This is a genomic window from Siccirubricoccus soli (genome assembly GCF_024178315.1).
Taxonomy (GTDB): domain Bacteria; phylum Pseudomonadota; class Alphaproteobacteria; order Acetobacterales; family Acetobacteraceae; genus Siccirubricoccus; species Siccirubricoccus soli.
On the sequence record NZ_JAMZIK010000125.1, the window covers coordinates 1 to 50,780 of the forward strand.

Sequence of the window (50,780 nt, forward strand, 5' to 3'; positions counted from 1 at the left end):
GGGGCAGGCCCCGGCGCGGGCGCGGCGGGGCGCGGCGGCGGCAGGCTGCCGCCCGCCTGGCCCAGGCTGCTTTGCGCCAGCGCGACGGGAGCCAGCGCGGCCGGGACCAGCAGCAGGGCGAGCAGGGCCGGAAGGATGCGAGGGATCACGGACCCGGCATGGCCCAGCCCCGCGCACCGGGTCAAGCGCCGAGACGCTTCCCGATGCTGCGAGGCCCCGCGGCGTCAGCGCGGAAGCTGGCCGACCAGGCGGAAGCGCTGGGCGCGCTTGCCGGTGTCCACCTCCGTGGTGAAGACATTGCCGCGGCTGTCCACCGCCATGTTGTGCACCCAGTGGAAATCGCCCGCATTGCGGCCATTGCGCCCGAAGCGGCCGAGCATCGCCCCGCCCTGGCGATCCAGCAGCCACACCACGTTGTTGGAGCCATCGGCGGCCAGCAGCACGCTCTGCCGAGGGTCGGGCAGGAAATCCATGTCCCAGACGGAGCCGCTGCCAAGGGTGTCCGGCGCCACGATGAATTCGCGGACGAAGCTGCCATCCTTCCGGAAGATCTGGACGCGATCATTGGCGCGGTCGCAGACATAGACGAGGCCATCCCGCGCCAGCCGGACACAATGCACCGGGTTGCGGAAGAAGCGCGCAGGCTGGCGGGCGGCCTCGCCCGGCTGGTAGGCGGGCAGCGGGTCATCGGCCGGCGGGCGCTCGCCATAGGCGCCCCAGTGGCGGCGATAGGCGCCGGTATTGCTGTCGAAGACGATGACGCGGCGGTTGCCGTAGCCATCCGCCACGTAGATCTCGTCATTCTCCGGGTCCACATCCACATCGGCGGGGCGGCCGAGGCGTTGGGTGTCGTTGCTGCCGCCGGTCTCCCGGTGGACGCCGATCTGGCGGATGAACTGGCCGGTGCGGGTGAAGGCCAGCAGGACGTGGTCGTTGTTGCCGTTGCCGGCGATCCAGACCCGGTCACGGTGGTCGACGAAGATGCCGTGCTCATTCTCCGGCCAGCTCGGGTGGTGGCCGGGGCCGCCCCAGGCCTGCACCAGGTTGCCGTCCGGATCGAACTCCAGCACGGAGGGGGCGGGGATGCAGCATTCCGAGAGGGGCGGGGTGGCCGTCGCGCCGCGCTCATCCGCCGTCATGGTGCGGGGGCGGTGGATAACCCAGACATGGTCGCGGGCATCCACGGCGACGCCGGCGGCCTGGCCGATGCCCCAGCGGTTCGGCAGGGGCTTCGGCCAGAAGGGATCGACCTGATAGACCGGCGCAGTGGCCGGAGCGGCAGGTAACGGCGCGCCGGAGGGCTGCGCAAGGGCAGGCGCGGCCAGGGCCAGCAGCGCGGCCAGCAGGATGCAGCGCATGGTCGGTTCCTCCTGGGGATCTTTCCGGCAGGCTCCGCGCCTCGGCTTGGTCCTGTCAAGCACGCATCGGCCAGGCACGCCTTGGCGGCGGGCGGACGTGCAGCCTTGCCCGACGGCAGCGAGGGCGCATGCGGGCGGCGCCCTCCTCCGCGGCGGCGGGCCCTGCTGGTTTCCCGATGCTCCGGCACGCCTGCCGCGCCGCCGGGCCATCCGGTTGCGCGCCGCGGTGCCGCGGGCAGGCTATTGCGGCTGGATGCCCGCCTTCCGCGCCGCCTCGCCCCATTTGGCCAGCTCCGCCTGACAAAAGGCGCGCGCCTGCTCCGGCGAGGAGGTGACGATCTCCGCCCCCAGCACCTTGTGCCGGTCCACCACCTCCGGCCGGCGCAGCGCGGCGACGCAATCGGCGTTCAGCTTCGCCATGGTCTCCGCCGGCACCCCGGCGGGCGCGATCACCATGCCCCAGGTCGAGGCCTCGAAGCCCGGCAGGAAGGCCTCGCCCAGCGTCGGCACGTCCGGGAGCTGCGGCGCCCGCTGCGCGCCGGTGGTCGCCAGCGCCTTCAGCGCGCCGGATTGCAGATGCGGCAGCGCGGCGGGGACGGTGTCGAACATGATGTCCACCCGCCCCGCCATCAGGTCCGGATGCGCCGCGGTGCTGCCGCGATAGGGCACATAGGTCAGCTCGATCCCGGTGAGCTGGGCGAAGAGCAGGGGCGCCAGGCGCACCACGCCGCTGGTGCCGGCGAAGGTCATGCCCGGGCTGCGCTTCGCCTGCGCCACCACCTCCGCCGGGGTGTTCGCGGCGAAGCCCTTCGCGGCGCAGAGCACCAGCGGCGTCGAGGTGGTCTGGGTCACGAAGCTGAAGTCGCGCATCGTGTCGAAGGGCAGCTTGTAGAAGGCGGCGTTGATCGGGTGGCCGATCGAGACCACCGACAGCGTGTGGCCATCCGGCGCGCTGCGCGCCAGCGCCTCCGTCCCGATCACCCCATCGGCGCCGGCGCGGTTCTCCACCGGTACGGGCTGGCCCCACATCGCGGCCAGCGGCTCCGCCATCAGCCGCGCGGTGATGTCCGAGACGCCGCCCGGCGTGTAGGGGACGATGACGCGCACCGCGCGCTGGGGAAAGGCCTGGGCATGGGCGCGCGGCGCCAGCAGCAGGGCGGGCGCGGCGAGCGCCGCACGGCGGGTAAGGGGCATGTTTTCCTCCCGGATCTTGCCGCCACTCTGGCGCGGCGGCAGGGCGCGGGGCAATGGCGCAGATCGGGGAGGGGCCGCCCTCCGAGGGCCGCGGCCCGCTTCCGGCCGGTGTCCTGCCCGCTCCCTTCGCTGGAGATCCAGCGGAGGGAGCGGACAAGCAGACCACCGAAACTGAAGACTACCGGCCCTTCTCCTTCCGCCAGGCGGCCAGCAGCTCGCGGTTCTTCGGGTCCGTCATCGGGTAGAGGCCGCGGATGGTATGGCCGGCGGCGACGCGCTCCTGCACGAAATCCTCCACCACCGTCTGCTCGAAGGCTTCCTCCGCCACGCTGTCGGCGAGATGGGCGGGGATGCACACCACCCCCTCCCCATCCCCCACCATGATGTCGCCGGGGAAGACCGGGACATCGCCGCAGCCGATCGGCAGGTTGGTGTCCACGGCGTGGTGGCGGATCAGGTTGGTCGGGGCGCTGGGGGCGACGTGGTAGGTGGGCCAGGGCATTTCCATCAGCTCCGGCGTGTCGCGGAAGCCGCCATCCGTCACCGCGCCGGCCACGCCGCGGGCCATCAGCCGCGTCAGCAGGATGCCGCCGGCGCTCGCCGCCCGGGGGTCGCCGCGGCTGTCGATGACGAAGACATGGCCGGCCGGGCATTCCTCGATGCCCTTCCGCTGCGGGTGGTCGGGGTCGAGGAAGGCGTCCAGCGTGTCCAGATCCTCCCGCGCCGGGATGTAGCGCAGGGTGAAGGCGGGGCCGACCATGCGGGGCGCGCGCGGGTTGATCAGCCGCGGCCCCTGCAGGAAGCAATTGCGGAAGCCGCGCTTCAGCATGACGGTGGTCAGCGTCGCGGTGCTTACCTCGGCCAGCATGCGCCGGGTTTCTTCCTTCATCCGGATCCTCCCTGGGATGGCTCTGTGCCGCACTCTGCCGGCGCTTCCGGCGCGCTGTCGAGGAAGCGGCGGAGGCAGGGGCCGAAGCGGCGGTCGAATTCCGGGTCCGCGCCGCGCCGGCGCCAAGCAGTCCCCGCCGCGACCAGCGCCCGCACGCCTGCCGCACCATGGCCGGAAGCGGCCTCGCCGCCTCAGACCAAATGGGGTCCCGGAGGGACGGCGGCTCCTCGGTCGGTCCCCGGAGCCGCGCCCGTTGCTGCATGGCGGGGAGGTTCGCGCCGCGCTGGCCGCTCGATTAAGGCTCGGCGCCGGTGTCCTGGTGCGGCGCCGCCGCTCCGATCAGTGCGGCTCGTGCCCCACCTGCGTCGCCTTGTTGGAGAGCCAGACGGTGAAGGCGATGGCGATGGAGGACACCAGGAAGATGACATGGATGACGGACTGCCAGATCAGCGTCTCCTGGCTCACATTCGCCGCATCGATGAAGGATTTCAGCAGGCTGATCGAGGAGATGCCGATCAAGGCGAGGGAGAGCTTGATCTTCATCGTGTTCTCGTTGGTATGGCTCAGCCAGTCCGGGCGGTCGGGGTGGCTTTCCAGGCCGAGCTTTGCAACGAAGGTTTCATAGCCGCCGACGATCACCATGATGAGCAGGTTGGAGATCATCACCACGTCGATCAGCGCCAGCACGGTCAGCATGATGCTGTTCTCGTTCGGCGAGTGCAGCAGGGATTCCACCAGGTGCCAGAGCTCCCGGCAGAACAGCACCACATAGACCGCCTGGGCGACGATGAGGCCGATATAGAGTGGCGCCTGCAGCCAGCGGCTGGCGAAGATGAACCGCGCCAGGGCCCGTTCGCTTTGCGGGCTGGACGGGACGCCTTGCGGCGCGGGGCGGTGATGGGCGGCCATGATGTTATTCCCCCATGAGGCGCAGTGCTGTCCCGCACGACCTACTGAAAGTTGAGGCGGAAGCTACCGGGCCAGCGGAGAGAGGCCAAGATGAAGATTGTGCAACGCGACCTGCCCAGCTACCGGCTGGCGGTGGAGGACACGGACTTCCTGCTGCGCGACGAGATGCGCGCCTTCCGCTTCGGCATGGAATACGCGAAGGCGGAGCTGCTGCTGCGGGACTGGGGGGTGCGCTCCACCGTGGTGGTCTTCGGCAGCGCCCGGATCCCGGCGCCGGAGGCGGCCGTGCCGGGGACGCCGCTGGCGCATCTCTCCCCCTGGTACGGGGTGGCACGGGAATTCGGCCGCCTGGTCTCCGAGCGCGGCGGCGCGCTGGCGCCGGAGACCAAGGGAGGGCACGCGCTGCGGGACAACGTCATCGCCACCGGCGGCGGGCCGGGGATCATGGAGGCGGCCAATCGCGGCGCGGCGGATGTCGGGGCGCCCAGCATCGGCTTCAACATCGTCCTGCCGCATGAGCAGATGCCGAACCCCTACAGCACGCCGGAGCTGACCTTCCGCTTCCACTACTTCGCCATGCGGAAGATGCACCTGGCGATGCGGGCGAATGCGCTGGCGGTCTTCCCCGGCGGCTTCGGCACCTTCGACGAGCTGTTCGAGATCCTGACCCTGCTGCAGACGAAGAAGGCCCCGCCGGTGGCGGTGGTGCTGTTCGGCCGGGAGTTCTGGACGGAGGTGGTGAATTTCCGGGCGCTGCAGCGCCACGGGCTGGTGGATGAGGTGGACCTCTCCCTGTTCGGCCTGGTGGATACCGCGGAGGAGGGTTGGGACTGGCTGACGGCGCATGGGCTGAAGGCCCATACGCCGCCGGCGGAGCGGCCGGGCTGAGTCAGCCCGGCAGGCAGGCCGCCGCCAGCAGGGCGAAAGCCCGGGCGCGGTGGCTGATGGCGTGCTTCGCCTCCGGTGCCATTTCCCCGAAGGTCTCAATGCCGCCTGCGGGGAGAAACATCGGGTCGTAGCCGAAGCCGCGCTCGCCGCGGGGCGGGTGGACCCAGCTTCCCTCCACCTTGCCCTCGAAGCCTTCCGTATGGCCGTCCGGCCAGGCGAGGACCAGGGCGCAGGTGAACCAGGCGCGGCGGTCCGCATGCGGGGCGGCGAGCGCGGCCACCTTCGCCATGGCCATGGCATAGTCCCGGCTGCCATCCGGCTGCATGGCCCAGTCCGCGGTGCGCACGCCGGGGGCGCCGTCCAGCGCCGCGACGGAGAAGCCGCTATCGTCCGCCAGCGCCGGCAGGCCAGTGGCGCGGGCGGCGGCCAGGGCCTTGATCCCGGCATTGCCAAGGAAGCTCTCCTCGGTCTCCGCCGGCTCCGGCAGGCCGAGCGACCCGGCCGAGACCACCTCCAGCCCGTAGGGCGCCAGCAGCGCCGACACTTCCCGCAGCTTGCCGGCATTGTGGGTCGCCAGCACCAGCCGGCCCGGGGCCAGCCGGCGATGGGCGGCGGGCGCGGCCGGCGAGGTCATCAGCCCAGGCCGCAGGCGGTGCGCTGCTGGCGGAACAGCTCCGCCGTGCCCTGGCGGGCGAGGCCGAGCAGGCCGATCAGCTCCGCCTCGGAGAAGGGCTCGCCCTCCGCCGTGCCCTGCACCTCCACGATGCCGCCGCGGCCGGTCATGACGAAATTGGCGTCCGTCTCCGCCTTGCTGTCCTCGGCGTAGTCGAGGTCGAGCACCGGGGTGCCCTGCCAGATGCCGCAGGAGACGGCGGCGACCTGGTCCTTGAGCGGCATGGTGCCGATGACGTTCATCTTCATGCAGTGGCGGAAGGCCAGGTGCAGCGCGACCCAGGCGCCGGTGATGCTGGCGCAGCGCGTGCCGCCATCGGCGGAGAGCACGTCGCAGTCGAGGATCACGCTCATCTCGCCCATCGCCTTGAGGTCCGTCACGGCGCGGAGCGACCGGCCGATCAGGCGCTGGATCTCCTGGGTGCGGCCGGACTGCTTGCCGCGCGCCGCCTCGCGGTCCCCGCGGGTGTGGGTGGCGCGGGGCAGCATGCCGTATTCGGCGGTGACCCAGCCCTGGCCCTGGCCGCGCAGGAAGGGCGGCACCTTGCCCTCCACGCTGGCGGTGCAGAGGACTTCCGTATTCCCCATGCGGATCAGGCAGGAGCCTTCCGCATGGCGGGCGGCGCCGGGCTGCAGGGAGACGGTGCGGAGCTGGTCGGCGGCGCGGCCGGAGGGGCGGCCGGCGGGCCTGGCATTGGAACTGGCGTTCATGGCGCGGGGTATCGGAGGCGGGGGGCGGGAAGGCAAGGGGAAATGCCATTCTGGCTTGTTGCCCGACGCCGGGCCTTCCTATCCTTCGCCAGGGAGGGGCGCCGCCGGGCGCCGGAGAGGGCATGCCGATCCCACCGCGCCAGCCTGGCGTCCATGTCGAGGAGGTGCCGGCCGGGCCGCGGCCGATCGCCGGCGTCGCCACCGCCATCACCGCCTTCGTCGGCCGCGCCGCAAGCGGGCCGGTGGAAACCCCGGTCACCTGCACCGGCTGGGGCGATTTCGACCGCGTCTTCGGCGGCCTCTTCGCCCCCTCCGCGCTCGGCCACGCGGTGCGCGACTTCTTCCTCAATGGCGGACGGGAGGCCGTCATCCTCCGCCTGCACCGCAGCCTGCCGGGCCAGCCGGACAGTGCCAGGCTGGTGGTGCGGGACCCGGCGGATGAAGGCGCGCTGAGTCTCACCGCCAGCTCTCCGGGGCGCTGGGGCAATGCGCTGCGGGCCCGCATCGACCACGATGCGAGCGAAGCGGAGGCCACGGCGCTCGGCCTGCCCGCGGAGGCGCTGTTCAGCCTCTCGGTCCGGGATGGCGCGACCGGCGCCGTCGAGCTCTTCCGCAACCTCACCACCGCCGAGCATGCGCGCCGCATCGACCGCGTGCTGGCGGCGGAGTCGCGGCTTGTGCGCCTGGATGGCGCCCTGCCGGCCGGGCGCCCGGCCGCGCATGCGCCGCCTGCCGCCGGGCGGACGGTGTGGGAGGATGCGGCCGCTTCCTCGGGCGTGGCGCCCGGGGCGGCGGCCGGGGATGGCGCCGCGCTCCAGGCGCAGGACTTCATCGGCCCGGGGTTCGAGGCGGCGCAGCGGGGCCTCTACGCGCTGGACCGGGCCGATCCCGTCAACCTGCTGTGCATCCCGCCCCATGTGGGTGACGACCCGCCGGAGGAGGTGGAGCCCGCCCTGCTCGCCGCCGCCGTTGCCTATGCCGAGCGGCGGCGCGCCTTCCTCCTCCTCGACAGCCCCGCAAATTGGACGACGCCGGCCCAGGCGGCCGCCGGCCCTGCGGCGCTGGGCGTGACCTCGGCCAACGCCGCGCTGTTCTTCCCCCGCCTCCTCCAGCCCGACCCGCTGCGGGGCGGGCTGCCGCGTGCCATGCCGGCCTGCGGCGCGATCGCCGGCCTCTTCGCCCGCACCGATGCCGAGCGTGGCGTGTGGAAGGCCGCCGCCGGCACGGCGGCGACGCTGCGCGGCGCCACCGGCCCGGCCCTGCCGCTCGGCGATGCGGCGATCGGGCAGCTCAGCCCGCCAGGGGTCAACTGCCTGCGGGCGCTGCCGGGCGTCGGGGTGGTCGTCTGGGGGTCCCGCACCTGCCAGGGCGACGACCGGCAGGGCAGCGCGTGGAAATACATCCCGGTCCGCCGCCTTGCCCTGTTCCTCGAGGAATCGCTGGTTCGCGGCCTGGCCTGGGCGGCGCTGGAGCCGAATGACGAGGCGCTGTGGGCGCGGCTGCGGCAGGCAACCGGCGAATTCCTGCAGGGGCTGTTCCGCCAGGGGGCCTTCCAGGGCAGCACCGCGCGAGAGGCCTATCTGGTGCAATGCGATGCCGGGACGACCGGCCCGGCCGATATCGACGCCGGGCTGGTCAACATCCTGGTCGGCTTCGCGCCGCTGCGGCCGGCAGAGTTCGTCATGCTGCGCCTTCGGCAATCCGCCGGCCGGCCGCCGGGCTGACCGGCGGCGCGGCAGCGGTCACTCCTGCTGCGCCATGAAATGTGCCAGGGCGGCGATCTCCGTATCGCTCACGCCATACATCACGGCATTCATGTTGGTGTCCGTGCCGCGCCGCGTGCCGTCCCGGTACTCCGTCAGGGCATGGACCAGGTAGTCCTCCCGCTGCCCGGTCAGCCGCGGCATCTGCGCCCGGCCCTGGAATTGCGGCAGGTGGCAGGTGCCGCAGCGCAGCCTTTCCGCCAGCGCGGCGCCGGCCGCATAGCGCGCCGCGTCGCGCGGGCCGCGCTCCGCATGACCGGGCGGCAAGCTGGCATAGAAGGCAGCCAGATCCTCCACCTGCTGGTCCGTCAGGCCCTGGGTCAGGGCCGGCATGGGCGGCGTGTCCCTGATCCCCTCGCGGAACAGGATGAGCTGGAGGGTGATGAACTCCTCCGGATGGCCAGCGAGGGAGGGGATGTCCGGCATGACGGAAATCCCCTGCGGCCCGTGGCACTGGCCGCAATCGCGTTCCGTGGCCAGGGCCTTGCCGTGCGCCGCATCCCCCGCCGCGCCGGCCCCACCCGGCGCGAACAGGGCGGCGGCGAGCACCGTCGCCGCTGCCAGCTTCCCCCGCGACACGCTCAATTCCCGTAGCTGATCCGGTAGATGGCGCCGTTCTGCTCGTCGCTGACCAGCAGCGAGCCGTCACGCCGCACCAGCACATCCACCGGCCGGCCGAGGAAGCGGTTGTTCGCCTCGTCCCGCAGGCCGGTGAGGAAGGGCTCCACTCCGATCACCGCGCCATTCGCATCGAGCTCCGCCACCACCACGTCATAGCCGCTCAGCCTCTCCCGGTTCCAGGAGCCGCGGCGGGCGATGAAGATCTGGTTGCGATACGCCTCCGGGAATTGCGTACCGGTGTAGAAGCGCATGCCGAGCGCCGCGGTATGCGGGCCGAGCAGCGCCACCGGCTGCGCGAATTCGGCGCAGGTGGCGGGGCCGGAGGTGATGGCCGGGTCCCGCCAGCCATGCGCGCAATAGGGGAAGCCGAAATCCTCGCCGCTGCGGCGGATGCGGTGCAGCGTGTCCTCCGGCGTGTCATTGCCTGCCCAGTCGCGGCCATTGTTGGTGGCCCACAATTCGCGGGTCTGCGGGTTCCAGTCGAAGCCCACGGAGTTGCGGATACCCTGCGCCTCGATCCTCCGGCCCGACCCGTCCGGGTTGAAGGAGACGATGAGGGCATGGGTCGCACGGTTGTAGTCGCAGATGTTGCAGGGCACGCCGATATTCATGTAGAGGCGGCCATCCGGCCCGAAGGCGGCGAATTTCCAGCCATGATGCGCCTCGCTGGGCAGGCCGAAGGCGGCGGTCATGTCCACCGGCGTGCCGGGGGCGTCCAGCTTGCCCTCGATGCCGTCGAAGCGCAGCACCCGGTTGATGGCGATGACGTAGAGCGCGCCGTCCCGCACCGCGACGCCGTTGGGGTCCGTGAGCTGGGAGGCGATGGTGCGCACGCGGCGCTGGCCGCCCTCCTCGCTGATGGCATAGACCCGGCCGAGGGTGCGGGTGCCGACGAAGACCGTGCCGTTCGGGCTTTCCGTCATCATCCGCGCGCCCGGGGCGCCGCTGGCCCAGAGCTCCACCTTGAAGCCCTGGGGCACGCGCAGTGCGGCGGTGGGGAGCTGGTCCGCCGGCGTGGCGGTGAGCTTCGGCGCATGCGGCGCGAGGGAGGAGCCGGCCATGCTGTCCGGCCGGCCCTGCGCCCAGCCCGGCGCGGGGGCCTGCTGCGCCAGGGCCAGGCCCGGCAGGACGAAGCTGGTGGCGAGGCCGATGGCCGCAAGGCGGCCGAGCGACGGGCTGCGCATCCTCATCTCCTCCCCGTCCGGCGCATTGGCGCGCCGTGACATTCCGGAATGTATGGGGAGGCGGTGGAGGACCGACAAGGCTGGGCTTGCCGCTGGGCGCTTGGTGGCCTCCAAGGGACATAAAGACATTCTTATGTGTGATAGGAGATTCTGGCCAGCCCGGGCATGGCGTGCTAGTGGCGCCCGCAGAGAAGCAAGGACAGCACCCGATGGCCGTTGCCGCAGACTACAAGGTGAAGGACCTCTCCCTGGCCGAGTGGGGCCGGAAGGAGATCGCCATGGCCGAGGACGAGATGCCCGGCCTGATGGCGGTCCGCCGCGAATACGGCCCGAGCCAGCCGCTGAAGGGCGCCCGCATCGCCGGCTGCCTGCACATGACCATCCAGACTGCGGTGCTGATCGAGACGCTGAAGGCGCTCGGCGCCGATGTCCGCTGGTCCTCCTGCAACATCTTCTCGACCCAGGACCACGCCGCCGCCGCCATCGCCGCCGCCGGCACGCCGGTCTTCGCGGTGAAGGGCGAGACGCTGCCGGAGTACTGGGACTACGTGAGGAAGACCCTGGAATGGGGCGATGGCGGCGAGCCGAACATGATCCTCGACGATGGCGGGGACATGACGCTGCTGGTGCATTACGGGCTGCGCGCCGAGCAGGGCGACACCGCCTTCCTCGACAAGGCGACGAATGAGGAAGAGACGGTCTTCTTCGCCCTGATCAAGGACTGCCTGAAGACCAAGCCGGGCTGGTTCGCGAAGCTGGCCGCCAGCATCAAGGGCGTCTCCGAGGAGACGACGACGGGCGTGCACCGGCTCTACATCATGGCGAAGGAGGGGAAGCTGCTGTTCCCCGCCATCAACGTGAATGACAGCGTGACGAAGTCGAAGTTCGACAACCTCTATGGCTGCCGCGAGAGCCTGGTGGACGGCATCCGCCGCGGCACCGACGTGATGATGGCGGGCAAGATCGCCATGGTCTGCGGCTTCGGCGATGTGGGCAAGGGCAGCGCCGCCTCCCTGCGCAATGCCGGCTGCCGGGTGATGGTCAGCGAGGTCGATCCGATCTGCGCCCTGCAGGCGGCGATGGAAGGCTATGAGGTGGTGACGATGGAGGATGCCGCGCCGCGCGCCGACATCTTCGTCACCGCCACCGGCAATGTGGATGTCATCACCCTGGACCACATGCGGGCGATGAAGCACCGCGCCATCGTCTGCAACATCGGCCACTTCGATTCCGAGATCCAGGTCGCCGGCCTCAAGAACTACAAGTGGCACAACGTGAAGCCGCAGGTGGACGAGGTGGAGTTCCCCGACGGCAAGCGCATCATCCTGCTGTCCGAGGGGCGGCTGGTGAACCTGGGCAACGCCACGGGCCACCCCAGCTTCGTGATGTCCGCCAGCTTCACCAACCAGACGCTGGCGCAGATCGAGCTCTGGGCGAATCCCGGCAAGTACGAGAAGAAGGTCTATGTGCTGCCGAAGCACCTGGACGAGAAGGTGGCGGCGCTCCACCTGGAGAAGGTCGGGGCGAAGCTGACGAAGCTTTCGGCGCAGCAGGCTTCGTATATCGGCGTGGACCAGGCCGGGCCGTTCAAGGCCGAGCAGTACCGGTACTGAGCACTCTCCCCACGACGGTGCTGCGCAACGCCGTGGGGACCCCGGGACTCGCCTGCCTCCCTGCAACTCGCACAGCCTGCCGCGGCAAAGCCGCGGCAGGACGCCAGGCGGCGCTGGGGGATATGCGCGCCTCTCCCTCCCCCCGCTCCGAGGGGGAGGCCGGGGTGGAGGTTGCGCCCCGCTGCTACCCGCTCGCCGGATGGAAGTGCTCGAAGATCTTCTTCGCCACCGCCGGCCCGATGCCCGGCGCGTTTTCCAGATCCGTCAGCGCCGCGTTCCGTACTCCGCGCGCCGAGCCGAAATGGTTCAGCAGCCGGCGCTTGAGCGCCGAGCCCACGCCCGGGATCTCGTCCAGCTCGCTCTTCACCAGGGACTTCGACCGCCCCGCCCGGTGGGTAGTGATGGCGAAGCGATGGGCCTCATCCCGCAGCCGTTGCAGGTAGTACAGCACGGGGTCGCGCGGCGGCAGCTGGAAGGCCTCCTTCCCCGTCTGGTGGAACCACTCCCGCCCGGCATCGCGGTCCGGTCCCTTGGCGATCGCCACCAGCGGCACGTCATGCACGCCCATCTCGGCCAGGATCTCCCGCGCCGCGTTGAGCTGGCCGAGCCCGCCATCGATCAGCACCAGGTCGGGCCAGGTGCCGCTCTCGCGCTCCGGGTCCTCCTTCAGCGCGCGGCCGAAGCGGCGCTCGAACACCTCGCGCATCATGCCGAAATCGTCGCCCGGCTTGACCGGGCCGCGAATGGAGAATTTCCGGTAGGCCTGCTTCAGGAAGCCGGACGACCCGGCCGCGACCATCACGCCATAGGCGTTGGTGCCCTGGATGTGGCTGTTGTCGTAGATCTCGATCCGCTCCGGCGTGGAGGAAAGATCGAACACCCGCGCCACCGCCTGCAGCAGCGCCTCCTGCGCCGTGCCCTCGGCCAGTTTCCGCTCAAGCGCCTCGCGCGCATTGGTTTCGGCATGCTCCACGGCGCTGCGCTTGTCGCCGCGCTGCGGCCGGTGCAGCTCCACGCGGCGGCCGGCCTTGATGGAGAGCGCCTCCGCGATCAGCGGCATCTCCTCCGGCGCATGGCTCAGCAGCACCAAGGGCGGCGGCGGCAGGTCGTCATAGAGCTGGCCGAGGAAGGCGCCCATCACCTCCTCCGGCCCCTGCTCGCCCTTGCTCAGGAAGAAGGGGCGGTTGCCGTTGTTGCGGCCGCCGCGGAAGAAGAAGACCTGCACGCAGGTCTGCCCCGCAAGCTGGTGCAGCGCCACCACATCGGCATCGCCCACGCCTTCCAGGTTGATGCGGTCCCGCCCCTGCACATGGGTCAGGCCGCGGATGCGGTCGCGCAGCGCCGCCGCGCGCTCGAATTCCAGCGCCTCCGCCGCCTGTTCCATCTCCTTCGCCAGTTCCTTCTGGATGCTGGGCGTCTCGCCGGAGAGGAACTGCTTCGCCTGGTGGACCAGCTCGGCGTAGTCCTCCTTGCTGATCCGGTCCACGCAGGGCGCCGAGCAGCGGCGGATCTGGTAGAGCAGGCAGGGACGGTCGCGGCTGTCGAACACCGTGTCCCGGCAGCTCCGCAGCAGGAACACCCGCTGCAGCGCGGTGAGGGTCTGGTTGACCGCCCAGGCGGAGGCGAAGGGCCCCCAGTAGCTCGCGCCCTTCCGCCGTTCCCCCCGATGCTTGCCGATCTGCGGGTAGGGGTGGTCCTCTGTCAGCACCAGCCAGGGATAGGATTTGTCGTCGCGGAGGACGATGTTGTAGCGCGGCCGCAGCTTCTTGATGAGATTGGCTTCGAGCAGCAGCGCCTCGGCCTCGGAGGCGGTGGTGATCACCTCCAGGCTGCGCGTTTCGTGCACCATGCGACGCAGGCGCTCGGGCAACCGGCCGATCTGGGTATAGGCGGCCACCCGCTTCTTCAGCGCGCGGGCCTTGCCTACATAAAGGGCATCCCCGCGCGCATCGAGCATGCGGTACACGCCAGGCGCGAAGGGCAGGGTGGCCAGCGCCGTTTCGATCACCCTCACGCCTTCCATCACCGGCGGCGCTTCGGTGCTGGGCTGGGCCTCATCCATGGGTCGGGATTAGGGCCGCGCCATGCCCCGGGGCAAGCCCGACTTCTCCACGAAAGCTGTGGACAACTCTGTGGACACGGTTCGGGGAAAGCTGCGCCGGCCCTTGCCGGTGGCCGAGCTCACGCTGCTGCCCAAGAATCCGGCAGAAACTCAAGTCCTTGATTTCGGCCAATTATTTGAAGCGATGTCGCGGGAGAGTAGGTCAAGTGTAACATTGCACTTGACGCAGGGCTGCGCCTCACGCAGCGGTGATGGCGGTGGACAAAGCGTATTACAAAACCGTTTCAGCGGCGCCTGCGCTCGATTGTCACGCCCACGGCTGCAACATCCGCGTAGGCGTCCGGCTTCTCCACCGTCACCCGCGCGCACCGCACCCGGCTGTCCTGCAGCGCCGCCACGGCGATTCGTTCCGCCAGGGTCTCGACAAGCAGAGTATGCCCCTCGGCGGCCGTTGCGCGGGCAGCGCGTACCACCTTGCCGTAATCGACGACACGGCGAAGGTCATCCTCGCCAACTCCGTCCGGTGCGGAATCGTCATCTACCGCAAGTTCCACATGCACCACCACCCGCTGCGGCGCGGCCTTCTCATGCGGATGCACGCCGAGCCGCGCCTGCATCTCCAGCCCGCGCAGGAAGACCAGCCGCAGCCCGGCTTCGGCGTTTGGTGCGAAGCTCATTCCTCCGGCCCTCCGGCACGGGACGATGCCGCCCATTGCAGATGCTGCCCGCCATCCAGCGCGATCATCTGCCCGGTCATCGCCGGCAGGGAGAGGATGGCGAGCGCCGCCGCCGCCACCTCCGCCGGGCTGGTGCCGCGGCGCAGCGGCACGCTGGCACATTGCGCATCGAACTGCGCCTGACTCTGGCGCGGGCTGGGCAGGGCGGGGCCGGGGCCGATGCCATTCACCCGGATGCGCGGCGCCAGCGCCAGCGCCATGGATTGCGTCAGCGCCCAAAGCCCGGCCTTGGAGACGGTGTAGGACACGAAATGCGGCGTCAGCGACCACACGCGCTGGTCGAGCATGTTGATCACCACGCCTTCCGCCTCCTGCGGCAGGGCGCGGGCGAAGGCCTGGGTCAGCACGAAGGGGGCGCGGAGATTGGGCTCGATGTGATGGTCCCAGCTTTCCCGCGTGGCGTCCTGCCACTCGTCGCGCTCGAAGGTGCTGGCGTTGTTCACCAGCACGCCAAGCGGGCCGAGTGCCGCGGCGGCGGCGGGCAGCAGGGGCGCCACCTGGGCTTCCTCAGCGAGGTCGGCGGCGAGGGTGACGGCGCGGCGGCCGAGGGCGCGGATCTCCGCCGCCGTCGCCTCGGCCTCCGCCGCGCTGCTGCCGTAGTGCAGGGCGATGTCGAAGCCCGCTTCCGCCAGGCCCAGCGCGATGGCGCGGCCAAGTCGTTTCGCGCCGCCGGTGACCAGGGCGGCGCGCGGAATCGCGGGGGAGATGGGGAGGTTCATGCCCGCGCCTCTTACCCCCGCCGGGGGGCCGGTGGAACAGGTCACCAGGGGGCCGCCGCAGCGCTCCATGCATGGAAGCGCGGGGGTGGGAACAAGGGCGGTGGCGCCTTGGCGGCCGGGCGCTGCGGCCAGCCTGTAACACTGCGGCGACACGGCGGTTGACGGCGCCCTGGCCCCTTCCTAGCTTTTGAAATTGCCTGGTTAGGAGGTTTCACCGCCGATGTATCCGCCGAAGGTGCCGATTGCCCCGTCCCTGGGCGGGGTCGCCGGCGCTTCCGTCGCCGGCCTCGACAACCGCAGCGCCGCCATCTTGCGTGAGCTGGTGGAAATCTACGTCATGACCGGGGAGCCGGTAGGCAGCCGCACCCTGTCCCGCCGCCTGCCCCTTGGCCTCTCCCCCGCTTCCATCCGCAACGTGATGGCCGATCTGGAAGAGGCGGGCTTCCTCTACGCCCCGCACACCTCCGCCGGAAGGCTGCCGACGGAGCGCGGGCTGCGGCTGTTCGTGGATGGGTTGCTGGAATTCGGTGATCTGGGGGAGCAGGAGCGCAGCGACATCGCCGCGCGCTGCGCGGCCTCCGGCCGGTCGTTGCAGGATACGCTGGCGGAAGCCGGGCAGATGCTCTCCGGCCTCGCCGGCGCCGCGGGGCTGGTGGTGGCGCCGAAGAGCGAAGGCGCGATCCGGCACATCGAATTCGTGGCGCTCGGCCCAGGGCGTGCGCTGGTGGTGCTGGTGGGCGCGGATGGCCAGGTGGAGAACCGGGTCATCGAGGTGCCGGCGGGGCTGCCGCCCAGTGCGCTCGCCCAGGCCAGCAACTACCTCAACGCCCAGCTTGCCGGCCGCAGCCTGGATGAAGCGCGGACAAAGGTGAGCGAGGACATCACCGCCAACCGCACGGCGCTGGATGCGCTGACGACGCAGGTGGTGGAAAGCGGCCTCGCCACCTGGTCAGGCGGCGGCGGCGGCAGCCTCATCGTCCGCGGCCAGGCACGGCTGCTGGAGAATCTCGACCAGCTCGCCCGGGTGCAGGAGATCCAGGCGCTGTTCGAGCGGCTGGAAGCGCAGGAGACGGTGCTGCGCCTGCTGGAACTGGCCCAGCGCGGCGAGGGCGTGCAGATCTTCATCGGCGCGGAGAGCGGGCTGTTCGACACGGCCGGGCTCTCCATGGTGGTGGCGCCCTTCCGCAACGGGCAGGAGAAGATCGTCGGCGCCATCGGCGTCATCGGCCCGACGCGGATCAATTACGGGCGCGTGATTCCGGTGGTGGACTACACCGCGCGGGTGATCGGGCGGCTGCTGGGATAGATCTTCCACGGCGCCGCCATGCGCCCTCGCGGCGGGGCGGTTGCTCATCCCCGCGACGTCGCCGCACGCCCTCGCAATCGGCGCCTCGCCTGGCCTTCCGCGGCAAAGCGGCGAAAGGCAACAGGTGGCGACAGCGGCGCGTGCCGGCCAAGGGCCCTGTTCGGATGCTGCGGGAAGCTGCCATGATGCTCCCAACCAATGACGGGAGGGACGCAGCATGGCCAGGCTGGCCGGCAAGATAGCCTATATCACCGGCGCGGGCAGCGGCATCGGCCGCGCCACCGCCGAGCTTTTCGCCCGCGAGGGCGCGCGCGTCACCATCGCCGAATACGATGCCGCGCGCGGCGAGGAGGTGGCGCATCGCATCACCGCGGCCGGCGGCCAGGCCATCGCCATCGCCACCGATGTGCGCGAGCCCGAGAGCGTCGAGGCGAGCATCCGCCAGGCGGTGCGGCACTGGGGCGGGCTGCATGTGCTGCACAACAATGCCGGCGGCTCGACGCCCCTGGATGGCAGCGTCGTCGATGCGCCGCTCGAGGAATTCTGGCGGGCCATCACCCTCGACCTCTACGGCACCTTCCTCGGCTGCCGCTTCGGCATTCCGGAGATCGTGACATCGGGCGGCGGCTCGGTCATCAACATGAGCTCGGTGGTGGCGCTGATGGGGTTCGAGGGGCGGGACTGCTACACCGCGGCCAAGGGCGGCATCGCGGCGCTGACCCGATCCCTCGCCGTCGAATTCGGGCGCAAGGGCGTGCGGGTGAACGCCCTCGCCCCCTCGGTGACGATGACCGAGCGGGTGCAGCGCCTGCTCGCCGGCAATGCCGGCATCCAGAAGGTGGCCGACACCCATCTGCTCGGCCTCGGCGAGCCGATGGACATGGCCCAGGCCGCGCTCTACCTGGCCAGCGACGAGGCGCGCATCGTGACCGGCACCATTCTGCCGGTGGACAGTGGGACCCTGGCGGCATGAGCACGAACCTGACACGCATCGGCTTCATCGGCCTCGGCCAGATGGGCGCGCCCATGGCGGAGCGGCTGTTCGGCCCGGATGTCGCGCTGCACGTCTTCGACCCGCGGCCGGAGGGCATGGCCCCCTTCGCCGAGCGCGGCGCCACCGCCCACCCCAGCGCCCGCGCCGTGGCCGATGCGGCGGAGATCGTCTTCGCCTGCCTGCCCAGCGGCAAGGTGAGCGACGCGGTCTCGGCCGAAGTCGCGAGCGGCGCCGCGGTGAAGCTCTATGCCGAGATGTCCACCATCGGCCGGCCGGCGATCGAGGCGATCGCCCGGCGCATGGCGGCGGCGGGCATCGCCATGGTGGATGCGCCGATCAGCGGCGGGCCGGCCGGGGCGCGGGCGGGCACGCTGGCCATGCTGGCGGCGGGCGCGCCGGAGGCGGTGGCGGCGCTGCGGCCCTGGCAGCTCCGCATCGGCGCCCGAATCTTCGTGCTGGGCGAGACGCCTGGCCAGGCGCAGGTGATGAAGCTGGTGAACAACCTGGTCTTCGCCGCCAATTTCGCCTCGACCTGTGAGGCGATGGTGATGGGCGCCAAGGCGGGGCTGGATGCGGGCACCATGCTGGACATGCTGAATGCCGGCACCGGGCGCTCCATGGTCAGCGAGAAGGTGATGGAGACCATTCTCTCGGGCGAATTCCGCTTCGGCGCGACCATGCCGATCCTCGACAAGGATGTGGGGCTGGGCGTGGCGGAGGCGCAGGCGCTGGGCGTGCCGGTCTGGGTGCTGGAACAGGCGGCCAGGCTGTGGCGGCTGGGGCTGATCGAGGAAGGCGCCGGGGCTGACGTGTCGCGGCTGGTCCGGGTGATGGAGAGGTGGGCGGGGGCCGAGGTACGGCGTTGATCGAGAGGGGCGTCGCGGCAGTGCCGCGACCCCCTCTCGAGCTCGCCCCGCAAAGGGCCGAAGGGCCCTTTGAACCCTTGAGTCGGCAGGTTGAACCTGCTCGCTCTAAAACTCATGGTTCCCAAAGGCCCTTCGGCCTTTGGCGGGTGGGAGCCTGAGGGAGGGCAGAGCCCTCCCTCACCCCCGCAGGAACGCCGCCGCCCTTTCCCCGATCATCAGTGCCGCCGGCTGGATGTTGGAGGACGGCACCAGCGGCATCACGCTGGCATCCGCCACCATCAGCCCCTCCACGCCCTTCAGCCGCAGCCGGCTGTCCACCGGCGCCAGCGAATCCTCGCCCATGCGGGCGGTGCCGCAGGGGTGATAGACCGTGCCGCCGTCGCGGCGGATATGCGCCAGGATCTCCTCGTCGCTCGTCACCTTCGCCCCCGGCGTCAGCTCCTCCTCGATCAGCGCCGCCAGCGGCGCCTGGGCGGCCAGCTTCCGCGCGTATTTCACGCCCTCCACCATCAGGTGCTGGTCGTGCGGCGCCTCCAGGTAGTTCGCGCGGATCACCGGCTTGTCCGCCGGGTCCGGGCTGCGCAGCGTGATGGTGCCGCGGCTGTCCGGGCGGCACTGGCAGGCGCTGAACATGAAGCCGGGCCAGGGATCCGGCCCCTGGTCATAGGTGGTGACGGTGAAGTTCACGAAGAGGTACTGCATGTCCGGCTCCTCCGCCCCCGGCAGCACCCGGGCGAAGAGGTTGGCCTCCGCCGCGCCGATCGAAGGCGTAGCGCGCGGCCATGCGCAGCTTGCCCATCGGGCCGCGGACCAGCTCGTTCACCGTGCCGCAGGGCTTCACCCGGTAGCGCATGCGCTGCAGGAAATGGTCCTGCAGGTTCTGCCCCACGCCCTTCGCGTCCAGCCGCACCGGGATGCCGTGCTCCTGCAGATGCGCGCCCGGGCCGATGCCGGAGAGCATGAGGATATGCGGCGTGCCGATGGCGCCAGCGCTCAGCACCACCTGCCGTCGCGCCTCCCATCGCTCCAGCCCCGCTGGGCCGCGCACCAGGGCGCCGGTGCAGCGCGTGCCGTCGAAGAGCAGGCGGAGGATCGTCCGCTCCGGCATGATGCGCAGGTTGGGGCGGCGGCGCGCCGGACGCAGGAACATGTCCCCGGAATGGCTGCGGAAGCCGCGCCGGACATTCATCTGCATCGGCCCGGCGCCCTCATGCCAGGCGCCGTTGAAATCCTTCACCCGCTTATGGCCCATGGCGAGCGCGGCCGCGATGAAGGCCTCCGCGCCGCGGGAGGTGTGGCGTGCCTCCGACGCATGGATCGGGCCATCGGTGCCCCGTTCCTCCGAGGGCTCGCCGGACCAGGTCTCCAGCCGCTTGAAGAAGGGCAGCACGTCGTCATAGGCCCAGCCGCGGGCGCCGCTCTGCGCCCAGCGGTCATAGTCGCGCGGTGATCCGCGCAGGAAGACCAGGCCGTTCACCGCGCCGGAACCGCCCACCACCTTGCCGCGCGGCCAGTGGATGGAGCGGCCTTCGAGGCCCGGCTCCGGCTCGGTATGGAAGCGCCAATCGTACTTGCCGCTGGCATAGAGCCGGGCGAAGCCGGCGGGGATGCGGATCCAGGGATCCGTCCAGGCGGCCGGCCCGGCCTCGATCAGCGCGACCTGGGTGGCAGGGTCCTCGGAGAGCCGGGTGGCGATGACGCAGCCGGCGGAGCCGGCGCCGAGGACCAGCACATCCGTGGTGTGAACGGCGGCGATGGAAGCCGCATCGGGCGCTTCGGGCATGGCGCTTCCCCCTTATGCTCGTTGGGGGAAGCATGCCGCGCCCGAGGCCCGGGCGCCAGCGGCAGCCGCCGCTCAGCCCTTCGCCATGGCGCAGGCGCCTTCCGAGATCGGCCGGAAGGAGCGCTCGGCCGGGGTGACGGCCAGCACCTTGTACACATCGCCCGGGCCGCGGCTCTCGGCCGGGGTCTTCACCTCGAACAGATAGGTCGGGTGCAGCTTCCGGCCATCCTTGCGCACCACGCCCTGACCGAAGCAGTCATCGTCGGTCGGCATCTCCTTCATCGCCGCCACCGTCGCGCGGCCGGAGGCCTTGGCACGGGCCGGGCCGAGTTCCTTCACCACCTTCAGGTAATGCATCAGCGCCGAGTAGTCGCCGGCCTGGTTGTGGCAGGGAAAGGTGTTCGCCGGCACATGCGGCTTCAGCCGTTCCATGAAGGCGCGGGTGCGGTCGTTCAGGTCCCAGTAGAAGGTTTCCGGCTGCGTCATGCCCTGGGCGGCCTGCAGCCCGAGCGACATGACGCTGTTGATGTAGCCGGTCAGCCCGACGAAGCGGGTGCCGGAGCGCATCAGGCCGAATTCCTGCGCCTGCTTCACCGCGTTCACGAAATCCGTGCCGGCGCCGAGGAAGGCCACCACCTTGGCGCGGCTGGCCTGGGCCTGCAGCAGGAAGGAGGAATAGTCGGTCGTCTCCGGGAAGGGGTAGGTGACGCCGCCGAGCACGCGGCCGCCGCTGGTCTCCACCGAATGCGTCGTGTCGGCCTGCAGCGTGTGGCCGAAGGCGTAGTTCGGGGTGATGAAGAACCAGGTGTTGTAGCCCTGCTTCACCAGCGGCTCGCCCGTGGCGTGGGAGAGGCAGTAGGTGTCATAGGCCCAATGGATCGCGTTCGAGCTGCAATGCTCCGAGGTGAGGGAGGAGGTCGCGGCCGAAGTGTTCAGGTGCACCTTGTCCTTCTGCTCCACCACCGCCTTCATGGCGATGCCGAGGGCGGAGTTGCTGACGCCCAGCACCATGTCCACGCCGTCCCGGTCGAACCACTGGCGGACGATGGAGAGGCCGACATCGGCCTTGTTCTGATGGTCGGCGACCAGCAGCTCCACGGGGATGCTGGGATTCTCCGCCTGGAATTCGCGGATCGCCTGGCGGGCGCAGGCGACGCTGGTGGGGCCGGAGATGTCGCGATAGGGGCCCGACATGTCCTGCAGCAGGCCGACGCGCACGGTCTCCGCCGGCGGCCTTGGCTGCGCGAGCGCCGGGAGCCCGATGGCGGATGCGGAAAGCAATCCCGTGCCGAGAACGGCGCGGCGACGAACGGCCATATGTTTCCACCCTTGCTGTTGGCCGGCTGTCCGGAGCCGGCATTGGCGCCGCCAGCTTTCCCCGGATGCCTGGCGTGGGCAAGGGAGCCTTGCCCCTTCTTCCGCAGGCGGTGCGTCCAGCCATGGCCCCGATCGCGGCGCGCCCCGCCACCGGCGCGCCAGGCGGCGCGGCTCAGGCCGGGCTGGGAGCCGGCCCGCCGGTGCTACTCCGCCCGGATGCCCGCCTGCCGGATCAGCCCGCCCCACAGCGCCGTCTCCGCCGCCAGCAGCCGGGCGAGGGCCGCTGCATCGCCGGTGGTGATGGCGACGCCCTGCTCCGCCATGCGGGCGCGCAGCGTGGCATCGTCGGTCGCCGCCGCCAGCGCCGTGCCGAGCCGTGCCAGCACCGGGGCCGGCGTGCTGGCGGGCGCGAAGAGGCCCTGCCAGAACACCGCATCGAAGCCCGGCAGCACATCCGCCACCGGCGGCAGCTCCGGCAGCAGCGCCTCCCGCCCGGCGGAGGAGATGGCAAGGCCCCGCGTGCCGCCGTCGCGCAGCGAGGGCAGCGCCTCCAGCACCGCGGAGAACATCGCCTGCACGCGCCCCGCCCGCAGGTCCAGCAGCGCGGGCGCACCGCCGCGATAGGGCACATGCGTCACCTCGATGCCGGCGCGCTGGGCAAAGAGGGCGAGCGCCAGGTGGTTCACCGCGCCGGTGCCGCTGCTGGAGAAGTTGAGCTGCCCCGGGCGCGCCTTGGCCCAGGCGATCAGCTCCGCCGTGCTGCCGACGCCGAGGCCGGGATGCACATGCAGGACGAAGGCGGTGCGGAACACCATGCCGACCGGCGCCAGCTCCCGCATCGGGTCCTTCGGAGCCAGGTTGGGTTGCAGCGCCGGGTTGATGGCGAGGGTGGAGGTGCCCATCAGCAGCGTGTAGCCATCCGGCCGCGCCTGGGCGACGGCGTTGTTGGCCACCGCCGTCGCGGCACCAACGCGGTTCTCCACCACGCAGGGCTGGCCCAGCTCCCGCGACAGGCGGTCCGCCACCGCGCGGCTGGTCACATCCGTCACGCCGCCCGGCGCGTAGCCGGAGACAATGGTGATCGGGCGGGCCGGAAAGGCGTCCTGCGCCGCCGCGGGCCGGGCGCGCCAGGGAAGGAGGAGGCTGGGCAGGGCGAGCGCGGCGCGGCGGCCGATAGGCATGGCGGTTTCCTCAGGGCTTTGCCGCCCAGCCTGCCCGGGGCCGGGCATCCGGACAAGGTCGGCTGAAATATGGATGTCACACATACGTCATCCCGCGGTCACGCCCGGTTGCTAGAGGCGCCGTCCGAGGGGAGAGGCCATGCTGGAACTGGAAGGGCTGACGCGCCGCTTTGGCGCGAAGACCGCCGTGGACAACATCACCCTCGCCATCGCGCCGGGGGAGATGGTGGGCGTCATCGGCCGCTCCGGCGCCGGGAAATCCACTTTGCTGCGCATGATCAACCGGCTGGGCGACCCGACCGAGGGCCGCATCATCTGGCGGGGAAGGGACATCACCGCGCTGCGCGGCCAGGCGCTGCGCCAGTGGCGCAGCCAATGCGCCATGGTGTTCCAGCAATTCAACCTCTCGCCGCGGCTCGACGTGCTGACCAATGTCCTGGTCGGCCGGCTCTGCCACGTGCCGGCCTGGCGCGCCGTGCTCGGCCTGTGGCGCGAGACGGACCGCGCCATCGCCCTCTCGGCGCTTGAGCAATTCGATATCGGCGCGCTGGCGCCGCAGCGCGCCGGCTCGCTCTCCGGCGGGCAGCAGCAGCGCGTCGCCATCGCCCGCGCCCTGGTGCAGGAGCCGGCGATCATCCTGGCGGATGAGCCGGTGGCGAGCCTCGACCCGCGCAACACCACGCTGGTGATGGATGCGCTGCAGGAGATCAACCGGCGCTTCGGCATCACCGTGCTGGTCAATTTGCATTCGCTCGACCTCTCCCGCCGCTACTGCACGCGGCTGGTCGGGCTCGCTGCCGGCCGGCTGGTCTTCGACGGGCCGCCGGAAGCGCTGACGGATGCGGTCGCGCGCAGCCTCTACGGGCTGGAAGCGGCCGAGGTGATCGGGGCGGAGCCCGCCCTGGTCGCTGCCTGACACCCCGAGGAGATCGCAACCATGTTCACCCGCCGCCTGCTGATGGGCGCCGCCCTGGCCGCGCCCGCCCTTCGCCACGCCCAGGCGCAGTCCTGGAAAGCCGCCTATCCGGAGCTGGTCTTCGCCATCGTCCCGTCGGAGAACGCCTCCGGCGTGATGAATCGCTGGACGCCCTTCTGCGAGAGCCTCTCCAAGACCCTCGGCACCAAGGTCACGCTGCGCGTCGCCAATGACTATGCGGCGGTGATCGAGGGCCAGCGCGCCGGCAACATCCACATCGCCTCCTACGGCCCCGCCTCCTTCGCCCGGGCGCTGAAGACCGGCGCGCCGGTCGAGGCCTTCTGCATCGAGGTGAACGAGGACGGCACCAAGGGCTACCACTCCGTCTTCTACGTGAAGAAGGATTCGCCCTACCAGAAGGTGCAGGACCTGCGCGGCAAGAATCTCGGCCTCGTCGATCCCAACTCCACCTCCGGCAACAACGTGCCGCGCTTCGCCCTGAACAAGATGGGCATCAACCCGGACCAGTTCTTCGGCCGCGTCATCTACACCGGCAGCCACGAGAATGCGGTGATCGCCCTGCAGCAGGGCACGGTGGATATGTGCGCCAATTGGTGGAATGACGAGAACGAGAGCAACCTGCGCCGCATGGAGCGCAAGGGGATGGCGAAGTACGACGATTTCCGGATCATTTTCAAATCCGACCAGATCGTGAACTCGCCCATGGCCTACCTGACCACCCTGCCGGCCGAGCTGCGCACCGCCATCCGCACCGCGGTGCTGGAGCTGCCGAAGAAGGAGCCGGAGACCTTCAACCGCATCTATGACGGCAAGGCGAGGCCCTGGGAGCCGGTGGCCAACTCGGCCTACGACCCGATCATCGAGCTGATCACCTTCGTCGACGGCCTGCGCCGCCAGCGCGGCTGATGTCGGGCGCCGCCGCGAGCCTGCCCCTGCTGCCGGCGGCGCGCCTCGCGCCGCTGGTCGCGGCCGTCGCCGCGGAGCGGGCGGCAGCGCGGCGGCGCTTCTGGCTCTCCGCCGGGGTGCTGCTCGCGCTCGCCCTGCTCGCCGGCTGGGTGGCGCAGGTGGAGCCGGGGACGCTGCTGGCCCATGGCGACCGCTTCTTCAGCTATTTCGCCCGGCTGCTGACGCTGGAGACCGGCGACCACACCGGGCAATGGGTGTGGCGCGACCCGGCCGAATGGCTGTGGGGCTGGAAGCGCTGGCTGGCGCTGCTGGGCGATACGCTGCTCATGGCCTATGTCGGCACGGTGCTGGGCGCCACGGGGGGCTTCCTGTTCGGCCTGCTCTCGGCCGCCAACATCACCCGCAGCGCCGTGCTGCGCTGGGGGGTGAAGCGGGTGTTGGAATTCTGCCGCACCGTGCCGGACGTGGTCTTCGCCCTGGTCTTCGTCATCGCCTTCGGCCTCGGCCCGCTGCCAGGCGTGCTGGCCATCGCGATCCACACCTTCGGCGCGCTGGGCAAGCAGTTCTCGGAGATCGTCGAGAATATCGACCTGAAGCCGGTGGACGGCGCCATGGCCGCGGGCGCGGGCTGGCCCGCCATGGCGCGCTTCGCGGTGGTGCCGCAGGTGCTGCCGGGGTTCCTCGCCTACGGGCTGCTGCGCTTCGAGGTGAATGTGCGCGGCGCCGCGGTGCTCGGCTTCGTCGGCGCCGGCGGCATCGGCCAGGACCTGGTCGAGGCGATCCGCAAATTCTACTACAACGACGTGGCGGCGCTGCTGCTGTTCATCATCCTGACCGTGGTGCTGATCGACAGCGGCACCAGCATCCTGCGCCGCAGGCTGATGGAGGAGCGGGCATGAGCGGCACCCCTGCCTCGCTGCCGCATCCGGTGCGGGCCGCGGCGCTGGCGCGGCTGCCGGCGCTGCGCGACATCCATCCCGGCGCCTTCCGGGTGATGACGCGGCTGCGGATCGTGGTGCTGCTCGGCTGGCTGGCGGGCACGGCGCTGCTGTTCTTCGGCCTGTGGCGGCTGGGGGTGGAGCCGGCGCGGCTGGCCACTGGCCTCGGGCAGATGTGGCATTTCCTCGGCCTGATGCTGCCGCCGGATCCGGGAAGCTGGGCGAATGTGCGCAGCATCCTGCAGGCGCTGGCGGAGACGCTGGCCATCGCCTTCCTCGGCACCTTCGGCGCTGCCTTCGTGGCGCTGCCCATCAGCCTGCTGGCGGCGCGCAACGCCACGATCCATGGCATCGTCCGCTTCCTCTCCCGCCGGGTGCTGGACGGCATCCGCGGCGTGGATGCGCTGATCTGGGCGCTGATCTGGGTGGGCATCGTCGGCCTCGGCCCCTTTGCGGGCGTGCTGGCCATCTTCACCTCGGATGTCGGCACACTGGGCAAGGTGTTCTCGGAGGCCATCGAGGCCGCCGACCGCCGCCCGCAGGAGGGCGTGGTGGCCGCGGGCGGAAGCGGCGTGGCCCGCATCCGCTTCGGCATATTGCCGGAGGTGGTGCCGGTGCTGGCGGGGCAGGTGCTGTATTTCTTCGAATCCAATGTCCGCTCCTCCACCATCATCGGCATCGTCGGCGCGGGCGGCATCGGGCTGCATCTGGCGGAGATGATCCGCACGCTGGAATGGCCCACCGTCTCCTTCATCGTCCTGCTGATCCTGGCGATGGTGGCGGTGATCGACCTGGTCTCGGGGCGGCTGCGGCGGCGCTTGATGGGGTGATGTTGCGGCGGCCCGGGCTTTGTGCTGCAAGCCCGCGGACCGCCGCCGGAGGAACCCCGCATGCGCCTCAGCCGCCGCGCCTTGATGCTCGCGCCTCTCGGCGCCTCCGCCTTGCTGGCCCGCCCCGCCCTGGCCCAGGCCACTTGGCCGGAGCGGCCGCTGCGCCTGATCGTCCCCTTCCCCGCCGGCTCCACCCCCGATACCGCCGGTCGGGCCGTCGCCACGCATCTCGGCCAAGTGCTGGGTCAGCCCTGCGTGGTGGAGAACAAGGCCGGCGCCGGCGGCAATATCGGCACGGAGGCGGTGGCGAAGGCGACTGACGGCCACACCATCGGCGTCTCCATCAACGGCCCGCTCAGCACCGCGCCTTCGCTCTACCCCAATCTCGGCTACGACCCGGCGAAGGATCTGGCGCCGATCTCCCTGCTGCTGCGCGGGGCGCAGATCCTGGTGGTGCATCCCGATGTGCCGGGGCGGGATTTCGCCGGCTTCGTGGCCCATGCGAAGGCCAATCCGGGCAAGCTTGCCTTCGGCTCGGTCGGCTCCGGCTCCGGCTCGCACCTCGCCATGGCGGACATCATGGCGCGGACGGGGATCGAGATGCTGCACGTCCCCTATCGCGGCTTCCCGCCGGCGGTGGTGGACCTCATCGCCGGGCGCATCCAGGCGCTGGTGCTGATCGGCGCCGGCATCCTGCCGCAGTTGCAGGCCGGGCAGGTGCGGGCCCTGGCCGTGACGGCGGAGGCACGGCTGCCCCAGGCGCCGGAGGTGCCGACCCTGGCCGAGGTGGGGCTGCCTGATGCGGCGAGCTATGCCTGGAACGGGCTCATCGGCCCGGCCAGCATGCCGGCGGAGCGGGTGGAAAGGCTTTCGGAGGAGACGCGGAAGGCGCTGGCCGTGCCGGCCACGCGCGCCGCGCTGGAGGGCCAGGGCTTCGAGGTGCTGGGCAGCACCCCGGCGGAATTCGCCCGCACCATGGCGGCGGAGCGGGCGCGCTGGGGCGGACTGATCGCGCGGCTGGGCATCAAGGCGGAAGCCTAGAGCATGCTGCGTTCGCTTGCGCTCACGCAGCATGCGCCAGGCCGTTGTTTTGCGAGCATCTTCACGCGTTCAGATGATCCCATCTGAACGCGATCTGCTCTAGCCAAGAATAGGGTCCCACCATTGGCGGCAGTGCCGCCGCCCCCCTCCGGATCCCGGTGTGTCCGCAGGTTCCACCCACGGGTCCAGAACTCGGACCGGGGTCCGGGGACGGGTCTCCTCCCCGGCGGGGGTTGGCGGCACTGACGCCAACGGGCAGGGCCCCTGGTCGGGGTCTGGGGCAAAGCCCCCATGTCACCTCGCCGGCGCGAATTCCATCGCCCGCGTCTGCTCGGACAGCGTCGGCCGGTAGGTCAGGCTGCGCTTCATCGCCCAGATATTCACCTGGTGATGGATCGGGATCACCGCCAAATCCCGCTGGTAACCGATGCGGATGATGTCGTGATAGGCCTTCTCCCGCGCCTCGGTGTCGATGGTGGTCAGGGCGCGGTCGATCATCCGGTCCAGCTCCGGGTTGGAATAATGGGAGGGCCGCAGCCGCGTCCCGCGCCCGCGCTGCGGGTCCGGCGTCGCCAGCATCAGGGAAAGATGGGTGTCCGGCTCGCCGGTGGAGGTGCTCCAGCCGGTGAGCGCCACGGAATGCTCGTCCCGCACGCCGCCGGCGGTGAAGAAGACGCTGGCCGGGCTGGTCTGGACCTGGGTGCGCACGCCGATCCGCGTCCACATCTGGGCAATGGCCTGGGCGATGGCGTCGTCATTCACATAGCGGTCGTTCGGCCCGTGCAGGGTGATGTTGAAGCCCTCCGGGAAGCCGGCTTCGGCCAGCAGCTTCTTCGCCCCGTCCGGGTCATAGGCCGGGACGGGGATGGAGGGGTCGTAGCCCATCGCCCCTTCCGGCTGGGCCTGGCCGGTGGGGAGCGAGAAGCCCTCCATGATCTGCCGGCGAATGCCCTCCCGATTCACCGCCATGGAAAGCGCGCGGCGCACCCGCACGTCGCGCAGCGGGTTGCTCGCCAAGGGCTGGCCGTTGCGGTCCATCACATGCGGGGTCTGCGGCCGGCTGGCATCGACATAGAGGTAGATCAGCCGAAGCCCGGGGCGATGGGCGAGGTTCAGCCGCGCATCGCGCTGCAGCCGTGCCACGTCGCGCGTCGGCACGGCGTCGATCGCATCCACATCGCCGGATTGCAGGGCGGCGACCCGGGCGCTGTCATTGGTGATGAGGCGGTAGGTCACGCGCTGCCAGGGCTGGGCCGGGCCCCACCAGCGCGGGTTGCGCTCGAACACCGCGCGGTCGCCCAGGGTGAAGGAGACGAGGCGGTAGGGCCCGGTGCCCACCGCTGCCCTGCCGCTGTTGTAGTCGGCGGTGCTCATCCCCTCGCCCTGTTTCCGGCCGATGACGGAGAAGGCCATCATCATCTGCGGGATCAGCGGGATGGGCTCCGCCGTGTGCAGGCGGATGGTGTGGGCGTCCACCACCTCCAGCCGCTGCACCGGGCGGATGTACTGGCCCAGGCTGGTCGGGCTGTTCGGCACGTTCGGCGCGCGCGCGAAGGTGAAGACCACGTCATCCGCGGTGAAGGGCGTGCCGTCCTGGAAGGTGACGCCCTGGCGCAGCTTGAACTCCCAGGTCCGCTCGTCGAGGGCGCGCCAGCTTTCGGCGAGGCCGGGGGAGGGGCGCTGGTCGGGATCCGGATGCAGCAGCCGGTCGAAGACATGCCAGGTGAGGGCATGATTCGGCGACAGGTCGAAGAAATGCGGGTCCATGGAGGTGAAGGCGCCGCCGACCGCGATCGTCAGCTCCTGCGCCCTGGCCATGGGGGCAGCGGCAAGCGCGGCGCCCAGCACCAGTCCGAAAGCCTGGCTTCGTCTCATGCCCGTCTCCCCAGCTTATGTTTCCCGCAGCGTGCAGGGCCGCGGTGCCGGGGTACAATGCAAAAGACGCGCCGCAGCGGCGCCGGGCCGGGGGGAGGGGGAGGCGCCCTGGCCCCGTCGATGTCAGGCCGGGCGGGATCGGCCCGTGGGCCGGGGGCCGCAGCGACGGCCGCGGCCGCCTCAGCTTCCGTGGTAGTAGAGCGTCACCGTATGGGTCGCCTCGGCGAACATCAGCCAGCGCTCCACCAGCAGGCCGCCCAGGGCCAGCACGGCACCGAGGGTCAGCGCCGCGGCGCCCATTCCGCCACCGACCAGCAGGGCGAAGGCGCAGAGCGCGGCCGGCGCGCCGAACCCGGCCGCCAGGGCCAGCAGGCGCAGCTTCTCCGCGTGCTTGCGGGCAATGCGGAAGCCCATCTCCCGCAGCAGGTAATTCGTCTCGGTATGCGGCGGCTCCAGCGGCCGGACCTTGCCGATGAAGCCGAGGCTGGTCGCGCTTTCCGCCGTCGCCACCGGCGGCGCTTGGTCGATGGCGCCCCAGTAGGCGTTCTTCACCACCAGCGCGGCGATGCCGGCCAGCAGGGCGAGGACCGCCGGCACCGCGCCATCCCCCCAGAAGCCGCCCAGCATGGCGAGCAGCGCCGCGCCGCTGAAGGCGCCGAGCAGCAGGTAGCCCGGCACCACCAGCGGGTGCCGCCATTCCTTGATGGGCTTGAGCGAGGCGTAGATCATGCCGGTGCAATAGACCGTGGCGACGGCGCCGGCCGCGGCCAGCAGGCCCATCGCGGCGGTCAGGCCGGGCAGGTCCGCCAGCAGCCCAAGCCCGAACAACACCGCCGGCACATAGGTGCCGAGCGCCGCCACGCCTTCCCGCGACAGCCAGGAGGAGCGCCACTGGCTGACCGCCCGCCAGGCCCGCTGCGGGTTGCCGAGATGCGCGGTGGAGGAGAGCAGCCCGGCGGTGATGAGCACCAGTGCCAGGCCCAGCGCCGTCAGGCCGAAGCCCTGGCTGCCCGGCACCAGCCCCAGCGGCCGCAGCAGGCCGAGCCAGAAGAGCAGCCCGTAGCCGGCGCCGGAGGCGGTGGTGAAGAAGACGATGGAAGGTGCCGGATTCATCGCGCGGTCCTCACCGGCTCAGCACCCGGTCCATCCACCGCAGCAGCGGGTTCCGGATGTCCATCGGCGTCGGCGCATCCTCCACCGGTGCGTTCGGCGGCAGCGCCTTCTTGCGCGGCGGCAGGTAGCGGTTCACCGGGTTGTAGCCCAGTTCCGGCATCAGGGGCTGGCCGCCGCGCTCCGCCACCAGCCGGCTGACGGCGCTGTCCGGGTCGCCCAGATCGCCGAAATGCCGCGCCTTGGTCGGGCAGGTCAGCACGCAGGCGGGCTGGCGCTGCGCTTCCGGGATGTTCTCGTTGTAGATGCGGTCGATGCAGAGGGTGCATTTCTTCATCACCCCCTGGTCGTCATCCATCTCCCGCGCGCCATAGGGGCAGGCCCAGGCGCAGAGGCCGCAGCCGATGCAGGTGTCGTGGTTCACCAGCACGATGCCGTCCTCGGCGCGCTTGTAGCTGGCGCCGGTCGGGCAGACGGTGACGCAATCCGGCGTCTCGCAATGCAGGCAGGAGCGGGGGAAGTGCACGGTGCGCCCGGCCTCGCCCTCCCCGGCCTCGAAGCTGTGGACGCGGTTGAACCAGACGCCCTCCTGGCCCGCGGCGTAGGGCTTGAAATCCGGCAGCGGCGCGGAATGGCCGCTGGTGTTCCATTCCTTGCAGTTCGTGGCGCAGGCTTGGCAGCCGACGCAGGTGTCAAGGTCGATGACGAGGCCGAGCTTCTTCGCACCCGGAGCAGGCAGGCAGGTCATGCTGGGGTCTTCACCGAATAGCGGAGGATGTCGGGCGAGCCGGGCATGTGCGGCGGCGGCTCCAAGGTCTCCGGATGGGGCGAGGTGATGCCTTCCTCCCCGGGCGCGGCCTTGGTGATGCTGACGCGCAGATCGTACCAGGCGGCCTGGCCGGTGACGGGGTCGGCATTCGCCAGGCGGAGATCGCGGCCTTCCGCCATCTGGGCCGGCAGCCATTCGCTGATGACATGGTTCAGCAGGAAGCCGCGCTGCGCCTCCGGGCTGTCCGGCGCCAGGCCCCAGGCGCCGGCCCGCTTGCCGATGGCGTTCCAGGTCCAGACCGTGTCCGGGTTCACCCCTTCCATCAGCGCCACCTGGCATTTCAGCCGGCCGCTGCGGCTTTCCACCCAGACCCAGTCATCCTGGGCGAGGCCCATCGCCTCGGCCCTGGACCGCGCCATCATCAGCTTGTTGGCGCCATGGATCTGCCGCAGCCAGGCATTCATCGAGCCCCAGGAATGGTACATCGCCATGGGCCGCTGGGTGACGGCGGAGAAGGGGAAGGGCGCGAGGTCCTGCCCCTGCTGTTCCAGCGGCGCATACCAGATGGGCAGCGGGTCGCAGTAACGGCGCACCCGCTCCCGCAGATGCTCCGGCGGCTGCTTCGCGCCATGGCCTTCGGCGGCGAGGCGGAATTTCTGCAGCGGCTCCGAGTAGAGCTGCAGCACGATCTGGTCCGACTTGCCGATGAAGCCCTTGGCCTTGGCGTCCTCCAGATAGGCGCGGTTGGCGTGCTTCAGCCATTCCTGTTCGGGCCGGATGTGGTCGCGCCAGAAGCAGCCATTCTCGATATAGCGCTGAAGCTGGTCCGGGTTCGGCTCGCCCACCCCGACCTTGCTGCCATCCGCGCCGCGGAAGCCGGCCAGCGGGCCGACGCCGGGCATGCGCTGGTGGTTCACCATATAGTCCGGGTAGTCCTTGAAGCGCGGCGAGCCATCCTCCCTCACGAAGGCCGGCAGGCCGAGCCGCGCGCCGAGCTCGATCAGCACATCCTGGAAGGGCCGCACGTCGCGGTCCGGCTGCACCACCGGCTGGCGGATGGCATCCCCCGCGCCATGCGCGCTGCCGATGGGGCGGTCCAGGATGGAGATGCAGTCCCAGCGTTCCAGATAGGTGGTGTCCGGCAGGATGAGATCCGCGTAGGGCACCGTCTCGGAGAAATACGCATCCGAGTAGATGACGTGCGGGATGCGGTATTCGCCGTCCTCGCGCTGCTCCGTCAGGATGCGGGTGACCTCGCCCGGGTTCATGGCGCTGTTCCAGGCCATGTTGGCCATGAACATGAACAGCGTGTCGATCGGGTAGGGATCCGCCTTGCCGGCATTGCCGATGACGGTGTGCATCATGCCGTGCAGGCCGAGCGGCGCTTCCCAGGAGAAGGCGTGGTCGATGCGCAGCGGCGTGCCGTCCTCCTCCACCAGCAGGTCGTCCGGCCCGTGGGGGAAGCTCAGGAGGTTGCCGGCAAGCGGCGTGTTCGGCCTGGCACCGCGGCCGGCCGGGCCCGGCCCGGGTGGGATGGGCCGCGGGAAGGGCGCCTTGTAGCGCCAGGAGCCGGGGGTATCGACCGCGCCGATCAGCATCTGCAGCAGGTGCAGGGCGCGGCAGGTATGGAAGCCGTTGGAATGCGCGGAGATGCCGCGCATCGCATGGAAGGCGACGGGGCGGCCGGTGATGGTGGCGTGTTCCCGCCCCCACACATCGGTCCAGCTCTGCTCCAGGGTGATCGCCTGGTCGAAGGCGACCTCGGCGATCTCGGCGGCGATGCGGCGGATGCGACCGGCCTCGATGCCGCAGCGTTCCGCCACCGCTTCGGGCGCGTATTCAGCACCCAGGTAGCGCTCCGCCAGCAGGTGGAAGGCGGGGTAGGCGATGCGGCCATCCGGCAGCGTCACCTCGCCGGCCATCACCGGGGAGAGGTCGGCGGTCTCGGCCGGGATGGCGCCGCGGGCGCGGTCCCAGGCCAGCGGCTTGCCCGCCTCGTCGCGGGCGAACAGCCCGTCATCCGCCCCGCCCGGGTTGCGCACCACCAGCCAGGGCGCGTTGGTGTAGCGGGCGAGGAATTCCAGGTCGATGCGGTCGGCCTTCAGCAGCTCATGCACCAGGGCCAGCACGAAGAGGCCGTCCGTGCCCGGCCGCAGCCCCACCCATTCATCGGCGATGGCGGAATAGCCGGTGCGCACCGGATTGACCGAGAGGAACTTCGCCCCGCGTGCCTTCAGCTTGGAGAGGCCGAGCTTAATCGGGTTGCTGTCATGGTCCTCCGCCACGCCGAACATCAGCAGGTATTTGGTCCGGTCCCAGTCGGGCTCGCCGAACTCCCAGAAGCTGCCGCCGATGGAGTAGAGCCCGCCCGCTGCCATGTTCACCGAGCAGAACCCGCCATGGGCGGCGAAATTCGGCGTGCCGAATTGCGCGGCCCAGAAGCCGGTCAGGCTCTGGCTCTGGTCGCGGCCGGTGAAGAAGGCGAGCTGGCGCGGATCCGTCTCCCGCACATGGCGGAGCCAGCTGGTGGCGGTCTCCAGCGCCTCCTCCCAGGTGATCTCGGCGAATTCGCCGCTGCCGCGCGGCCCCACGCGCTTCAGCGGGGCGCGCAGCCGGGCCGGGGCGTAATGCGTCATGATGCCGGCGCTGCCCTTGCCGCAGAGCACGCCCTTGTTGACCGGGTGGTCCGGGTTGCCCTCGATGTAGCGGATCCGCCCGTCCTTCAGATGAACGCGGATGCCGCAGCGGCAGGCGCACATGTAGCAGGTGGTGGTCTTCACCTGGTCGCTGACGCTCGGCGAATAATCGACGCGCGGATCCGGCGAGGGGCGCGCCGAGGGCGCGTGGAACCGGTCTGGCGTCAGCGGCGGCGTCGGCGCTTCCGGCATCTTGGCCTGTTCTCCTGCATCGAGCATGCAGTTAGACACGCAGGCCGGGCCTGGGCAATTCGCCGTCCGGCGCGGGTTTTCCGCGATCCGCGCCGGGGGAATAGCAGGGTGAAACCACCCCGCGTCATCGTCCTATCCGCGGATCGCCAGGCTGCCCGCCCGTCCCGCCGTCATCCCGCCATCGATGACGAGCTCCGAGCCGGTGACGTAGCGGGAGGCGTCGGAGGCGAGCCAAGCGATGCCCTCCGCCACCTCCTCCGGCGCCGCCGGGTAGCCGAGAGGCACGCCGGCGGCCATGTCCTTCGGGTCGATCGGGGCGTTGCGGCCGGAGAGGGCATTGGCCGGCAGCTTGTCCCAGATCGGGGTGGCGATGATGCCGGGATGCACGCTGTTCACCCGGATGCGGGCGGCGGCGAATTCCAGCGCGGCGGATTTCGCCAGCAGCCGCACCGCGCCCTTGCTGGCGGAATAGCCGCCCAGCCCGGCCGAGCCGCGCAGCCCGGCGACGGAGGAGATCAGCACCATCGAGCCCCCGCCGGCCCGCCGCAGCGCGGGCGCGCAATGCTTGACGGAGAGGAAGACGCCATCGACGTTGATGGCCATCTGCTTCCGCCACTCCGCCAGCGGCATCTCCTCCAGCGGCACGATGATGCCGATGCCGGCATTGGAGACGAGGATGTCCAGCCGGCCGAACTCCTTCTCCGCGGCGGCGACCACCTCGGTCCAGCGGGCTTCCTCGGTGACGTCCTGGTGCAGGTAGAGGGCGCGGGCGCCGCCGCCGCGCAGCTCGGCGGCCAGGGCCTCGCCCCTGGCATCGTCGATATCGGTCAGCAGCACGGCGGCGCCGTCCCGCGCCAGGGCGCGAGCGGTGGCGGCGCCGATGCCGGAGGCGGCGCCGGTGATGAGGGCGGCCTTGCCCTGGAGTGTAGCCATTTGTTTCCTCCCTTGTGTCGAGGACGGGCGTCGCGCCGCAAGGCGCGCCTTGTACAGCCCTTCCTCAAGCTCCTACCCGCCAAAGGCCGAACGGCCTTTGGAAACCATTCGTCTTGCAGCTGTGGATTCAACTGCCGACTCCCACCGGGGTCCGGGGAGGGGTCCCCTCCCCGGCGGAGGTGCAGGAGGCAGAGCCTCCTGCTGGGGGCATGGGGGCGAAGCCCCCATCACCCCCTTGGCAGCTCCTGCTCCACCAGCGTGGCGAAGAAGCTCGCCCCGATCGGCAGCGCGTCGTCGTTGAAGTCGTAGAGCGGATGATGCACCGGCACGCCGCCCTTCTCCGCGCCCTTCTGGCCGATCTTCACGAAGGCGCCCGGCCGTTCCAGCAGCATGAAGGAGAAATCCTCCGCCCCCATCACCGGAAGGCGCTTGCGCAGCACGCGCTCCTCGCCCAGCACCTTTGCGGCGGCCAGCGCCGCGCGCTCCGTCTCCGCCGCATGGTTCACCGTGGGCGGGTAGTTGCGGACGTATTTCACCTCCGCCACCGCCTCATGCGCCGCGGCCGTTGCCTGCGCCACCTGGGTGATGAGCTTTTCCATCAGGTCGCGCGTCTCGGGCCTCAGCGTGCGGATGGAGCCCTTCAGCACCGCGCTGTCCGGGATGACGTTCACCGCGCTGCCGGCGTGGAAATTCGTCATGCTGATGACGGCGCTGTCCAGCGGGTCCGTCCGCCGCGCCACCACCGACTGCAGCGCGACGACGATCTGCGCGCCGACCAGCACCGGGTCGATCGTCACATGCGGCCGCGCCGCATGGCCGCCGACGCCCCGCACCGTGATCTCCACCCGGTCGGAGGCCGCGAGGATGACGCCGGGGACGGCCGCGGCCTCGCCCAGCGGCAGGCTCGGGTCGTTGTGGACGCCATAGACCGCGTCGCAGGGGAAGCGGCGGAACAGCCCCTCCTCCACCATCACCCGGGCGCCGCCGCCGCCTTCCTCCGCCGGCTGGAAGATGAAGTGGACGGTGCCGTTGAAGTTACGGGTCTCCGCCAGGTATTTCGCCGCGCCCAGCAGGGTCGCGGTATGCCCGTCATGGCCGCAGCCATGCATCCGGCCGGGGATGGTGGAGCGGTGGGCGAAGCCGTTCTGCTCCTCCATCGGCAGGCAATCCATGTCCGCCCTGAGCCCGATGCTGCGGCCGCTGTCGCCGTTCCGCAGCACCCCGACCAGGCCGGTGGTGGCGATGTTGCGGTGCACCTCGATGCCCCAGCTCGCCAGCCTGGCGGCGACGATGTCACTGGTCCGCGTCTCCTGGAAGCCCAGCTCCGGGTGGCGGTGGAAATCCTGCCGCCATTCGGTCATCTCGGCAGTGAAATCGGCGATGCGGTTGAGGACGGGCATGCGGGGCTCCTTCAACCCTGAAGACAAGCCCTGGGCGGGCGGCTTGTCGAGGGGATAGACTCGCCAGCATGGAAACGTCCGTCCTGGCCCTCGATCAGGGCACCACCTCCACCCGCGCCATCCTGTTCGATGCCGGGCTGCGCCCGCTGGCCACGGCGCAGCAGGAGCTGCCGCAGCATTTCCCGAGCCCGGGCTGGGTGGAGCATGAGCCGGAGGACATCTGGCAGGGGGCGCTGGCCTGCCTGCGCCGCGCCATGGCGGAGGGCGGGGCGGCGCCGCGCAGCCTGGCGGGCATCGGCATCACCAACCAGCGGGAGACGGTGGTGCTGTGGGACCGCGCCAGCTTCCGCCCGGTCCACCGCGCCATCGTCTGGCAGGACCGCCGCACGGCGGAGGCCTGCGCCGGGCTGCGCGAGGCGGGGCACGAGGCGCTGATCAGCCGCCGCACCGGGCTGCTGGCGGACCCCTATTTCTCCGCCACCAAGCTGGCCTGGCTGCTGGACCATGTGCCGGGCGCCCGGGCCCAGGCGGCGCGGGGGGAGCTGGCCTTCGGCACGGTGGACAGCTTCCTGCTCTGGCGGCTGACCGGCGGAAGGGTGCATGCGACGGACGCCACCAACGCCGCCCGCACCCTGCTGTTCGATATCGTGAAGGGCGAGTGGGACGAGGAGCTGCTGCGTCTGTTCGGCATCCCCCGCGCCATCCTGCCGGAGGTGCGGGACTGCGCCACCGAATTCGGCATGACGGCGCCGGAGATCCTCGGCGCGCCGGTGCCGATCCGCGGCATCGCCGGGGACCAGCAGGCGGCGACGCTGGGCCAGGCCTGCTTCGCGCCGGGCATGCTGAAATCCACCTATGGCACGGGCTGCTTCGCCCTGCTGAACACCGGGGCGACGCCGGTCTTCTCCAGGCACCGGCTGCTGACGACCATCGCCTGGCAGCTTGGCGGCCAGCGCACCTATGCGCTGGAAGGCGCCATCTTCGTCGCCGGCGCCGCGGTGCAATGGCTGCGGGACGGGCTCGGCCTCATTGCCAGCGCGGCGGAGACCGGGGAGCTGGCGCGGCGCGCCGATCCGGCGCAGCCGGTCTACCTGGTGCCGGCCTTCGTCGGCCTCGGCGCGCCCTGGTGGGATGCGGAGGCGCGCGGCGCGATCTTCGGCCTGACCCGCGCCACGGGGCGGGCGGAGCTGGCCCGCGCGGCGCTGGAAAGCGTGGCCTTCCAGACCCGGGACCTGCTGGACGCCATGCATGCCGACTTGGCCGATGCGGCCGGCACCGCAGGCGTGGACGGGGCGCTCGGCGCCGGCGAGACGGTGCTGCGGGTGGATGGCGGCATGGTGGCCAGCGACTGGACCATGCAATTCCTGGCGGACATCCTCGGCGCGCCGGTGGACCGGCCGACGGTGATGGAGACCACGGCGCTGGGCGCCGCCTGGCTGGCCGGGCTGCAGGCGGGGCTGTTCCCGCCGCCCGGCGCGGCGGGCGACGTGCCGCGCGGCTTCGGCGCGACACATTGGCGGCTGGACCGGCGCTTCCAGCCGCTCATGGCGCGGGAGGAGGCGGCGCGCCGCCATGCCGGCTGGCTGGAAGCGGTGCGCCGGACACGCAGCACGGGGGAAACGGCATGACCTTCCTGGTCGGCAATGGCGGCGGCTTTTCCGGGGACCGGGTGGATGCGCCCATCCCCGTCATGCGCAGCCTGGTGAAGCGCGGCCTGCCCGCGGCGATGTTCTTCGAGACGCTGGGCGAGCGCACCGTGGCCCTGGCGCAGCTCGAGCGCCGCCGCGACCCGGAGCTGGGCTACGAGCCGATGCTGGAGCGGCTGCTGGCGCCGATCCTGGCGGATGGCTTCCGCCACCGCATCCCCATCCTCGGCAATTTCGGCGCCGCCAACCCGCCCGCGGCGGGGCGGCTGGTGGCGCGGCTGGCGCTGCGGCTCGGCCTGCCCGATCTCAGGATCGCGGTCGTCACCGGCGACGACGTGGCGGGCAGCGTGGCGCTCGATCAGCTCCCGGTGCATGAGGCGGATGACAGCCTCGACATGAAATCGGCGCGGCTGGTGGCGGCCAACGCCTATATCGGCGCGGAGCCGCTGGTGGAGGCGCTGCGCCAGGGCGCGGATGTGGTCGTCGCCGGCCGTACCTCGGACCCCGCGCTCGCCATCGCGCCGCTGGCCCACCATTTCGGCTGGTGCTTCGACGATTGGCAGAAGCTGGCGGTGGGCGCCGCCTGCGGCCATCTGCTGGAATGCGGCAGCCAGATCACCGGCGGCGTGTTCTGGGACCCCGGCTGCAAGGACATCCCGGACCCCGCCAATATCGGCTTCCCCATCGCGGAGGTGACGGCGGAGGGCGGGCTGCTCATTACCAAGCCGGAGGATACCGGCGGTATCGTCGATCTGCGCACGGTGAAGGAGCAGTTGCTGTACGAGCTGCACGACCCTTCCCGCTACATCACGCCGGATGTGGTGCTGGACATCACGGACTGCTCGCTGGAGCAGGTGGGCAAGGACCGGGTCGCGGTGCATGGGCTGCGCGGCCATCCACGGCCGGACACGCTGAAGGTGACGGCCTGCTTCGAGGGCAGCTGGCTGGGGGAGGGCGAGGTCTCCGTCGCCGGGCCCAACGCCCTGGCCCGCGCCAGGGCGACGGCGGAGGTGCTGCTGCAGCGCATGAAATTGCGCGGCCTGCCGGTGCGGGCGCGCGTCGATCTCATCGGCGTGGCCAGCGTGCTGGACAGCGACGATGGCGCTCTGTGGCGCGGCTACGAGGGGCCGGAGCCGCCGGAGCTGCGCATCCGCCTGGCCGCCGAGGGGGCCGACCGCGATGCGGTGGACCAGGCGGCGCGGGAGGTGCTGGCGCTGCTCTGCTGCGGCACGGCAGGCACGGGCGGGGCGCGCTGGCGCCTGACGCCCCGCATCCTGACGCGCAGCTACCTGGTGCTGCGCGAGAGGGTGGCGACCAGCGTCGTCACCCGCACCGCTGGGGAGATGGTGGCATGAGCGCGTCCGATCGGCCGAGCCAAACCATGGAGATGGCAGAGGTGGCGCTGCACGCCGTGGCGCATGCGCGGGCCGGGGACAAGGGCAACCGCAGCAACATCTCCCTCATCCCCTATGACCCGGCCCTGTACCCGCTGCTGGCGGAGCAGGTGACGGAGGAGCGGGTGCTGGCGCTGTTCCGCCATCGTGGCGCCACGCGCTGCACGCGCTACGACCTGCCGAAGCTGGCCGCCTTCAACTTCGTGATCGACGACGTGCTGGAGGGCGGGGTGAATGGCAGCCTGAACCTGGACGGCCATGGCAAGACGCAGAGCTTCCGCCTGCTCTCCCTGACGGTCACGGTGCCGCGGGACGCCCTGCGCGGCTGAGGCGGGGCGCCACCGCCCCGCCGACCCCTGTCCATGGGCCGGGGCGGCGCAGCCTGCCGCCCCGCGCCCCTCAGCCTTCCATGCCGCCGCTGCGCTGGCCGGCGATCATGGCGAGGAATTCCTTGCGGGTCGAAGGATCGTCGCGGAAGGCGCCCAGCATCCGACTGGTGACCATGGAGACGCCCGGCTTGTGGATGCCGCGGGTCGTCATGCACTGGTGCGCCGCCTCGATGACGACGGCGACGCCCTTGGGCTGCAGCACGTCGTTGATGCAGTTCGCCACCTGCGCCGTCAGCTTCTCCTGGATCTGCAGACGCTTGGCATAGACCTCCAGCACCCGCGCCAGCTTGCTGATGCCAACGACGCGGCCGGCCGGCAGGTAGGCGATATGGGCGCGGCCGATGATCGGCACCATGTGGTGCTCGCAATGCGACTCCAGCCGGATGTCGCGCAGCACCACCATCTCGTCATAGCCATCCGTCTCCTCGAAGGAGCGGGCGAGGAGCTCCACCGGGTCCGTGGCATAGCCGGCGAAGAATTCCTCATAGGCGCGGGCGACGCGGGCGGGGGTGTCGATCAGCCCTTCGCGGTTGGGGTCGTCGCCGGCCCAGCGCAGCAGGGTGCGCACGGCGGCTTCCGCCTCCTCCCGGCTCGGGCGGGCTTCCAGGGAGGCCTGGGTCTCGACCAGGCGCGGAGGGGTTTGGATGTTCAAGGCATGTGTCCCAATCTGGCGCCGGGAGGCGGCTGGTCGGTCGCCTGCCCAAGGTTGCGCCTTCAGCACATGGGCAGCATCGATGATGCTGCAATAGTCGCACCTTAGAAGGAAGTTACCAACCCCCGCCTCGCTCTCCGGAACGGCCTTCTTTCAAGCTGCTGATTTTGCTGAATCTTCGGCCGGCATGGCGCGGCGCCCGGCCGGGGCTCAACCTCCCGCCCTGCGACGTCTCGCCCCGCGGCACGGTGCCCGCCGCCGGCCGCGGCGCCCCGGCGGCGATGGCCGGACCCGCGCCGCGATCGCCACCGGCTCAGGCGTTGGCGAGGGTGAACTCGGCCTCCGTCTTCGCCTTCACCTCCTCCAGCGTCACCTCCGGCGCCATCTCCAGCAGCTCGACGCGCGGTTCGCCCCGGCGGGCGAGGCGGAACACCCCGAGCTCGGTGATGACCATGTCCACCACCCGGGCGCCGGTCAGCGGCAGGGTGCATTGCTTGAGGAGCTTCGGCTTGCCGCCCGCGGTGTGCTCCATCAGCACCACCACCTTCTTGACCCCCGCGACGAGGTCCATGGCGCCGCCCATCCCCTTCACCATCTTGCCGGGGATCATCCAGTTGGCGAGGTCGCCATTCTCCGCCACCTGCAGGGCGCCGAGGATCGAGAGGTCGATATGCCCGCCGCGGATCATGGCGAAGCTGTCGGCGGAGGAGAAATAGGAGCTGGTCGGCAGCTCCGTGATGGTCTGCTTGCCGGCATTGATCAGGTCCGGATCCTCCTCCCCCGCATAGGGGAAGGGGCCGAGGCCGAGCATGCCGTTCTCGCTCTGCAGCTGGACATTCATCCCGGCCGGCACGTGGTTCGCCACCAGCGTCGGGATGCCGATGCCGAGGTTGACGTAGAAGCCATCCTGCAATTCGCGGGCGGCGCGGGCCGCCATCTGGTCGCGGGTCCAGGGCATGTCTGCTCGCTCCTCAGGCCGTTTCGCGCGGGCGGGTGGTGCGCTGCTCGATCCGCTTCTCATAGCCCGGCGGGCATTGGACGAGGCGCTTCACGAAGACGCCGGGGGTGATGATGTGGTCCGGGTCGATCTCCCCCGGCTGCACCAGGTGCTCCACCTGCGCCACGGTCACGCGGGCGGCGGTCGCCATCACCGGGTTGAAGTTCCGCGCCGTCTTCCGATAGACGAGGTTGCCCTCGGTATCGCCCTTCCAGGCATGGATGATGGCAAGGTCGCCGACGATGCCGCGCTCCTGCACATAGGTCTCGCCGTCGAACTCCGCCGTCGGCTTGCCCTCGGCCACCGCGGTGCCGACGCCGGTCTTCGTATAGAAGGCGGGGATGCCGGCGCCGCCGGCGCGGATGCGCTCCGCCAGCGTGCCCTGCGGGTTGAACTCGATCTCGAGCTGCCCGGCCAGGTACTGCTCGGCGAAGGTCTTGTTCTCGCCGACATAGCTGCTGATCATCTTCCGCACCTGCCTTGTCTGCAGCAGCAGGCCGAGGCCGGCATCGTCGATGCCCGCATTGTTGGAGACGATGGTGAGGTCGCGCACCCCGCTCTCGCGGATCGCCTCGATCAGCAGGGAGGGGATGCCGCAGAGGCCGAAGCCGCCGGAGAGGATCATCATCCCGTCGCGCAGCAGGCCGGCCAGTGCCGCCTTCGCGTCCGGATAGAGTTTGCCCATGCGGGGATGCTCCTTCCCTGGCCAATTTCGGAGGAGAAGCTAATCGGGCCGGGCGGTGCGGGGAAGCCTGTGCGAGGGGATGGCTTTTCACCGGCCCGGGGGCCTTGCGCCCCTCCCGGGGGGCCGCTATACGCCGCGTCCTCTCCGGGGGGCCATAGCTCAGTTGGGAGAGCGCTTGAATGGCATTCAAGAGGTCGTCGGTTCGATTCCGATTGGCTCCACCAAGTTCTTGAAGGGTCCGGCCGCAGACGCGGTCGGGCCCTTTGTAGTTTCAGGGCCCTTCTTGGTGCCCTCGGCGTGTTCTAGAGCAGATCGCCGTAGGGCGGCCTCGCCGGAAGGCGTGAATCTGCTCCGCAAACAAAGGCATAGAGCGTTTTCGGTGAACGCATGTAAACCGAAAACGCTCTAGGCGGGGGTCCGCCTTCGGCAGGCGAGACACCGGCCCTAATTTGGGCGAACGTCATTAAGCCAGCGTTGTAAGGATTAATGTCCATCTGGCCGCAACGCCCAGGTGAGCGCCCCCTTTATCCTTAAAAATGTTGTCCTTGGCGGCCAGGGCTCCGACGCGGGGGCCGCCTCCGCCCCGCTAGGCCCGGCAGGGATCGCAGGAGCCGAGCGCCTCCAGGAAGGATGTGTGGTCGGTCCCGCCGCCGCTGCCGAGAGCAAGACGGAGGGTACCGTCGCAGGCCGCCACCGGCCTCACCCGCTCGATGACGTAGGCGACGCCACGGTCGCGGCATACCAGACTCAGGCAGGTCTCAAAGCTGAAGATGCGGCGCGCCAGTAGGGCGAAGCGCTCCGGGAAGTGATGACGCAACGAGGCCACGAAACGCTTGTCGCCGGTCAGCAAGAGGTCAGGCTCGGTGAGCGCCTCAAGCGCGACGACCAGAATAGCCTCGCCCACATCGATGTCTTCAGTATTGGCCAAGTCCATGAAGCCTGGTGCCGCCCTGGCAGTCGCCTCGACACTCTCGTCGAGTATCGGGACGGTTGCCACCATCGCCTCCAGACGCGTGGTAGCCGCCTGTAGGACGGCTGCATCCCGGAGCGAACGGCGCAGGAGCCGCACGGAGGAGGACACTGTGCAGGACGGGAGTCGGTATGGCCTCGTCACCCCTGTTGCTGCGAGGTTTCGCCCCATAGGTTGCAGCAACCCAGCTTGATGAACACGTCACGGTCGAACAAGCCGACCACGCCACCGGTCGACACGTGTCAGATAACTTCCAGCTTTTCCAGGAAATCCGCCGTGTCCGGACGTGTCAGGTCCAGATCGAGGTGGCGCCGCGCGGCATCTCGGCAGATCTCGGCGGTTGTCCGGGCGTCCATGGTCTCGTGCAACACCTTGAGGGCTGCCATGCCCAGTGCGAAGGGTTCCTTGTTGCCTCGGGAGGAGTGCTTGACCGCGTTCAGCACCGCGTGGCCAGGGCAGATCCCGTGCCGCTTGCCGAACTCGATGGCCCTGGCCGCGAGCCGATCCGCCCGTGGCCATGGCCAGGGCCCGAGCGTGAGCCGTATTCCACCCGGCACCAGTACGTGGCTGGCATAGGCGTTCGCCTCTCGCTCCTGGTTGTCCTCCGGTTCGTTGCCCGGTACCACGGGCTCCTCAGCGGCGAGGCTGACCTTCTCGTCGACGACTGCCGCGCCCTCGGTTGTGCCGAGATGGCCGAGCGCGACATGACCGAGTTCGTGGGCCAGCACAAACACCATCCACTCGGCTAAGCGCTGGTTCTTGAGCAGCACGACGACTGGCCGGCCGGCGACAAATGTCACCAAGCCGTCTGGCTTCCGGCCTGAGACCGGCAGCTCGGGGAGGTAGATGACCGGGATGCCAAGCTGCCAACTCGCCTCCACCAGGGCGGCAAAGTCCACCCATCCTCGCCCCTCGGCCACCGCCACGGCGAGTTCCCGAAGGCTCGAGGGGTCCGCTGGCACCTTCCGCGGCAGTGCGGAGGCCGCCTGTGCAACCAGCCTCGCCACGGCGGTGGCGAAGCCGCGGGCGGCTACGACCTCCCTGGCCGTGGTCGCCTTGCGCACCTTGAACAGCGCCTGAGGGAGCGGGGCTGGTTCGAAGCCGCCGCCGGGACGAAGGCGGTAACCGAAGTGACGGGCGACGAAGCCTTCCAACTCCAAGAGGCCGACCTTATGGGCAGCCGCCTCTGCAGCCCAGTCGGGGAGGTGGCGCTCAACGGCGCGCCAATCTAGGCCCACGGCGCGTGCCCGAGCCTTGAGTTCCCCCATCGGATCAGGTTGGCGGTGGGTGAGGTTCAGCGCGGTCTCCTCCGATTCGGAAACCCACTATCGCATGGACGTACCCTTTTCAATGCGATCGCGCTAAGATGTGTGGTCCGGGGCCCCTAGCCTCCCATTCCCCATGTCGCCGCCCGCCGAGCCGAGGCGGCGGAACGCTCTAGCTCCGCTGGATCGCGGCCTCGGGCGAGGGCAGGGGCGCCGGCCGGATCGCCATCAGGCACCCCAGCGCCCCCAAGGCCAGCAGTCCCGCCGCGCCGAGGAAATGCGCCGCCGGCCAGTTCGCCACCACCGGCGCCGCCAGGGTGGGCGCCAGCGCCTGGCTCACCAGGATGGGCAGGGCAAGCTTGCCCATCAGCACCGGGTAGCCGCGCGGGCCGAACAGCGCGAGGGGCACCGCGCCGCGGCTGATGGTGAGGATGCCGTTGCTGGCGCCGTAGAGCAGCACGAAGGGCACCGCCGCCACCGGCCCGGCCAGCACCAGCAGCAGCGCGCCCAGCGGCAGCAGCAGCCCGCCGAGCCGCGCCACCACCAGCGGGTGTGCCGCCCGCCCGGCGGTGAATTCCAGCAGCCGCCCGCCGACCTGGGAGGGCCCCTGCAGGGCGGCCGCCGCCACCGCCGCGCCCACGGACAGCCCCAGCCCACCCAGCAGGCTCAGCAGGTGCACGCCCATGGCGCCTGAGATCATGGATCGCAGCGTGAAGAATACCGCCAGCAGCAGGAAGCTGCGCCGCACCCAGGCCTGCGGCGGGGGCGGGAGCTCGGCCGCCTGCGGCCCGGCCGCGCTTTCCACCGCTGCTGCCGCGCGCGGCAGCAGCACATAGAGCGGCAGGGCGATGAGCAGGTTGGCCGCCGCATAGGCCAGGCAGGTGCCGCGCCAGCCGAGCAGCGGCAGCAGGGCGGTGGAGAGCGGCCAGCCGATGGTGCTGGCGAAGCCAGCCAGCAGCGTCACCAGGGTGATCGGCCGCCGCGCCCCCCGGCCGAACAGCACGCCGAGGGTGGCGAAGGCCGCCTCGTACAGCCCCGCCGACATGCCGAGGCCGAGCACCAGCCAGCCCGCCACCCAGCCCCAGAGCCCCGGCAGCAGGCCGAGCAAGGCCAAGCCCAGCGAAATGACCAGGGAGGAGAGCATCAGCACCGGCCGCCCGCCCCGCTGCTCGATGGCCCGCCCCACCCGCGGCGCGACAAGGCCCGCCAGCAGCAGCGAGGCGGAGAAGGCGCCATAGACCAGGGCCGGCTCCGCTTGCAGGTCCCTGACCACGGCGGGTGCCACCACCGCCGGCAGGTAGTAGCTGGTGGCCCAGGCCAGGGTCTGGGCGGTGCCGAGGAGGAGCGCGGCGCGCGTTTCGAGAGTCATGCGCCGGGGAGTCTCGCCTGCGGCGTTTGCGGCGCCAAGCGGATGCCGCCTTCAGTTATCGGTCCAACTCACACCGGGGTCCGGGGGGCGATCCACGCCCGGCGGAGGCGCAGGAGGCAGAGCCTCCTGCCGGGGTCAGGGGCAGCGCCCCCGTCTTTCCCGCCCCCGGCGTCGTCCCGAAGGCCGCCCGGTAGGCCGCCCCGAAGGCCGAGGCGCTGGCATAGCCCACCGAAGCCGCCGCCCTGGCCGGCGGCACCCCCTGGGCCAGCAGCGCCGCCGCCTCCGCCAGGCGGAGGCTCTGCCGCCACCGCCCGAAGCTCATCCCCGTCTCCTGCCGGAACAGCCGGCTCAGCGTGCGGGCGCTGGCGCCGCATTCCGCTGCCCAATCCTCGATGGTCAGCCTCCGCGCCGGCTCCGCCTGCAGCGCCGCCGCCAGGCGCAGCAGCCGCGGGTCCCGCACCGCCGGCACGCCGAGCGGCAGGGTGGCGGCGCGCGCCACCTCGTCCCGGATCAGCGCCGCCAGATGGCCGCCGCGCCCGGCCTCGTCCCATTCCAGCGGCTCGGCGCAGGCGGCCAGGATCAGCTCCCGCAGCAGCGGGGAGACCGCCAGCACCGCCACCCCCGGCGGCCCGGCCACCGCCGCATCGGCGCGGAAGAAGATGGAGCGCATGGCAACCCAGCCCGCTGTCGCCGTGGTGTGCGCCACCCCGGCCGGCACCCAGAGCGCCCGCCCCGGCGGCACCACGAAGCTCGCCGCGTCGGTCGCGATGCGCATGACGCCGCGGGTGGCATAGAGAAGCTGCGCCCGCTCATGGCTGTGGCGCGGCACCGTCTCGGTTTCGGCATAGTCGCGGGTGAAGGCGGCGAGCGGCCGGTCCACCGCCTCCTGCGGCAGGTTGCGCCGCGGGGCGGGGCTTTGGCCGGATCTCGACAGGGTTTGGCCAGCCATCTTCATCCGGCCATACTAGGCTTTCCGCTCAGCCAGCCAATACGGAAACGCCATGTTGGACCCCGCCAAGCGCCAGATCGGCTTCATCAATGCCGCGCACACCATCACCCATTACTCGCTGCTGATCCTCGCCACAGCCGTGCTCGGCATGGTGCAGCAATCGCCGGCGGCCTTCGGGGAGGTGTACGGGCCGGTGCTGGCCCTCGGCACCGGCATGTTCGTGGCCTATGGGTTGGGGGCGCTGCCGATGGGGCATTTGGCGGCGAAGTTTGGCTCCCGCGCACTGATGGCGGCATTCTTCCTCGGCACCGGCGCCAGCCTGCTGCTGACCGCCGTGGCGACCAGCCCCTGGATGCTGGCCCTGGCACTGACGCTGATGGGCGCCTTCTCCGCGATCTATCACCCGGTCGGCACCGCCCTGCTGGTGGAGGCTGCGGGCGGCGCGCGGGTCGGCCGCTCGGTCGGCATCAACGGCGTCTTCGGCAATATGGGCGTGGCGCTGGCGCCGGTGGTCACCGCCTTCCTCGCCGCCCGGCTGGGCTGGCACTGGGCCTTCGGCGTGCCGGGCGCCATCAGCCTCCTCCTCGGGCTGCTCTATCTGCGGGAACCGGCCTTCGACGCGAGCAAGGCGGGCGGCGCGCGGAAGCCCTTCCCGGTCATCCCGCCGCATGTGGTCCGCCGCGCCGTGGTGGTGCTGCTGTCCATCGCCGCCGTTTCCGGCCTGGTCTTCAATGCCTTCACCCTGCTGCTGCCGAAGCTGATGGAGGAGCGGCTGGCCCATTCGCCGGACCTGCTGCCCGTGGTGGGCATGCTGGCCTTCCTGGCGACGCTGTGCGGCGGGTTGACGCAGTTCACCGTCGGCCAGCTCATCGACCGCTTCACCCTGAAGCAGGTGTTCCTGCCGCTGGCCCTGCTGCTGGCGCCCTGCCTGGCGCTGCTGGCCTTCGCCCCGGGCTGGGCGGTGCTGCCGCTCTCCGCCCTGGTGGCCGCCGCCATCTTCGGCCAGGTGACGGTGAACGAGACGATGACCGCCCGCTATGTGGCCCCGGCCCTGCGCGTCAAATTGTACTCGGTTCGCTTCACGGTGGGCTTCCTCGGCGCCGCCGCCGCCTCGCCCCTGGTCGGCTTCCTGCATGCCTCCACGGGTGGCCTGGTGGTTCCCCTCCTGCTCCTGGCCGCCGCCGGCGTGGTGACGCTGATCTGCGCCCTGTTCTTCCCCAACCGGCCGGAGGAGCTGGAACCCGAGCGCTGGGCGGCGCTGGGGGCGCCCGCCGCGGCGGAGTGATGCCTGGGCTTCAGCTCCGCGGAATTAAACGTGCTGTTTCCAGGGGCGCTGCGGCCGCTGGCGGCCGGCTCGAGGGCGCAAACCCCTCGCAAGCCTTGCTTTCCGCCGCCTATTGCCGTGCATGACCGCGACGTGGCTTGCTTGACACTTAACGGGAGGCGCCTTACCAGCCGCATGCCTTCCGGCGGAGCACCGCAGGGGGAGCATAGGGGTGACTGAGCGCGACGGCTTCGAGCAACGTCTCCGGGATGCCCGGGCCCGTCAGGGCCTGGACCGCACCAAGGAGAGCGGGCAGGCGGGGCTGCCGACCGGGTCCTGGGGGATCGGGTTCCGCGCAGGGGTGGAGGTGGTGTCGGCGCTCGCCGTCGGCATCGTCCTCGGCCTGCTGCTGGACCGCTGGCTCGGGACCAAGCCCTGGCTCTTCCTGCTGTTCTTCGTCATGGGCTCGGCGGCCGGGGTGCTGAACGTCTATCGCCTGTTCACCCCTCGTGGCGGCCGGAAGGGCTGAGCTGTTCGTCGCCGGGAGAGGGCTGCCGTGGCTGCTGAGGGAAAGGCCATCGATGCGCTGAGCCAGTTCGAGCTGGCGCCGGTGCTGGGCGTTGTCGGCAACTCCGTCGGCTTCAGCCAGTCCAATGCGCATATGCTGCTGGCGATCGTGCTGATCACCGCGCTCATGGTTTATGGCATGGCCCGGCGGGCCATCATCCCCGGCCGGCTGCAGGCCCTGGCGGAATCGGCTTATGAGTTCGTCGACGGGCTGGTGACGGAGCAGGTGGGCGAGGAGGGCAAGCGCTTCTTCCCCTTCGTCTTCTCGCTCTTCATGTTCGTGCTGTTCGGCAACCTGCTCGGCCTGCTGCCCTACGCCTTCACCTTCACCAGCCACATCGCCGTCACCTTCGGCCTGGCCTTCATCGTCTTCGTGCTGATCACGGTGGTGGCGCTGGCGATCCACGGCACCAAGTTCTTCGGCTACTTCTTCCCGGAAGGCGCGCCGATCTGGCTGGCGCCGATCATCGTGCCGGTCGAGATCGTTTCCTACCTCTCCCGGCCGATCAGCCTCTCCATTCGTCTCTTCGCCAACATGGTGGCGGGGCACGTGATGCTGAAGGTGTTCGCCACCTTCATCCTGCTGATCGGCGGGCTCGGCGTCATCGGCCCCTTCGTGGCGGTGCTGCCGCTGGCCATCAACGTTGCCCTGGTGGGGTTCGAACTGCTGGTGGCCTTCCTGCAGGCCTATGTGTTCGCCATCCTCACCTGCATCTACCTGCACGACGCCGTGCACCTGCACTGAGCGGTCTGTAGAAACCTCCAACAGGAACGGAAGGATTTTCCCATGGAAGTGGCTGCCGCGAAGGCCCTCGGAGCCGGCATCGCCGTCATCGCCCTGTTCGGCGTCGGCCTCGGCATCGGCAACATCTTCTCCTCGCTGATCAACAGCGTGGCCCGCAACCCGGGCGCCCGTGACGCCGTCTTCCCGATCGGCATCCTGGGCTTCGCGCTGACGGAAGCGGTGGCGCTGTTCGCGCTGCTGATCGCCTTCCTCATCCTGTTCGCCTGAGATCGCGGCGGGCGCGGCGCGGCACCGCCGCCGCCCCGCCCCGCATCCCACCGGGCGATAGGAGATTTCGCGTGACGCCTCGGATTCTCATCGCCGCATCCCTGTTCGGGCTCGCCCTGCCCGCGCTGGCGCTTGCGGCAACGACCGGCGAGGTGCCGCCGGTGGAGGGGATGCCGCAGCTTGCCTTCGGCCATCCCGAACAGGGCCGCTTCCTGGTGGCCAATGTCGTCTGGCTGTTCATCCTCTTCGGCCTGCTCTACGTCCTGATGTCAACCTACGCGCTGCCGCGCGTGGCCAGCGTGCTGGAAGAACGGCGGGCGCGGATTGAGGCGGATCTGGAGCAGGCGCAGGCGGCGAAGCAGCGGGCGGATGCCGCGCTGGCGGAGCACCAGGCGGCCACCGCCAAGGCTCGCGCCGATGCGCAGGCGGCGATCGCCACCGCCACCCAGCAGGCCCAGGCCGAAACGACGGCACGGGAGGAGGCGCTGAACGCCCGCCTCGCCGCGCAGATCGACGCGGCGGAGCAGCGCATCGCCGCCTCCCGCGACGCGGCCATGGGCGCGCTGAAGACCGTGGCCGCCGACGCCGCGGAGGCGCTGGTGGCGCGGCTGACCGGCGGGGCCGACCGCGCGGCGGTGGAGCGCGCGGTGGGCGCGGAACTGGCGGCGCGGGGGCAGGCCTGATGCATCATTACGAGCATTTCTGGCTCGACCCGAAATTCTGGGTCGGCGTCAGCTTCGTGGTCTTCCTGGTGCTGTTCGGCCGCAAGGCCTGGGCCCAGGCCGCCTCCATGCTGGATGCCAAGGCGGCGCGGGTGCGCGCCGAGCTGGCCGAGGCGGCAAGGCTGCGCGGCGAGGCCGAGGCGATGCTGAAGCAGGCGGAAGCCGACCGCGCCGCGGCGCTGGCGGAAGCCGAGCAGATGCTGAACCGCGCCCGGGCCGAGGCGAAGCGCCTGGCCGAAGGCGCGGCGGCGGAGGCGGAAGCGGCGGCGAAGCGCCGGGAACGCATGGCGATGGACCGCATCGCGGCGGCCGAGGCCGGGGCGCTGGCCGAGGTGCGCAGCGCCGCGGCCGAGGTGGCGGCGGCGGCGGCGCGGAACGTGATCGCCGAGCGGATGGACGCCAAGGCCGATGCGGCGCTGATCGACCGGGCCGTGGCGGACCTGCCGCGGGCGCTGCGGGCCTGACTCCCCACGACGGCGCTTCGCGCCGCCGCGGGGGCCGGGTC

48 protein-coding genes and 1 tRNA gene are annotated in these 50,780 nt (G+C 70.8%); 21 read left to right on the forward strand and 28 right to left on the reverse strand.

Annotation, left to right across the window (positions count from 1 at the left end; translation table 11 throughout):
- Positions 1-224: 224 nt before the first annotated feature.
- From NJ376_RS19420 to NJ376_RS19435, 4 genes are all read right to left on the reverse strand, one after another.
- Positions 225-1,358, reverse strand: a complete 1,134-nt coding sequence (locus NJ376_RS19420; RefSeq protein ID WP_252954941.1) for an NHL repeat-containing protein — start codon at positions 1,356-1,358, stop codon at positions 225-227.
- Positions 1,359-1,598: 240 nt separating this feature from the next.
- Positions 1,599-2,552: a tripartite tricarboxylate transporter substrate binding protein gene (locus NJ376_RS19425; RefSeq protein ID WP_252954942.1), complete on the reverse strand. Its 954-nt coding sequence runs from the start codon at positions 2,550-2,552 to the stop codon at positions 1,599-1,601.
- 178 nt (positions 2,553-2,730) lie between these two features.
- Positions 2,731-3,441, reverse strand: a complete 711-nt coding sequence (locus NJ376_RS19430) for a ribonuclease activity regulator RraA (RefSeq protein WP_252954943.1) — start codon at positions 3,439-3,441, stop codon at positions 2,731-2,733.
- Between the two features lie 339 nt (positions 3,442-3,780).
- The gene (locus NJ376_RS19435; RefSeq protein WP_252954944.1) at positions 3,781-4,350 is read right to left on the reverse strand and encodes a TIGR00645 family protein; all 570 of its coding nucleotides are present in this window, start codon (positions 4,348-4,350) and stop codon (positions 3,781-3,783) included.
- A 90-nt stretch (positions 4,351-4,440) separates the two neighbouring features.
- On the opposite strand from NJ376_RS19435, the gene NJ376_RS19440 reads away from it, so the two are divergent.
- On the forward strand, positions 4,441-5,238 hold the full coding sequence (locus tag NJ376_RS19440) for an LOG family protein (protein ID WP_252954945.1): 798 nt from the start codon (positions 4,441-4,443) through the stop codon (positions 5,236-5,238).
- Between the two features lies 1 nt (position 5,239).
- Here the strand turns inward: NJ376_RS19440 and NJ376_RS19445 are convergent, their stop codons facing one another.
- Positions 5,240-5,872, reverse strand: a complete 633-nt coding sequence (locus NJ376_RS19445) for a non-canonical purine NTP pyrophosphatase (RefSeq protein ID WP_252954946.1) — start codon at positions 5,870-5,872, stop codon at positions 5,240-5,242.
- A complete protein-coding gene (gene rph, locus NJ376_RS19450) occupies positions 5,872-6,621 on the reverse strand; it encodes a ribonuclease PH (protein WP_252954947.1) in 750 nt (249 codons plus the stop codon). Before rph ends, NJ376_RS19445 begins: the two co-directional genes overlap by 1 nt.
- A gap of 122 nt (positions 6,622-6,743) precedes the next feature.
- Between rph and NJ376_RS19455 the strand changes: the two genes are divergently transcribed.
- Positions 6,744-8,345, forward strand: coding sequence for a phage tail sheath family protein (locus NJ376_RS19455; RefSeq protein WP_252954948.1), 1,602 nt, complete (start codon positions 6,744-6,746; stop codon positions 8,343-8,345).
- Between the two features lie 18 nt (positions 8,346-8,363).
- Here NJ376_RS19455 and NJ376_RS19460 read toward each other — a convergent pair whose 3' ends face one another.
- Entirely contained in the window at positions 8,364-8,963 is a 600-nt protein-coding gene (locus NJ376_RS19460; RefSeq protein ID WP_252954949.1) for a c-type cytochrome, read from the reverse strand.
- Between the two features lie 2 nt (positions 8,964-8,965).
- Complete coding sequence (locus NJ376_RS19465) at positions 8,966-10,189, reverse strand: PQQ-dependent sugar dehydrogenase (RefSeq protein ID WP_252954950.1); 1,224 nt, start codon at positions 10,187-10,189, stop codon at positions 8,966-8,968.
- A 209-nt stretch (positions 10,190-10,398) separates the two neighbouring features.
- Here NJ376_RS19465 and ahcY point away from each other — a divergent pair, with 209 nt between their 5' ends.
- The gene (ahcY, locus tag NJ376_RS19470; RefSeq protein WP_252954951.1) at positions 10,399-11,802 is read left to right on the forward strand and encodes an adenosylhomocysteinase; all 1,404 of its coding nucleotides are present in this window, start codon (positions 10,399-10,401) and stop codon (positions 11,800-11,802) included.
- Between the two features lie 184 nt (positions 11,803-11,986).
- On the opposite strand, the gene uvrC is transcribed toward ahcY, so the two are convergent.
- From uvrC to NJ376_RS19485, 3 genes are all read right to left on the reverse strand, one after another.
- Complete coding sequence (uvrC, locus tag NJ376_RS19475) at positions 11,987-13,864, reverse strand: excinuclease ABC subunit UvrC (RefSeq protein WP_252954952.1); 1,878 nt, start codon at positions 13,862-13,864, stop codon at positions 11,987-11,989.
- A 284-nt stretch (positions 13,865-14,148) separates the two neighbouring features.
- Positions 14,149-14,541 (reverse strand): dihydroneopterin aldolase, encoded by a 393-nt coding sequence (gene folB, locus NJ376_RS19480; protein WP_252954953.1) that lies wholly within the window; start codon positions 14,539-14,541, stop codon positions 14,149-14,151.
- Positions 14,538-15,320, reverse strand: a complete 783-nt coding sequence (locus NJ376_RS19485; RefSeq protein ID WP_252954954.1) for an SDR family oxidoreductase — start codon at positions 15,318-15,320, stop codon at positions 14,538-14,540. The genes folB and NJ376_RS19485 overlap by 4 nt, the downstream gene beginning before the upstream one ends.
- Before the next feature lie 220 nt (positions 15,321-15,540).
- On the opposite strand from NJ376_RS19485, the gene hrcA reads away from it, so the two are divergent.
- The 3 genes from hrcA (at position 15,541) to NJ376_RS19500 (ending at position 18,486) form a co-directional block, all read left to right on the forward strand.
- The gene (gene hrcA / locus NJ376_RS19490; RefSeq protein WP_252954955.1) at positions 15,541-16,626 is read left to right on the forward strand and encodes a heat-inducible transcriptional repressor HrcA; all 1,086 of its coding nucleotides are present in this window, start codon (positions 15,541-15,543) and stop codon (positions 16,624-16,626) included.
- A 217-nt stretch (positions 16,627-16,843) separates the two neighbouring features.
- Entirely contained in the window at positions 16,844-17,599 is a 756-nt protein-coding gene (locus tag NJ376_RS19495) for an SDR family NAD(P)-dependent oxidoreductase (RefSeq protein ID WP_252954956.1), read from the forward strand.
- Positions 17,596-18,486 carry an NAD(P)-dependent oxidoreductase gene (locus tag NJ376_RS19500; protein ID WP_252954957.1) on the forward strand — a complete coding sequence of 297 codons (891 nt, stop codon included), beginning with the start codon at positions 17,596-17,598 and terminating at the stop codon, positions 18,484-18,486. Before NJ376_RS19495 ends, NJ376_RS19500 begins: the two co-directional genes overlap by 4 nt.
- 177 nt (positions 18,487-18,663) lie before the next feature.
- On the opposite strand, the gene NJ376_RS19505 is transcribed toward NJ376_RS19500, so the two are convergent.
- From NJ376_RS19505 to NJ376_RS19520, 4 genes are all read right to left on the reverse strand, one after another.
- Positions 18,664-19,188: a GMC oxidoreductase gene (locus NJ376_RS19505; RefSeq protein WP_252954958.1), complete on the reverse strand. Its 525-nt coding sequence runs from the start codon at positions 19,186-19,188 to the stop codon at positions 18,664-18,666.
- Complete coding sequence (locus NJ376_RS19510; protein ID WP_252954959.1) at positions 19,148-20,269, reverse strand: GMC family oxidoreductase; 1,122 nt, start codon at positions 20,267-20,269, stop codon at positions 19,148-19,150. Before NJ376_RS19510 ends, NJ376_RS19505 begins: the two co-directional genes overlap by 41 nt.
- A 72-nt stretch (positions 20,270-20,341) precedes the next feature.
- Positions 20,342-21,487: an ABC transporter substrate-binding protein gene (locus NJ376_RS19515; RefSeq protein WP_252954960.1), complete on the reverse strand. Its 1,146-nt coding sequence runs from the start codon at positions 21,485-21,487 to the stop codon at positions 20,342-20,344.
- A 302-nt stretch (positions 21,488-21,789) separates the two neighbouring features.
- Positions 21,790-22,767, reverse strand: a complete 978-nt coding sequence (locus NJ376_RS19520) for a Bug family tripartite tricarboxylate transporter substrate binding protein (RefSeq protein WP_252954961.1) — start codon at positions 22,765-22,767, stop codon at positions 21,790-21,792.
- Positions 22,768-22,906: 139 nt separating this feature from the next.
- On the opposite strand from NJ376_RS19520, the gene phnC reads away from it, so the two are divergent.
- Genes phnC through NJ376_RS19545 form a run of 5 tightly spaced genes read left to right on the forward strand, consistent with a single transcriptional unit; the run spans position 22,907 to position 27,419 of the window.
- A complete protein-coding gene (phnC, locus tag NJ376_RS19525; RefSeq protein WP_252954962.1) occupies positions 22,907-23,683 on the forward strand; it encodes a phosphonate ABC transporter ATP-binding protein in 777 nt (258 codons plus the stop codon).
- A 21-nt stretch (positions 23,684-23,704) separates the two neighbouring features.
- Positions 23,705-24,610 carry a phosphonate ABC transporter substrate-binding protein gene (gene phnD / locus NJ376_RS19530; protein ID WP_252954963.1) on the forward strand — a complete coding sequence of 302 codons (906 nt, stop codon included), beginning with the start codon at positions 23,705-23,707 and terminating at the stop codon, positions 24,608-24,610.
- Positions 24,610-25,509 (forward strand): phosphonate ABC transporter, permease protein PhnE, encoded by a 900-nt coding sequence (phnE, locus tag NJ376_RS19535; protein ID WP_252954964.1) that lies wholly within the window; start codon positions 24,610-24,612, stop codon positions 25,507-25,509. Before phnD ends, phnE (NJ376_RS19535) begins: the two co-directional genes overlap by 1 nt.
- Positions 25,506-26,378 (forward strand): phosphonate ABC transporter, permease protein PhnE, encoded by an 873-nt coding sequence (phnE, locus tag NJ376_RS19540; RefSeq protein WP_252954965.1) that lies wholly within the window; start codon positions 25,506-25,508, stop codon positions 26,376-26,378. The genes phnE (NJ376_RS19535) and phnE (NJ376_RS19540) overlap by 4 nt, the downstream gene beginning before the upstream one ends.
- A 60-nt stretch (positions 26,379-26,438) precedes the next feature.
- On the forward strand, positions 26,439-27,419 hold the full coding sequence (locus NJ376_RS19545) for a Bug family tripartite tricarboxylate transporter substrate binding protein (RefSeq protein WP_252954966.1): 981 nt from the start codon (positions 26,439-26,441) through the stop codon (positions 27,417-27,419).
- Positions 27,420-27,713: 294 nt separating this feature from the next.
- Here the strand turns inward: NJ376_RS19545 and NJ376_RS19550 are convergent, their stop codons facing one another.
- The 6 genes from NJ376_RS19550 to NJ376_RS19575 form a co-directional block, all read right to left on the reverse strand.
- Positions 27,714-29,294: an ABC transporter substrate-binding protein gene (locus tag NJ376_RS19550; protein WP_252954967.1), complete on the reverse strand. Its 1,581-nt coding sequence runs from the start codon at positions 29,292-29,294 to the stop codon at positions 27,714-27,716.
- Between the two features lie 180 nt (positions 29,295-29,474).
- Positions 29,475-30,407: a dimethyl sulfoxide reductase anchor subunit family protein gene (locus NJ376_RS19555; protein WP_252954968.1), complete on the reverse strand. Its 933-nt coding sequence runs from the start codon at positions 30,405-30,407 to the stop codon at positions 29,475-29,477.
- A 10-nt stretch (positions 30,408-30,417) separates the two neighbouring features.
- Positions 30,418-31,152, reverse strand: a complete 735-nt coding sequence (locus NJ376_RS19560; protein ID WP_252954969.1) for a 4Fe-4S dicluster domain-containing protein — start codon at positions 31,150-31,152, stop codon at positions 30,418-30,420.
- Positions 31,149-34,061, reverse strand: a complete 2,913-nt coding sequence (locus NJ376_RS19565) for a molybdopterin oxidoreductase family protein (protein ID WP_256476467.1) — start codon at positions 34,059-34,061, stop codon at positions 31,149-31,151. The genes NJ376_RS19560 and NJ376_RS19565 overlap by 4 nt, the downstream gene beginning before the upstream one ends.
- Positions 34,062-34,193: 132 nt before the next feature.
- Positions 34,194-34,994: an SDR family NAD(P)-dependent oxidoreductase gene (locus tag NJ376_RS19570; protein ID WP_252954970.1), complete on the reverse strand. Its 801-nt coding sequence runs from the start codon at positions 34,992-34,994 to the stop codon at positions 34,194-34,196.
- A gap of 227 nt (positions 34,995-35,221) precedes the next feature.
- Positions 35,222-36,394 (reverse strand): M20 aminoacylase family protein, encoded by a 1,173-nt coding sequence (locus tag NJ376_RS19575; protein WP_252954971.1) that lies wholly within the window; start codon positions 36,392-36,394, stop codon positions 35,222-35,224.
- Between the two features lie 68 nt (positions 36,395-36,462).
- On the opposite strand from NJ376_RS19575, the gene glpK reads away from it, so the two are divergent.
- The 3 genes from glpK to NJ376_RS19590 are packed head-to-tail and all read left to right on the forward strand — an operon-like array spanning position 36,463 to position 39,763.
- The gene (gene glpK / locus NJ376_RS19580) at positions 36,463-38,022 is read left to right on the forward strand and encodes a glycerol kinase GlpK (RefSeq protein ID WP_252954972.1); all 1,560 of its coding nucleotides are present in this window, start codon (positions 36,463-36,465) and stop codon (positions 38,020-38,022) included.
- The gene (locus NJ376_RS19585) at positions 38,019-39,395 is read left to right on the forward strand and encodes an acyclic terpene utilization AtuA family protein (protein WP_252954973.1); all 1,377 of its coding nucleotides are present in this window, start codon (positions 38,019-38,021) and stop codon (positions 39,393-39,395) included. The genes glpK and NJ376_RS19585 overlap by 4 nt, the downstream gene beginning before the upstream one ends.
- Positions 39,392-39,763, forward strand: a complete 372-nt coding sequence (locus NJ376_RS19590; RefSeq protein WP_252954974.1) for an AtuA-related protein — start codon at positions 39,392-39,394, stop codon at positions 39,761-39,763. Before NJ376_RS19585 ends, NJ376_RS19590 begins: the two co-directional genes overlap by 4 nt.
- A gap of 70 nt (positions 39,764-39,833) precedes the next feature.
- On the opposite strand, the gene folE is transcribed toward NJ376_RS19590, so the two are convergent.
- The 3 genes from folE to NJ376_RS19605 form a co-directional block, all read right to left on the reverse strand.
- The gene (gene folE / locus NJ376_RS19595; protein ID WP_252954975.1) at positions 39,834-40,475 is read right to left on the reverse strand and encodes a GTP cyclohydrolase I FolE; all 642 of its coding nucleotides are present in this window, start codon (positions 40,473-40,475) and stop codon (positions 39,834-39,836) included.
- A gap of 313 nt (positions 40,476-40,788) precedes the next feature.
- Positions 40,789-41,433, reverse strand: a complete 645-nt coding sequence (locus NJ376_RS19600; RefSeq protein WP_252954976.1) for a CoA transferase subunit B — start codon at positions 41,431-41,433, stop codon at positions 40,789-40,791.
- A gap of 13 nt (positions 41,434-41,446) precedes the next feature.
- Positions 41,447-42,157 carry a CoA transferase subunit A gene (locus NJ376_RS19605; protein ID WP_252954977.1) on the reverse strand — a complete coding sequence of 237 codons (711 nt, stop codon included), beginning with the start codon at positions 42,155-42,157 and terminating at the stop codon, positions 41,447-41,449.
- 148 nt (positions 42,158-42,305) lie between these two features.
- Here NJ376_RS19605 and NJ376_RS19610 point away from each other — a divergent pair.
- Positions 42,306-42,381: transfer RNA gene (locus NJ376_RS19610), tRNA-Ala, on the forward strand.
- Positions 42,382-42,743: 362 nt separating this feature from the next.
- On the opposite strand, the gene NJ376_RS19615 is transcribed toward NJ376_RS19610, so the two are convergent.
- From NJ376_RS19615 to NJ376_RS19630, 4 genes are all read right to left on the reverse strand, one after another.
- Positions 42,744-43,157, reverse strand: coding sequence for a hypothetical protein (locus NJ376_RS19615; protein WP_252954978.1), 414 nt, complete (start codon positions 43,155-43,157; stop codon positions 42,744-42,746).
- Positions 43,158-43,369: 212 nt separating this feature from the next.
- Positions 43,370-44,281, reverse strand: coding sequence for an ImmA/IrrE family metallo-endopeptidase (locus NJ376_RS19620; protein WP_252954979.1), 912 nt, complete (start codon positions 44,279-44,281; stop codon positions 43,370-43,372).
- Positions 44,282-44,564: 283 nt separating this feature from the next.
- Entirely contained in the window at positions 44,565-45,761 is a 1,197-nt protein-coding gene (locus NJ376_RS19625) for an MFS transporter (protein ID WP_252954980.1), read from the reverse strand.
- A gap of 55 nt (positions 45,762-45,816) precedes the next feature.
- The gene (locus tag NJ376_RS19630) at positions 45,817-46,710 is read right to left on the reverse strand and encodes an AraC family transcriptional regulator (RefSeq protein ID WP_252954981.1); all 894 of its coding nucleotides are present in this window, start codon (positions 46,708-46,710) and stop codon (positions 45,817-45,819) included.
- A 52-nt stretch (positions 46,711-46,762) separates the two neighbouring features.
- On the opposite strand from NJ376_RS19630, the gene NJ376_RS19635 reads away from it, so the two are divergent.
- From NJ376_RS19635 to NJ376_RS19660, 6 genes are all read left to right on the forward strand, one after another.
- Complete coding sequence (locus tag NJ376_RS19635) at positions 46,763-47,995, forward strand: MFS transporter (protein WP_252954982.1); 1,233 nt, start codon at positions 46,763-46,765, stop codon at positions 47,993-47,995.
- 211 nt (positions 47,996-48,206) lie between these two features.
- On the forward strand, positions 48,207-48,503 hold the full coding sequence (locus tag NJ376_RS19640) for an AtpZ/AtpI family protein (RefSeq protein ID WP_252954983.1): 297 nt from the start codon (positions 48,207-48,209) through the stop codon (positions 48,501-48,503).
- 27 nt (positions 48,504-48,530) lie between these two features.
- Positions 48,531-49,286, forward strand: a complete 756-nt coding sequence (locus tag NJ376_RS19645) for a F0F1 ATP synthase subunit A (RefSeq protein WP_252954984.1) — start codon at positions 48,531-48,533, stop codon at positions 49,284-49,286.
- A 42-nt stretch (positions 49,287-49,328) separates the two neighbouring features.
- Positions 49,329-49,553 (forward strand): ATP synthase subunit C family protein, encoded by a 225-nt coding sequence (locus NJ376_RS19650; RefSeq protein ID WP_149536795.1) that lies wholly within the window; start codon positions 49,329-49,331, stop codon positions 49,551-49,553.
- A gap of 71 nt (positions 49,554-49,624) precedes the next feature.
- Entirely contained in the window at positions 49,625-50,236 is a 612-nt protein-coding gene (locus NJ376_RS19655; protein ID WP_252954985.1) for a F0F1 ATP synthase subunit B family protein, read from the forward strand.
- Positions 50,236-50,739 (forward strand): F0F1 ATP synthase subunit B family protein, encoded by a 504-nt coding sequence (locus NJ376_RS19660; RefSeq protein WP_252954986.1) that lies wholly within the window; start codon positions 50,236-50,238, stop codon positions 50,737-50,739. The genes NJ376_RS19655 and NJ376_RS19660 overlap by 1 nt, the downstream gene beginning before the upstream one ends.
- The last annotated feature ends 41 nt before the right edge of the window (positions 50,740-50,780 follow it).

Bases quoted from the DNA above. Each gene is read 5' to 3' on its own strand.
- NJ376_RS19545 (WP_252954966.1), top strand. From the start codon at position 26,439: ATGCGCCTCAGCCGCCGCGCCTTGATGCTCGCGCCTCTCGGCGCCTCC.
- NJ376_RS19435 (WP_252954944.1), bottom strand. From the start codon at position 4,350: ATGGCCGCCCATCACCGCCCCGCGCCGCAAGGCGTCCCGTCCAGCCCG.
- folB (WP_252954953.1), bottom strand. From the start codon at position 14,541: ATGAGCTTCGCACCAAACGCCGAAGCCGGGCTGCGGCTGGTCTTCCTG.
- NJ376_RS19455 (WP_252954948.1), top strand. From the start codon at position 6,744: ATGCCGATCCCACCGCGCCAGCCTGGCGTCCATGTCGAGGAGGTGCCG.
- NJ376_RS19600 (WP_252954976.1), bottom strand. From the start codon at position 41,433: ATGCCCTGGACCCGCGACCAGATGGCGGCCCGCGCCGCCCGCGAATTG.
- NJ376_RS19500 (WP_252954957.1), top strand. From the start codon at position 17,596: ATGAGCACGAACCTGACACGCATCGGCTTCATCGGCCTCGGCCAGATG.
- NJ376_RS19505 (WP_252954958.1), bottom strand. From the start codon at position 19,188: ATGCAGTACCTCTTCGTGAACTTCACCGTCACCACCTATGACCAGGGG.
- NJ376_RS19550 (WP_252954967.1), bottom strand. From the start codon at position 29,294: ATGAGACGAAGCCAGGCTTTCGGACTGGTGCTGGGCGCCGCGCTTGCC.
- NJ376_RS19565 (WP_256476467.1), bottom strand. From the start codon at position 34,061: ATGCCGGAAGCGCCGACGCCGCCGCTGACGCCAGACCGGTTCCACGCG.
- NJ376_RS19570 (WP_252954970.1), bottom strand. From the start codon at position 34,994: ATGGCTACACTCCAGGGCAAGGCCGCCCTCATCACCGGCGCCGCCTCC.
- hrcA (WP_252954955.1), top strand. From the start codon at position 15,541: ATGTATCCGCCGAAGGTGCCGATTGCCCCGTCCCTGGGCGGGGTCGCC.
- NJ376_RS19585 (WP_252954973.1), top strand. From the start codon at position 38,019: ATGACCTTCCTGGTCGGCAATGGCGGCGGCTTTTCCGGGGACCGGGTG.
- NJ376_RS19590 (WP_252954974.1), top strand. From the start codon at position 39,392: ATGAGCGCGTCCGATCGGCCGAGCCAAACCATGGAGATGGCAGAGGTG.
- NJ376_RS19495 (WP_252954956.1), top strand. From the start codon at position 16,844: ATGGCCAGGCTGGCCGGCAAGATAGCCTATATCACCGGCGCGGGCAGC.
- NJ376_RS19510 (WP_252954959.1), bottom strand. From the start codon at position 20,269: ATGCCCGAAGCGCCCGATGCGGCTTCCATCGCCGCCGTTCACACCACG.
- NJ376_RS19660 (WP_252954986.1), top strand. From the start codon at position 50,236: ATGCATCATTACGAGCATTTCTGGCTCGACCCGAAATTCTGGGTCGGC.
- NJ376_RS19430 (WP_252954943.1), bottom strand. From the start codon at position 3,441: ATGAAGGAAGAAACCCGGCGCATGCTGGCCGAGGTAAGCACCGCGACG.
- NJ376_RS19485 (WP_252954954.1), bottom strand. From the start codon at position 15,320: ATGAACCTCCCCATCTCCCCCGCGATTCCGCGCGCCGCCCTGGTCACC.
- NJ376_RS19625 (WP_252954980.1), bottom strand. From the start codon at position 45,761: ATGACTCTCGAAACGCGCGCCGCGCTCCTCCTCGGCACCGCCCAGACC.
- NJ376_RS19425 (WP_252954942.1), bottom strand. From the start codon at position 2,552: ATGCCCCTTACCCGCCGTGCGGCGCTCGCCGCGCCCGCCCTGCTGCTG.
- phnC (WP_252954962.1), top strand. From the start codon at position 22,907: ATGCTGGAACTGGAAGGGCTGACGCGCCGCTTTGGCGCGAAGACCGCC.
- ahcY (WP_252954951.1), top strand. From the start codon at position 10,399: ATGGCCGTTGCCGCAGACTACAAGGTGAAGGACCTCTCCCTGGCCGAG.
- phnD (WP_252954963.1), top strand. From the start codon at position 23,705: ATGTTCACCCGCCGCCTGCTGATGGGCGCCGCCCTGGCCGCGCCCGCC.
- NJ376_RS19630 (WP_252954981.1), bottom strand. From the start codon at position 46,710: ATGGCTGGCCAAACCCTGTCGAGATCCGGCCAAAGCCCCGCCCCGCGG.
- phnE (WP_252954964.1), top strand. From the start codon at position 24,610: ATGTCGGGCGCCGCCGCGAGCCTGCCCCTGCTGCCGGCGGCGCGCCTC.
- NJ376_RS19575 (WP_252954971.1), bottom strand. From the start codon at position 36,394: ATGCCCGTCCTCAACCGCATCGCCGATTTCACTGCCGAGATGACCGAA.
- NJ376_RS19650 (WP_149536795.1), top strand. From the start codon at position 49,329: ATGGAAGTGGCTGCCGCGAAGGCCCTCGGAGCCGGCATCGCCGTCATC.
- glpK (WP_252954972.1), top strand. From the start codon at position 36,463: ATGGAAACGTCCGTCCTGGCCCTCGATCAGGGCACCACCTCCACCCGC.
- NJ376_RS19555 (WP_252954968.1), bottom strand. From the start codon at position 30,407: ATGAATCCGGCACCTTCCATCGTCTTCTTCACCACCGCCTCCGGCGCC.
- NJ376_RS19445 (WP_252954946.1), bottom strand. From the start codon at position 5,872: ATGACCTCGCCGGCCGCGCCCGCCGCCCATCGCCGGCTGGCCCCGGGC.
- rph (WP_252954947.1), bottom strand. From the start codon at position 6,621: ATGAACGCCAGTTCCAATGCCAGGCCCGCCGGCCGCCCCTCCGGCCGC.
- NJ376_RS19635 (WP_252954982.1), top strand. From the start codon at position 46,763: ATGTTGGACCCCGCCAAGCGCCAGATCGGCTTCATCAATGCCGCGCAC.
- NJ376_RS19560 (WP_252954969.1), bottom strand. From the start codon at position 31,152: ATGACCTGCCTGCCTGCTCCGGGTGCGAAGAAGCTCGGCCTCGTCATC.
- NJ376_RS19440 (WP_252954945.1), top strand. From the start codon at position 4,441: ATGAAGATTGTGCAACGCGACCTGCCCAGCTACCGGCTGGCGGTGGAG.
- phnE (WP_252954965.1), top strand. From the start codon at position 25,506: ATGAGCGGCACCCCTGCCTCGCTGCCGCATCCGGTGCGGGCCGCGGCG.
- NJ376_RS19420 (WP_252954941.1), bottom strand. From the start codon at position 1,358: ATGCGCTGCATCCTGCTGGCCGCGCTGCTGGCCCTGGCCGCGCCTGCC.
- NJ376_RS19605 (WP_252954977.1), bottom strand. From the start codon at position 42,157: ATGGGCAAACTCTATCCGGACGCGAAGGCGGCACTGGCCGGCCTGCTG.
- NJ376_RS19615 (WP_252954978.1), bottom strand. From the start codon at position 43,157: ATGGTGGCAACCGTCCCGATACTCGACGAGAGTGTCGAGGCGACTGCC.
- uvrC (WP_252954952.1), bottom strand. From the start codon at position 13,864: ATGGATGAGGCCCAGCCCAGCACCGAAGCGCCGCCGGTGATGGAAGGC.
- NJ376_RS19520 (WP_252954961.1), bottom strand. From the start codon at position 22,767: ATGCCTATCGGCCGCCGCGCCGCGCTCGCCCTGCCCAGCCTCCTCCTT.
- NJ376_RS19465 (WP_252954950.1), bottom strand. From the start codon at position 10,189: ATGCGCAGCCCGTCGCTCGGCCGCCTTGCGGCCATCGGCCTCGCCACC.